Origin of the sequence: Bradyrhizobium agreste (assembly GCF_016031625.1) — a bacterium.
Taxonomy (GTDB): domain Bacteria; phylum Pseudomonadota; class Alphaproteobacteria; order Rhizobiales; family Xanthobacteraceae; genus Bradyrhizobium; species Bradyrhizobium agreste.
The window spans coordinates 1-56,125 of record NZ_JACCHP010000029.1 but is presented as its reverse complement, the minus strand read 5'-3'; the positions used below and the strand labels follow the sequence as shown (position 1 = coordinate 56,125).

At 65.2% G+C, this 56,125-nt stretch carries 51 protein-coding genes and 1 pseudogene (1 of these 52 cut by a window edge); 14 read left to right on the top strand and 38 right to left on the bottom strand.

Annotation, left to right across the window (positions count from 1 at the left end):
- Positions 1-292 carry the 5' end (the start) of a cytochrome P450 gene (locus HZZ13_RS32685; RefSeq protein WP_197963562.1) on the bottom strand. 875 nt of this gene lie to the left of the window's left edge, so the window shows 292 of its 1,167 coding nt (coding positions 1-292); the start codon lies at positions 290-292; the stop codon falls past the left edge of the window.
- A 327-nt stretch (positions 293-619) separates the two neighbouring features.
- On the opposite strand from HZZ13_RS32685, the gene HZZ13_RS32680 reads away from it, so the two are divergent.
- The 3 genes from HZZ13_RS32680 to HZZ13_RS32670 all read left to right on the top strand — a co-directional run bounded on the left by HZZ13_RS32680 (position 620) and on the right by HZZ13_RS32670 (position 3,524).
- Entirely contained in the window at positions 620-1,732 is a 1,113-nt protein-coding gene (locus tag HZZ13_RS32680) for a helix-turn-helix transcriptional regulator (RefSeq protein ID WP_197963561.1), read from the top strand.
- 290 nt (positions 1,733-2,022) lie between these two features.
- Positions 2,023-2,226: a hypothetical protein gene (locus tag HZZ13_RS32675; RefSeq protein WP_197963560.1), complete on the top strand. Its 204-nt coding sequence runs from the start codon at positions 2,023-2,025 to the stop codon at positions 2,224-2,226.
- Positions 2,227-2,567: 341 nt separating this feature from the next.
- Entirely contained in the window at positions 2,568-3,524 is a 957-nt protein-coding gene (locus HZZ13_RS32670) for a hypothetical protein (RefSeq protein WP_197963559.1), read from the top strand.
- Here the strand turns inward: HZZ13_RS32670 and HZZ13_RS32665 are convergent.
- Positions 3,521-4,336, bottom strand: coding sequence for a helix-turn-helix transcriptional regulator (locus tag HZZ13_RS32665; protein WP_197963558.1), 816 nt, complete (start codon positions 4,334-4,336; stop codon positions 3,521-3,523). The two genes, HZZ13_RS32670 and HZZ13_RS32665, sit on opposite strands and share 4 nt — an antisense overlap.
- 171 nt (positions 4,337-4,507) lie before the next feature.
- Here HZZ13_RS32665 and HZZ13_RS32660 point away from each other — a divergent pair, with 171 nt between their 5' ends.
- Both HZZ13_RS32660 and HZZ13_RS32655 read left to right on the top strand, forming a co-directional pair.
- Positions 4,508-5,782 (top strand): SDR family oxidoreductase, encoded by a 1,275-nt coding sequence (locus tag HZZ13_RS32660; protein ID WP_197963557.1) that lies wholly within the window; start codon positions 4,508-4,510, stop codon positions 5,780-5,782.
- The gene (locus HZZ13_RS32655; RefSeq protein ID WP_197963556.1) at positions 5,782-6,261 is read left to right on the top strand and encodes a DUF2269 family protein; all 480 of its coding nucleotides are present in this window, start codon (positions 5,782-5,784) and stop codon (positions 6,259-6,261) included. Before HZZ13_RS32660 ends, HZZ13_RS32655 begins: the two co-directional genes overlap by 1 nt.
- Positions 6,262-6,579: 318 nt before the next feature.
- On the opposite strand, the gene HZZ13_RS32650 is transcribed toward HZZ13_RS32655, so the two are convergent.
- Positions 6,580-7,281: an HAD family hydrolase gene (locus HZZ13_RS32650; RefSeq protein WP_197963555.1), complete on the bottom strand. Its 702-nt coding sequence runs from the start codon at positions 7,279-7,281 to the stop codon at positions 6,580-6,582.
- Between the two features lie 155 nt (positions 7,282-7,436).
- On the opposite strand from HZZ13_RS32650, the gene HZZ13_RS32645 reads away from it, so the two are divergent.
- The gene (locus HZZ13_RS32645; protein WP_197963554.1) at positions 7,437-7,889 is read left to right on the top strand and encodes a nuclear transport factor 2 family protein; all 453 of its coding nucleotides are present in this window, start codon (positions 7,437-7,439) and stop codon (positions 7,887-7,889) included.
- Positions 7,890-8,012: 123 nt separating this feature from the next.
- On the opposite strand, the gene HZZ13_RS32640 is transcribed toward HZZ13_RS32645, so the two are convergent.
- The 12 genes from HZZ13_RS32640 to HZZ13_RS32585 all read right to left on the bottom strand — a co-directional run bounded on the left by HZZ13_RS32640 (position 8,013) and on the right by HZZ13_RS32585 (position 23,908).
- Complete coding sequence (locus tag HZZ13_RS32640) at positions 8,013-8,204, bottom strand: hypothetical protein (RefSeq protein WP_197963553.1); 192 nt, start codon at positions 8,202-8,204, stop codon at positions 8,013-8,015.
- Positions 8,205-8,426: 222 nt separating this feature from the next.
- A complete protein-coding gene (locus HZZ13_RS32635; RefSeq protein ID WP_197963552.1) occupies positions 8,427-8,837 on the bottom strand; it encodes an acyl-CoA thioesterase in 411 nt (136 codons plus the stop codon).
- Between the two features lie 17 nt (positions 8,838-8,854).
- Positions 8,855-10,951, bottom strand: a complete 2,097-nt coding sequence (locus HZZ13_RS32630) for a 3-hydroxyacyl-CoA dehydrogenase NAD-binding domain-containing protein (protein WP_197963551.1) — start codon at positions 10,949-10,951, stop codon at positions 8,855-8,857.
- 2 nt (positions 10,952-10,953) lie between these two features.
- Positions 10,954-12,237: an acetyl-CoA C-acetyltransferase gene (locus HZZ13_RS32625; protein ID WP_197963550.1), complete on the bottom strand. Its 1,284-nt coding sequence runs from the start codon at positions 12,235-12,237 to the stop codon at positions 10,954-10,956.
- The gene (locus HZZ13_RS32620) at positions 12,237-14,504 is read right to left on the bottom strand and encodes an acyl-CoA dehydrogenase (RefSeq protein WP_197963549.1); all 2,268 of its coding nucleotides are present in this window, start codon (positions 14,502-14,504) and stop codon (positions 12,237-12,239) included. Before HZZ13_RS32620 ends, HZZ13_RS32625 begins: the two co-directional genes overlap by 1 nt.
- Positions 14,505-14,802: 298 nt before the next feature.
- Positions 14,803-15,426 (bottom strand): flavin reductase family protein, encoded by a 624-nt coding sequence (locus tag HZZ13_RS32615; protein WP_197963548.1) that lies wholly within the window; start codon positions 15,424-15,426, stop codon positions 14,803-14,805.
- Between the two features lie 133 nt (positions 15,427-15,559).
- Positions 15,560-16,159, bottom strand: a complete 600-nt coding sequence (locus HZZ13_RS32610; RefSeq protein WP_197963547.1) for a TetR/AcrR family transcriptional regulator — start codon at positions 16,157-16,159, stop codon at positions 15,560-15,562.
- A gap of 32 nt (positions 16,160-16,191) precedes the next feature.
- The gene (locus tag HZZ13_RS32605) at positions 16,192-19,329 is read right to left on the bottom strand and encodes an efflux RND transporter permease subunit (RefSeq protein WP_197963546.1); all 3,138 of its coding nucleotides are present in this window, start codon (positions 19,327-19,329) and stop codon (positions 16,192-16,194) included.
- Positions 19,330-19,589: 260 nt separating this feature from the next.
- On the bottom strand, positions 19,590-20,696 hold the full coding sequence (locus HZZ13_RS32600) for an efflux RND transporter periplasmic adaptor subunit (RefSeq protein WP_197963545.1): 1,107 nt from the start codon (positions 20,694-20,696) through the stop codon (positions 19,590-19,592).
- 225 nt (positions 20,697-20,921) lie between these two features.
- Positions 20,922-22,259: an MFS transporter gene (locus HZZ13_RS32595; protein ID WP_197963544.1), complete on the bottom strand. Its 1,338-nt coding sequence runs from the start codon at positions 22,257-22,259 to the stop codon at positions 20,922-20,924.
- 131 nt (positions 22,260-22,390) lie between these two features.
- Positions 22,391-23,551: a winged helix-turn-helix domain-containing protein gene (locus HZZ13_RS32590; protein ID WP_197963543.1), complete on the bottom strand. Its 1,161-nt coding sequence runs from the start codon at positions 23,549-23,551 to the stop codon at positions 22,391-22,393.
- 111 nt (positions 23,552-23,662) lie between these two features.
- The gene (locus HZZ13_RS32585; protein ID WP_197963542.1) at positions 23,663-23,908 is read right to left on the bottom strand and encodes a hypothetical protein; all 246 of its coding nucleotides are present in this window, start codon (positions 23,906-23,908) and stop codon (positions 23,663-23,665) included.
- Positions 23,909-24,299: 391 nt separating this feature from the next.
- On the opposite strand from HZZ13_RS32585, the gene HZZ13_RS32580 reads away from it, so the two are divergent.
- Positions 24,300-24,941, top strand: a complete 642-nt coding sequence (locus tag HZZ13_RS32580; RefSeq protein WP_197963541.1) for an OmpA family protein — start codon at positions 24,300-24,302, stop codon at positions 24,939-24,941.
- 54 nt (positions 24,942-24,995) lie between these two features.
- Here the strand turns inward: HZZ13_RS32580 and HZZ13_RS32575 are convergent, their stop codons facing one another.
- Positions 24,996-26,285, bottom strand: coding sequence for a phospholipid carrier-dependent glycosyltransferase (locus tag HZZ13_RS32575; RefSeq protein WP_246504654.1), 1,290 nt, complete (start codon positions 26,283-26,285; stop codon positions 24,996-24,998).
- A gap of 191 nt (positions 26,286-26,476) precedes the next feature.
- Between HZZ13_RS32575 and HZZ13_RS32570 the strand changes: the two genes are divergently transcribed.
- Together HZZ13_RS32570 and HZZ13_RS32565 are read left to right on the top strand one after the other, a co-directional pair.
- Positions 26,477-27,178 carry a FecR family protein gene (locus HZZ13_RS32570; protein ID WP_197963540.1) on the top strand — a complete coding sequence of 234 codons (702 nt, stop codon included), beginning with the start codon at positions 26,477-26,479 and terminating at the stop codon, positions 27,176-27,178.
- Between the two features lie 2 nt (positions 27,179-27,180).
- The gene (locus HZZ13_RS32565) at positions 27,181-28,356 is read left to right on the top strand and encodes a hypothetical protein (protein ID WP_197963539.1); all 1,176 of its coding nucleotides are present in this window, start codon (positions 27,181-27,183) and stop codon (positions 28,354-28,356) included.
- Between the two features lie 118 nt (positions 28,357-28,474).
- On the opposite strand, the gene HZZ13_RS32560 is transcribed toward HZZ13_RS32565, so the two are convergent.
- The 8 genes from HZZ13_RS32560 to ggt form a co-directional block, all read right to left on the bottom strand.
- Positions 28,475-28,963 carry a VOC family protein gene (locus HZZ13_RS32560; RefSeq protein WP_197963538.1) on the bottom strand — a complete coding sequence of 163 codons (489 nt, stop codon included), beginning with the start codon at positions 28,961-28,963 and terminating at the stop codon, positions 28,475-28,477.
- A gap of 51 nt (positions 28,964-29,014) precedes the next feature.
- Positions 29,015-29,443 (bottom strand): VOC family protein, encoded by a 429-nt coding sequence (locus tag HZZ13_RS32555; protein ID WP_197963537.1) that lies wholly within the window; start codon positions 29,441-29,443, stop codon positions 29,015-29,017.
- Between the two features lie 132 nt (positions 29,444-29,575).
- The gene (locus HZZ13_RS32550) at positions 29,576-30,094 is read right to left on the bottom strand and encodes a cupin domain-containing protein (RefSeq protein ID WP_197963536.1); all 519 of its coding nucleotides are present in this window, start codon (positions 30,092-30,094) and stop codon (positions 29,576-29,578) included.
- A gap of 144 nt (positions 30,095-30,238) precedes the next feature.
- Positions 30,239-30,703, bottom strand: coding sequence for an FKBP-type peptidyl-prolyl cis-trans isomerase (locus HZZ13_RS32545; protein ID WP_197963535.1), 465 nt, complete (start codon positions 30,701-30,703; stop codon positions 30,239-30,241).
- A 62-nt stretch (positions 30,704-30,765) separates the two neighbouring features.
- Positions 30,766-33,057, bottom strand: a complete 2,292-nt coding sequence (locus HZZ13_RS32540; RefSeq protein WP_197963534.1) for a xanthine dehydrogenase family protein molybdopterin-binding subunit — start codon at positions 33,055-33,057, stop codon at positions 30,766-30,768.
- Positions 33,058-33,059: 2 nt separating this feature from the next.
- On the bottom strand, positions 33,060-34,037 hold the full coding sequence (locus HZZ13_RS32535) for an FAD binding domain-containing protein (RefSeq protein WP_246504651.1): 978 nt from the start codon (positions 34,035-34,037) through the stop codon (positions 33,060-33,062).
- A 43-nt stretch (positions 34,038-34,080) separates the two neighbouring features.
- Entirely contained in the window at positions 34,081-34,695 is a 615-nt protein-coding gene (locus tag HZZ13_RS32530; protein WP_246504649.1) for a (2Fe-2S)-binding protein, read from the bottom strand.
- Positions 34,696-34,863: 168 nt separating this feature from the next.
- Positions 34,864-36,450: a gamma-glutamyltransferase gene (ggt, locus tag HZZ13_RS32525; RefSeq protein WP_197963532.1), complete on the bottom strand. Its 1,587-nt coding sequence runs from the start codon at positions 36,448-36,450 to the stop codon at positions 34,864-34,866.
- Between the two features lie 196 nt (positions 36,451-36,646).
- Here ggt and trhO point away from each other — a divergent pair, with 196 nt between their 5' ends.
- On the top strand, positions 36,647-37,405 hold the full coding sequence (gene trhO / locus HZZ13_RS32520) for an oxygen-dependent tRNA uridine(34) hydroxylase TrhO (RefSeq protein ID WP_197963531.1): 759 nt from the start codon (positions 36,647-36,649) through the stop codon (positions 37,403-37,405).
- A complete protein-coding gene (locus HZZ13_RS32515) occupies positions 37,395-37,613 on the top strand; it encodes a SlyX family protein (protein ID WP_036035310.1) in 219 nt (72 codons plus the stop codon). Before trhO ends, HZZ13_RS32515 begins: the two co-directional genes overlap by 11 nt.
- 6 nt (positions 37,614-37,619) lie before the next feature.
- On the opposite strand, the gene HZZ13_RS32510 is transcribed toward HZZ13_RS32515, so the two are convergent.
- Both HZZ13_RS32510 and HZZ13_RS32505 read right to left on the bottom strand, forming a co-directional pair.
- Positions 37,620-39,521, bottom strand: a complete 1,902-nt coding sequence (locus HZZ13_RS32510; protein WP_197963530.1) for a diguanylate cyclase — start codon at positions 39,519-39,521, stop codon at positions 37,620-37,622.
- Between the two features lie 175 nt (positions 39,522-39,696).
- The gene (locus HZZ13_RS32505) at positions 39,697-39,912 is read right to left on the bottom strand and encodes a hypothetical protein (RefSeq protein WP_197963529.1); all 216 of its coding nucleotides are present in this window, start codon (positions 39,910-39,912) and stop codon (positions 39,697-39,699) included.
- A 106-nt stretch (positions 39,913-40,018) separates the two neighbouring features.
- On the opposite strand from HZZ13_RS32505, the gene hemE reads away from it, so the two are divergent.
- Positions 40,019-41,053, top strand: a complete 1,035-nt coding sequence (hemE, locus tag HZZ13_RS32500; protein WP_197963528.1) for a uroporphyrinogen decarboxylase — start codon at positions 40,019-40,021, stop codon at positions 41,051-41,053.
- Positions 41,054-41,249: 196 nt separating this feature from the next.
- On the opposite strand, the gene HZZ13_RS32495 is transcribed toward hemE, so the two are convergent.
- From HZZ13_RS32495 to HZZ13_RS32460, 8 genes are all read right to left on the bottom strand, one after another.
- Positions 41,250-43,370 (bottom strand): xanthine dehydrogenase family protein molybdopterin-binding subunit, encoded by a 2,121-nt coding sequence (locus HZZ13_RS32495; protein ID WP_197963527.1) that lies wholly within the window; start codon positions 43,368-43,370, stop codon positions 41,250-41,252.
- Entirely contained in the window at positions 43,367-44,344 is a 978-nt protein-coding gene (locus HZZ13_RS32490; protein WP_197963526.1) for an FAD binding domain-containing protein, read from the bottom strand. The genes HZZ13_RS32495 and HZZ13_RS32490 overlap by 4 nt, the downstream gene beginning before the upstream one ends.
- Before the next feature lie 2 nt (positions 44,345-44,346).
- Positions 44,347-44,973, bottom strand: a complete 627-nt coding sequence (locus HZZ13_RS32485) for a (2Fe-2S)-binding protein (RefSeq protein ID WP_197963525.1) — start codon at positions 44,971-44,973, stop codon at positions 44,347-44,349.
- Between the two features lie 109 nt (positions 44,974-45,082).
- Complete coding sequence (locus HZZ13_RS32480; RefSeq protein ID WP_246504648.1) at positions 45,083-45,925, bottom strand: helix-turn-helix domain-containing protein; 843 nt, start codon at positions 45,923-45,925, stop codon at positions 45,083-45,085.
- A gap of 220 nt (positions 45,926-46,145) precedes the next feature.
- On the bottom strand, positions 46,146-46,310 hold the full coding sequence (locus tag HZZ13_RS32475) for a hypothetical protein (protein ID WP_197963523.1): 165 nt from the start codon (positions 46,308-46,310) through the stop codon (positions 46,146-46,148).
- Positions 46,311-46,376: 66 nt separating this feature from the next.
- Positions 46,377-47,357: a hydroxymethylbilane synthase gene (gene hemC, locus HZZ13_RS32470; protein WP_197963522.1), complete on the bottom strand. Its 981-nt coding sequence runs from the start codon at positions 47,355-47,357 to the stop codon at positions 46,377-46,379.
- A 23-nt stretch (positions 47,358-47,380) separates the two neighbouring features.
- Positions 47,381-49,006, bottom strand: coding sequence for a GMC family oxidoreductase (locus tag HZZ13_RS32465; RefSeq protein WP_197963521.1), 1,626 nt, complete (start codon positions 49,004-49,006; stop codon positions 47,381-47,383).
- 53 nt (positions 49,007-49,059) lie between these two features.
- On the bottom strand, positions 49,060-49,650 hold the full coding sequence (locus HZZ13_RS32460) for a TetR/AcrR family transcriptional regulator (protein ID WP_197963520.1): 591 nt from the start codon (positions 49,648-49,650) through the stop codon (positions 49,060-49,062).
- Positions 49,651-50,004: 354 nt separating this feature from the next.
- On the opposite strand from HZZ13_RS32460, the gene HZZ13_RS32455 reads away from it, so the two are divergent.
- The gene (locus tag HZZ13_RS32455) at positions 50,005-50,370 is read left to right on the top strand and encodes a nuclear transport factor 2 family protein (RefSeq protein ID WP_197963519.1); all 366 of its coding nucleotides are present in this window, start codon (positions 50,005-50,007) and stop codon (positions 50,368-50,370) included.
- Positions 50,371-50,759: 389 nt separating this feature from the next.
- Positions 50,760-52,721 (top strand): putative bifunctional diguanylate cyclase/phosphodiesterase, encoded by a 1,962-nt coding sequence (locus HZZ13_RS32450; RefSeq protein ID WP_197963518.1) that lies wholly within the window; start codon positions 50,760-50,762, stop codon positions 52,719-52,721.
- 128 nt (positions 52,722-52,849) lie between these two features.
- Here HZZ13_RS32450 and HZZ13_RS32445 read toward each other — a convergent pair whose 3' ends face one another.
- The 4 genes and pseudogenes from HZZ13_RS32445 to HZZ13_RS32430 all read right to left on the bottom strand — a co-directional run.
- Positions 52,850-53,830 carry a PDR/VanB family oxidoreductase gene (locus HZZ13_RS32445; RefSeq protein WP_197963517.1) on the bottom strand — a complete coding sequence of 327 codons (981 nt, stop codon included), beginning with the start codon at positions 53,828-53,830 and terminating at the stop codon, positions 52,850-52,852.
- 11 nt (positions 53,831-53,841) lie between these two features.
- Positions 53,842-54,594 carry a GntR family transcriptional regulator gene (locus HZZ13_RS32440; protein ID WP_197963516.1) on the bottom strand — a complete coding sequence of 251 codons (753 nt, stop codon included), beginning with the start codon at positions 54,592-54,594 and terminating at the stop codon, positions 53,842-53,844.
- Positions 54,595-54,597: 3 nt separating this feature from the next.
- Positions 54,598-55,647 (bottom strand): aromatic ring-hydroxylating dioxygenase subunit alpha, encoded by a 1,050-nt coding sequence (locus tag HZZ13_RS32435; protein ID WP_197963515.1) that lies wholly within the window; start codon positions 55,645-55,647, stop codon positions 54,598-54,600.
- A 192-nt stretch (positions 55,648-55,839) separates the two neighbouring features.
- Positions 55,840-56,125 (bottom strand): annotated as a pseudogene (locus tag HZZ13_RS32430) (IS4 family transposase); the annotation flags it as partial.

Below are 56,125 nucleotides of genomic sequence, written 5' to 3'. Positions count from 1 at the left end.
TCTTCGGCGAGATCGTCGGAAACATCGCGCGGCGCTCGACGAGATGCGCCTCGCCGTCCTTGCGCATCATGTTGTGGCCCATCAGCCGGTTCATCAGGCCGGCCGGCTGGTGCGAGGAGAACACGTCGATCTGCTTCTCGGAGATGGAGATGTCGTCGCGGCTCGTCAGCAGCGTCGAGCCGAGCTGCGGCACGAACGCGATCGGCGCCTCTTTCCGCATTTTGGCGAGCATCGGATAGGGATCGGCCCAGAAGGCGGCCGGGTCGATGTCGATGCGCGGCGCGGTGCTCAAGCTTCCCTCCCTTGTCGTCTCCTCGATGCCAAGGCTCTCGATGCAAAGGCTAACGCCTTCGCAAGCCGGCGTCTGTCCCCAACGATTGGGACGGGCGTTTCGGGGACGCCTTCAGGAGCACAGGCCGCCGGCACGATAAACCTGAGAACTTTCAGGTAGTTATAATGTGAGTGCGACGCCTGGCATGCGTTCACCCGATGAATTCGGGAAAAAGTTGCAATTGAGTTCCCCCGAAGGGCGTTGCTATCAATGGCGTGGACGAGAAGCACAGGGCTCGAGTGGGCGTGCATACCGTGCCTCTGCGAGCCGGATGGGCTACCGGGGACAATGACGGGCATCGATTTCGAGCAGATCGTGGACCGCATCCACGAGGCAGCGACGCTTCCAGAGCTCTGGCCGGATGTTCTGGAGCAAATCGCCCATGCCGCAGGCGCGCATGGCATGGTCATGATCACCACGGACTCCGATCAATGGTCCGGAGTCTGGAATGGTGTCGTGACGTCGCCCTCGATCCGCGAGGCCTTCTCGGCGTTCCTGAATAGCGACCTCTCCAGCCGGACGGAGACGACGCCGAGACTCCTGGCGCTTGATCATCCCGGCTTCGTCGGCGAGCAGGAGGTGTTTACGCCGGAGGAATGGGAGCGCGATCCATATCGGGTGGAATGGAACAAGAAGTGGGGCTTCGAGCACGCTTGCGCGACGGCGGTCCGCAGCCCGTCCGGTGAGATCATCGTCTTCCATATGGAAAGACTGGCCGGCCGCCCCGCATTTTCGCGGCAGGACCTCGATTTTCTCGACCGCTTTCGTCCCCATCTCGCGCGGGCGGCTCTGCTGTCGACGCGCTGGCGGCTCACCCGGATGCGGGCGGCAACCGAGGCGTTGTCCCTGGTCGGCTTGCCGGCGCTCGCGATCACGCGCTCGGGGCGTGTGCTGGCCGCGAACGCCTTGATCGAAGACATGACCGATGTTCTGCAATGGCTGCCGAAGGACCGGATCGCCATCAAGGACCGCGCGGCCGACACCCTGCTGCGCGCCGGCCTTGCTCAACTCGATGCTCCGGAAAAGGCCGTGTGCTCCTTTGCCGCGCGCCGCACCAGCGATCTCGATCGCGTGGTCCTTCATCTGGTTTCGATGCCGGGCGAAGCGCGCGATCTGTTCGACGGGGCAGTTGGCCTCCTCATCGCAACGCCAGTCACCGCCTCGCAGGCTCCGAGCCTCGCCCTCATTCGCGGCCTGTTCGATCTCACCCCCAGCGAGGCGCGCGTTGCGCGCGGAATCGCGCAAGGACAGACGATCGGCGACATCGCGGCGCATCACGGACTCAGTCGCGAAACGATCCGCACGCAGGTCAAGGCCGTCCTCGCCAAGACGGGAACGCGTAACCAGAAGAGCGCAGCTGCGCTCTTCGGCGCGATCCCCAAATTGCCGCTGAGAGACTGAGGCTGCCCCCCGGCAGGGCGGGATAATCGCGTTTGAATTTTGCAGAGGCCGTCATGCCCGGGCTTGTCCCGGGCATCCACGTCCTTTGTATTGGGTGGAAAGGCGTGGATGGCCGGGACGAGCCCGGCCATGACGCTGTGGAGACAGTTGGTGCCCATAGCCACATCTCAAATGCAACAACCCTGCCCCGGGCGGGCGAAAGCTCCGCTTCACCCAAATGGGTGAAGACACAGGCCGGCGCTCCGGGTTCAACTCGGCCCAAATTGGATGTCTGGCGAGAAGCGGCGGCGATGGCGGGACCGGAATTTCCGATTTTCGAGGTGACCCTGGCGCCGCGCAGGCGCAGGACGTGGAGCTGGAGCGTCTGCACCATCGAGGGCGCAGTGGTGATGCAGGGCCGGGAATCCAGCCGAGCGGCCGCAAAGTACCGGGCGGAACGAGCGTTGTTCATGCTGCTGCTCAACGCGCCCTACCGGTCGCGGCTTTCCGCATAGCAAGGCCGCTCATCCGAGCGCTGCAGGGGTGCCAGTGTGTGCGGCAACCGCGGGCATTCGCAGGGCGCCCCCCTCACTCGGCAGGGCAATCGCATATGGTGCGCACGGTGCGGCGGCATCGGCACTGGGCTCCCTCCCCCGCTTGCGGGGGAGGGTTGGGGAGAGGGTGTTTCCGCGTCGGGATTGTTGAGGATTGCAGAAGATTTCCCTGCGCGGCGAGAGCCCTCACCCGCCGCGCTCTGCGAGCGCGTCGGCCTCTCCCGCAAGCGGGAGAGGCGGAGCAAACCCGCGGATAGGCTCGCGATAGGTACCGCAGACTAAGCGTTCGCCAGCGAGCGACCATGCGTCAGCCAATGGTCGATCTGCCAAGTCTCGTAACCAAGCAATTCGCCGAAGCGCCGTTCGCGATCATAGGACCAAACTCCGGGTTCGTTCAGCAGCGCAAGCATGGCATCGATCCGCCACTCGTGACCGGGCAATGTGTAGAACAGCATCCGATATTCGAGTCGTGGCGACTCGGGACATGGCTCGATCAACTCGCGTTTTGTCAGGCGGCCTTCAGCGACATGCCGGTCGAACATGCGCCAATACCGAATACAGATATCTGGTTCACGGCCAACGAAATCCGCGAAATATGCGAGGGGCTTGGTACCCCGGAGCATCAGGCCGAGCTCTCTGTTGGTGTGAACCAAATAGGGCAGTTGACGACGCCATTCGGAATGCATGTCGAGCATATTGGCCGCGCAACGTTAATTTCCGCTAAGGGGGGTCCGCGCCCGAACGTTCCAGAGCGAAAAGCCGACCCCGGCTTCCGACCCAATCCAGACAATTGCAACGAATTCCATGGCGCTGCCACTGCCACCTCGTCATGGCGGCGCGCTTCATCGTGGCCAAGGCATCTCGCAAAGAAACGACTAACCACGTTGCGGCGACTGCATGCTAACGACCACGCCGCCTACAGCAGCCGCGCGATAGCGTATCTGCGCAAGGGCGACCTCCGTCGCGCCTTCGCGGACGTCGACCGGGGGCAGGCGGTATCCTGGCTAACTTCCGGAATGACCGTCGGAGCCGCCGGACCAACCGTCATTCTGGCTGGGTCCAAAGTTCGCATTGTTTCGATCCGGCGGGACCCTCATGCCCTGGAAAAAGGCATAGCCAATGAATCCCAGCAGGGCGATCAGACAGATAAGTGCGAGAAGCCAGTCTGGCATGTTCTCAACCTCGGATCGACCCTGCGCGCGGCAATCGCATCGGATGATAGGCCAAATGCTTCAACTAGAGATCCGACCAAATGCTAAAATTGGATGGACACAGAGATCGCGGACTTGGAGCCACCTAGTTCAGGCCGCGGACCGGCCAGCAGCCGCAGCACGATCGCAAATAACTCGCTCTGCGAGGAGATGCCGAGCCGCTCATAGGCGCGCTTGCGGTAGGTCAGGGTCGAATGCAGGCTGATGCCGAGCGCTTGCGAGATCGCCTCTGAGCTGAAGCCTGCGAGAATACGGCGGCAGACCTCCTGCTCGCGCGGGGTGAGCGTGGAAAGCGGCGCGCGCGTCGCGAACAGGGTCGCAAGATCGGGCGTCGGCTTCTCCTGGAAATGGCGCGCGACGCTGGCTGCGATCGCCGGCGCGATCGTCCCGAGCCGCTCGCGCTGCGCGGCGCTGAAGCGGCCCTGCGCGGCGATCCGATAGAAGTTGACGTAGAAGCAGATGTCACCGTTCCAGATCGCGGTCGCACATTTGTCGACGATGCCGGAATCCTGGAAGAAGATCTTGCGGTAGCGCGCGCCGTACATGCGCGGCGCGAAGTGAGGCAGCATGATCGGCGCGCCGCCCTCGCCTTCGAACAGCGCATCGCGGTTGGGATCGGTTTCGTGAAACTGGCCGGCATAGGCGGCGCCGAGATCGCCGCCGATCGGGATGTTGCCGGCATCGAGCAGACAGCTCGCCGCGCCGGCCCGGCTCAACGCGAACACCATGCAATGGCCGACATCGGCCTGCCGCCGCAACGTGTCGATGAGGACATCGGGAAAATCGGAGCGGCCGATCGCAAGCACCGCGGGCGTGACATCGCCGGCCGCAAAGCCTGAATCTGTCCCGTTGGGCCGCATCGCTCTCTCCCGGTCGCTTTCTTGTGGCTTTGTGCCGATTTGTAGCAGCAGCGCGGTCGGGTTCGCCAGGCCAATCGGTTCCGCCTGGAGGAACAAGCGCCGTGGCCCCGCTTTGTTCGTCCGATGAGATCAGCCGTTATCGGCATTCGGTAGCCGATCGAAGGAGCAGTCATGCGAATTCTCCTCGTTGGCGGTACAGGATTTCTCGGCTCGGCGATCCACGCCAGGCTGTCGGCCGAAGGCTACGAATGTCTATCGGTGTCGCGCCACCCGGCTGCAGATCGCGATCGGCGCCACATCAGCCTCGACGTCACCCGCACAACCGATCCCTCGCAATGGAAGGGCATCCTTGCGGGCGTCGATGCGGTGATCAACCTGGCCGGAGCGCTCCAGGGACGGGATCTGCACGGGGTTCATGTCGCCGGCAGCGCGGCACTCTACAGCGCCTGCGAAAGCGCAGGCGTCCGCCGCGTCGTCCTGTTCTCGGCGATCGGCAGCAATGTCGATGCCCCCAGCGATTTTTCTCGTACCAAGCGGGAGGGCGAAGCCGCCTTGATGGCGCGCGACCTCGATTGGGTCATCCTGCGACCCTCCGTCGTGATCGGCCGCGCCGCCTATGGCGGCAGCGCGCTGTTGCGAGGGCTGGCGGCGCTGCCGGTTCTGCCGGTCATGCCGGACACGGCCGCAATTCAACCGGTGCATCTCGACGAGGTCGTTGAGACCGTGCTGTTCTTCCTGCAGCCGGGCGCGCCTTCCCGCATCGCCATCGATCTGGCCGGCCCACGGCCAATCGCCTTCAGCGACGCGGTCGCGCTGTTTCGGGCCTGGCTGCGCTGGAGGCCGGCGTACCGCCTGCAGCTGCCATCCTGGGTGGCTTCGGTTGCTTACCGCGCGGGAGACGTTGCGCAGACGCTGGGATGGCGAACGCCCATCAACACGACGGCACAGGCGGAAATGCGCCGCGGTGCGACCGGCGATCCCGAGCCCTGGCGTCGGTTGACCGGCACTCCACCGCGCGATCTCGAAGCCGCGCTCGCGCGCGAGCCTGCCTCGGTGCAGGAGCGCTGGTTTGCACGGCTGTATGCGCTCAAGCCGCTGATCTTCGGCGTCTTCGGCCTGTTCTGGATCGCTACAGGCATCATCTCGCTGAGCGCGGGCTGGGACATCGGCATGTCGTTGCTGCTAGAAGGCGGGCTGCAGGGGAACGTCGCGGCGCTCACCGTCACCGCAGGCGCGCTCGCCGACATCGTCATCGGGCTTGCCATTCTCTGGCGGCCTCTAAGCCGTTACGGGCTCTGGGCAGCATTGATCATCTCGCTCACCTACGCCGTGATCGGCACGGCGCTGGTGCCGCGGCTATGGGCCGATCCGCTGGGACCGATGCTGAAGATCTGGCCGGTGATCATGCTCAACCTGGTCGCCATGGCGATCCGGGAGGATCGCTGATGCTCTATTTCCTCATGAAGATGGCGCACATCATCGGCGCTGCCGTGCTGCTCGGCACCGGGGCCGGCATCGCCTTCTTCATGCTGATGGCACATCTGCGCGGCGACCCGCGCGAGATCGCGGGCGTGGCGCGGACGGTGGTGCTGGCCGACTTCCTGTTCACGGCGAGTGCCGTGATCCTGCAGCCAATCACGGGCACGTGGCTCGCCTGGTCGAGCGGGTATTCCCTCGGCGACGGCTGGGTGGCGGCGTCGATTGCACTGTATCTCGTGATCGGCGCCTTCTGGCTGCCGGTGGTGTGGATGCAGATGCAGATGCGCGATCTCGCCGTCGCGGCGGTCGCGAGCAAGGGCGAGCTGCCCGCCCGGTATCACCATCTCTTCCGATGGTGGTTCGCCTTCGGCTTTCCGGCTTTCGCCGCCGTGCTGATCATCTTCTGGCTGATGATCGCCCGTCCGGCCATCCCATACTGGGATTAGATCGGCGCCTTCCAGCTTGATGGGCTGCTCATTGCGCCCGTTTCCAAACGGCCCGCGCCGGATTTCCGCAAGCTGAAAGTGCCGAGCCGGATGTTCTTCGCGCTGGCTTGCGGCAGCCAGGAAGGATTCCGGCGAGGGCGAGTGCGAATATTCGCAGCGGGGCTAGTCGCGCCCCAGGGCTATCGCATTCGAGAGCTTTTCTCTGCGGCCATCCTTCGAGACGCCCGCTTGAGGCGGGCTCCTCGGGATGAGGGCAGAATGCGCGGCAGTCGCTTCAACGGGCGTTGACGCCCATGAGCCTCATCATGGAGAGGCGCGTCAGCGCCGTCTCGAACACCACGCCATGGCACTTTCGAGACGCGCGAGCAGCGTCGGGTCGTCGAAGGCGCTCGCGGACGCGACCGCGCCTGCTCCAACCAGGTCAGCATGGCTGAGGCTGGTGCGGATGCCGATGGTCGGAATGCCGGCCGCCGTTGCGGACTGCACGCCGGTGCGGGAATCCTCGAATGCGATCGAGGTTTCCGGCCTCGCGCCGACGTAACGCAGCCCTTCCTGGTAGGGCAGCGGATGCGGCTTGCCGTGCGGCAGCTCGGCGCCAATCACGAGCGCCTTGAAACGATGCGTGATGCCGAGACCGGAGAGCAGCAGCTCGGCGTTGAGACGCGGCGCGTTGGTCACCGCGACCATGGGAATGCCGGCGTCATCGGCGCGGTCGAGCAGCGCCATCAAGCCCGGCAGCGGTGCGATCTGCCCGGCCACCAGGGTGCGGAAGACCTCTTCCTTCTCTTCGAGGATCAGGGCGCGCCGCTCCGGCATCTCATGGGCCAGGAAGCGCTCGCCGATGGCGACATTGGCGAAGCCCTGCAGCTCGCGGGAGAAACGTGCGTGATCGAAGACATGTCCGTGCGGACCGAGCACCTGGTTGAAAGCCTTCAAGTGCAACGGATCGGTGTCGGCGAGCGTGCCGTCAATGTCGAACAACAACGCCCGGCTCATTCCATCGTGTTTGGTCTCGATCATTTCCGTACTTTCCCAAATGCGCGACGCATCGATGCGGAAGGCGTATCAATACAGCCTCGATCGCGCAATGACGCATCCACATGATCCGCAGGTGACACTCGACAAACCCGCGTGTGACTGCAACACTGGTTGCAAGATCAAAAAAGGAGGAAACAATGACGATCAATCGACGCGATCTGTGTCTCTCGACTCTCGCCGTCTCCGCGCTTGCGTTCGCGAGACCAGCGCTCGCCGCTTCGGCAGACGAGGAAGCCGTGGCCAAGAGGGTCGAGGCCTTCCGCCTCGCCCAGATCGCGGCCGATCCCAAGGCGCTCGGCGCGCTGTGCGCGGAGGAGCTGAGCTACAGCCATTCCAGCGGCAAGGTCGAGGACAAGGCGACGTTCATCGCCAACGCAACCGACGGCAAGTCGAAGTTTCTGTCCATCGAGTACAAGGACCCCACCATCAAGGTCGTCGGCCCCACGGCGATCGTGCGTTTCCACTGGCTGGGCGAACAGGAGATGGCGGCCGATGGGAAGAAAGTATCGACCAACCTTCACATCCTGATGAACTGGCAGAAGCAAGGCGACGAGTGGAAGCTCTTGTCGCGGGCGGCGACGAAATTGTGATCATAGCCGTCATTCCGGGACGCGCCGAAAGGCGCGGGCCCGGAATCCATTGGTCGGCAATTTCTGCAGCAGGATAGATTCCGGGTTCGCGCTTTCGCGCGCCCCGGAATGACCAGCAGGCGCTTACGCCGCCTCCTTCACATCGCCGTTGAGCAGCCTGCGCGCGGCGCGCTCGGCTTCGCGGGCGTTGCGGAAGAGCTGGCCTTCGAGACGGTTGAAGCGGTGCGACGAGGCGAAGAAGCAGTAGCCTCCCTGGGAACGAACGACGATACCTGCGGTCTGCGAATCGACTTCGATGATGTAGCTGTCCGGCATGGTCCGTGGATTCCTCAGTGCGGGCAAACAACGGTGCTCCTGCCCAAAAGTTCCCAAGGGCATTTGGCCGTTTCCACCCCGAATCGACACGCAATTGAGTACGCCGGGACCTCATCCGTTTTATGACTGGTTCTTGGCGAAGCCGCGACGCGGTTGACTTGCTCGTGCCGCGTTTTGCGGCGCTGCAAAGCCTCGCAAGATAAGGCAGAGCGTCGCGCGCGATTACGTCGCGATCGGCGGATCCTCTCGCTGGATCGCCTGCGGACGGCCGTGGTCATCGATCGAGACGTAGGTGAAATGACCGTCGGTGACGAGGAACGGATGCAGCTCCTTGCGCCGCAATGCCCAGGCTTCGAGATGCACGGTCAGCGAGGTGCGCCCGACGCGCACGAGATTGGCATAGACCGAGACGAGATCGCCGACATAGACCGCTTTGCGAAAATTCATCGCCTCGATCGCGACCGTCACGGTGCGCGACCGCGCGACCTTCGAAGCGAACACTCCGCCGCCGACGTCCATCTGGCTCAACAACCAGCCGCCGAAGATGTCGCCGTTGGCATTGGTGTCGGCCGGCATCGCCAGCGTGCGGATGCAGAGATCGCCGCTCGGCGCGGTCGTGGCTTGCTCGTTCATGCCTCTCTCGAGATTGCTCACTTGAAATTGTCCCAGCCCGGATCCGGCGCGAAACGCGCGCCGAATCGTTCAGCCAGCGCGCGCAGGGTGGATACAATGTTTTCCACGCCGCGCGTTCGCGCATAATTCAGCGGACCACCGCGGAAGGGTGCATAACCGGTCCCGAAGATCATCGCGCCGTCGACGGCGTCGGCATCGTCGACGATGCCCTCGCGAAGGGCCGCGACGCAGACATTGGACATCGGCAGCACCAGGCGGTCGATCATCTGGTCGGTGACGCGCGGTCCGGTCTCCGGCAACGGCGTCTTCTCCGCCTTGCCGTCCTTCCAGGTATAAAAGCCCTTGCCGGTCTTGCGGCCGAGCTCGCCCTTGGCGACCTTGTCGCGTAGCCAGGCCGGCGTCGGCGGCAGGAGATCGCCGAACTTGGTGCGCAGCATGTCGCCGACATCGAGGCAGATGTCGAGCCCGACCTGATCGGCCAGCTCGATCGGACCCATCGGCATGCCGAACTGCTCAGCCGCTTCATCGATCAGGCGCTGGTCGATCTTCTCGTCCAGCATCACCATCGCTTCGAGCATGTAGGGCGTCAGCGCGCGGTTGACGAGGAAGCCAGGCGAGCTCTTCACAGGCAAAGGCAGGCGGTCGATCGCCCCGACGAAGGCGAGCGCCTGTTTGAGCACTTGTGCATCGTTGCCGTCGTGACTGACGACCTCGACCAGCTGCAGCCGCGACACCGGGTTGAAGAAATGCAGGCCGACCAGCCGCTCCGGCCGCGCCAGCGTGGTGCGCAGGTCCTGCAGCGGAATGCTGGACGTGTTGGTCGCAAGGATCGCGCCCGGTTTCATGCGCGGCTCGATGCCGGCATAGACCTTCTGTTTCAGCTCGAGCTTTTCCGGCACCGCCTCGATGATGAGATCGGCGTTGCGGACGCCCTCACCGTCCATATCGGGGATCAGGCGATCGAGCGCGTCGCGCACGTCGGTGGGCTTGCGGATGATCTTGCCGTAGAGGTCGGCCGCGCGCTTCACCGCGCCCGCGATCGGCTCGGGCTTCATGTCGGCGAGCGAGACGCGAAGGCCCTGCCCCGCACACCAGGCCGCGATGTCGCCGCCCATCGCGCCGGCGCCGATGACGTGGACATGCTTCACCGTACTGCCGGCGCCTGCCGCCTTCTTCATCTGCTCGCGCAGGAAGAAAACGCGGATCAGGTTCTGCGCGGTCGGCGTCACCATCAGCTTGGCGAACGAGGCCTGCTCGGCCTTCAGCATCGCGGACTTGCTGCCGCCATGCGCTTCCCAGAGATCGATCAGCGCATAGGGCGCTGGATAATGCTCGCGCGATGCAGCCTTCACGGCCTCCGAGCGCATGCGCTTGGCCAGCAGGCCGCGCACCGGTCCGAGATTGGCGGCGCGCGTGAGCAGACCGGGCTTGGCCCGCTTCATACGGCCGAACAGCGCATCCTTCACCGCGCCCTGGACATGCCGCTCCTGCGTCACTGTGTCGACGAGGCCGAGCGCCCTGGCGCGGCGCGCGTCGATGGTTCGGCCGGTCAGCATCAGCGCCATCGACTGGGTCGGATTGACCAGCGCGGTGAACCGCGCCGTGCCGCCGAGACCAGGATGCAGGCCGAGCATCACCTCCGGGAAACCGAAGCGCGCGCCCTCGATGGCGATGCGCGCCTGGCAGACCAGCGCCACCTCGAGCCCACCGCCAAGGCAGAAGCCGTGGATGACTGCGACGGTCGGCAGCCTTAGCGCTTCCAGATGATCGACCACCGCATGCGCGGCGCGGATGCGCGTCTCCACCATGCCGGGATCGCTGGCCCCGCGGAATTCGTTGACGTCGGCGCCGGCAATGAAGCCGGACGGCTTTGCCGAGCGGATGACGAGACCGGCGGGACGTTCGGTCTCGATTGCCGCGAGCACCGCGTCGAACTCCTCCATCACCTCGGAGGACAGCGTGTTGGCGCTGGCGCCAGCGCGATCAAACAGCAGCCAGGCGACGCCATCCGCATCGCGGGTGAGCTTGAAGTTCTTGTAGGGACCATCCGACGCGGGACGCGGCCCGAGCTCCAGCACGCGATCGGCGAGCACGGTCATGATCTTGGAATCCATGGTCACACCGCCTCGATCAGCATGGCGCCGCCGAGCCCGCCGCCGATGCATTCGGTGGCCACACCACGGCGCGTGCCGAGCCGCTTCATCGCATTGACGAGATGCAGCACGATGCGGTTGCCGGAGGTGCCGACGGGATGGCCGAGCGAAATCGCGCCGCCGTCGACGTTCAGCCTCTCGCGGTCGATCTCGCCGGCCGCGCCGTCCAGCCCAAGAATCTCGCGGCAGAACTTGTCGTCCTTCCAGGCGGCAAGACAGCCGAGCACTTGCGTTGCGAAGGCCTCGTTCAGCTCCCAGGTCTCGACGTCCTTGAGGGTGAGGTCATTGCGCTTCAGCAGCGGGGTCACGGACATCACCGGACCGAGCCCCATGATGCTGGGGTCGAGCGCGGCCCAATGGCTGTCGACGATGACGGCCCTCGGCGTCAGCTTGTGCTTTGCAACGGCGGCGTCGGAGGCGAGGATCACCCAGGAGGCGCCGTCGGTGATCTGCGAGGAATTGCCGGCGGTGACCTGGCCCCACGGGCGCTCGAACACCGGCCGGAGCTTGGCGAGCGTCTCGGCCGTGGAGTCCGGACGCACGCCGTCGTCATGGTCGAAGAACTTGCCGTCGCGGGAAAACGCAGTCTCGACCTCACCCTTCAGATAACCCGCGCTTTGCGCATGTGCGAGCCGGCGGTGGCTCTCGGCTGCGTAGGCATCCGACTGCGCGCGCGTGATGCCGAAGAGATGACCGACGACCTCCGCGGTCTGGCCCATGTTCAGCTCGGTGACGGGATCGGTCAGGCCGCGCTCGAGGCCGATGATCGGCTTGAGATCGCGCGGCCTCAGCTTGAACGCCGAGGCGAGCTTCGCGGCCACGCCTTTGGCGGTGGCAAGGCCGGCGAACCAGCGCACGCCGGAATTCGGCCAGACCAGCGGCGCGTGGCTGAGCGCCTCGGTGCCTCCAGCCAAAATCATGTCGGCATGGCCTTCGCGGATATAGCGGTAGGCGGTGTCGATCGATTGCATGCCCGAGCCGCAATTGATCTGCACGGTGAAGGCGACCATGTCCTCACCCATGCCGAGCCGGAGCGCGGCGACGCGGGCCGGATTCATCTCGTCCGCGATCACGTTGACGCAGCCGAGGATGACCTGGTCGAAGCTGTCGGGCGAGAACGGCTGGCGCGCCAAGAGCGGCCGGCCACATTGCACGGCGAGATCGACCGGTGTGAACGGCCCTGGCCCCGAACGCGCCTTCAGGAACGGCGTCCGGCTGCCGTCGACGATGAATACCGGTCGTGCCATCAGCTCGCCGCCCTCTGATCACCGAGTTCCTGGAAGAACTGATGCACATTGACGGTTTTCTTGTAAATCGGCGACAGCGCCTCCGGCGCAAAATCATCGACCTCGATCACTTTTGTGACGGCTTCATGAGCTGCAGCAAGCTGCTCGCCCTCAGCCTGGGTGATCACGCCCTTGCTGACGGCCTCCTTCCAGTCGCGGATATGCGCAGCACGCATGCGCCTGGCGATCGCATCCGTCGCCGCGACCAGCTTGAACGCGCGCTCCAGCCGGGCAAAGCCGCCGTCGTCATCGACATAAGCGAGATCCGGCGTGAGGCGCTCGCGTGCCGCCGACGGCTCCAGCACGATGGCTGCGCATTGGTGCACGACGCGGTCGGACGGGCCGAGCACGCGGGCGCCGAACGGCTGCACCACCAGCTTGAGGAAGCCGGCGACGAAGCGGTTCGGCAGATTGGCCAGGATTTCGGCAAGCCGGCTCTCGATGGTTCGGAAGCCCGCCGCCATGCACCATTCCAGCGCGGCAAAGTCCTCCTTCTGTCGCCCCTCGTCCTGCCAGCGCTTCAGCGCGGCCGAGAGCAGATAGAGCTCGGACAGGATGTCGCCGAAACGGGCCGACAGCATTTCCTTGCGCTTGAGCGCGCCGCCGAGCGTCAGCAGCGCCATGTCGGCGCAGAGCGCGAACGCCGCGGAGTAGCGCGAGAGCTGGCGATAGAACGGCGTGGCATCGCCCGCATCGGGCACCGGCGAGAAGGCGCCAAAGGTCCAGCTGCGACCGAAGGCGCGGAAGAGTGTCCGGAAGTGATGGCCGACATGCTTCCAGAACGCCTTGTCGAACGCGCTGAGGCCGCGGTCGCGATCGCTATCCGCGAGCGCATTCATCTCGTCGAGCAGGTAAGGATGGGCGCGGATCGCTCCTTGCCCGAACACGATGAGATTGCGGGTCAGGATATTGGCGCCTTCGACCGTGATGCCGACGGGCACGGCGCGGTGGAGATTGCCGAGATAGTTTTGCGGACCGTCGATCACGGCCTTGCCGCCATGGATGTCCATGGCGTCATCGATCGCAGTGCGCATCCGCTCGGTCGCGTGCAGCTTCATGATGCCGGAGATGACGGCGGGATGGATGCCGGCATTGAGCGCCGCGCAGGTGAGCCGGCGTGCGGCATCGAGCTGGTAGGCGGTCGCGACGATGCGGGCGAGCGGCTCCTCGACGCCTTCGAACTTGGCGATCGAGATGCCGAACTGCTCGCGGATGCGGGCATAGGCGCCGGTGGTGCGCGCGGCATAGGCGGCCCCGGCCGCCGACAGCGACGGCAGCGAGATGCCGCGCCCGGCGGCAAGCGCGGTCATCAGCATCTTCCAGCCCTGCCCGAGCCGCTCCTTGCCGCCGATGACGTAGTCGAGCGGGATGAAGACGTCGCGGCCCCAGTTCGGGCCGTTCTGAAACACCTGCATCGAGGGCAGATGACGCTGCCCGATCTCGACGCCGGGCAGGTTCGTCGGGATCAGCGCCACGGTGATGCCGAGCTCTTCCTGATCGCCCACCAGATGATCGGGATCATAGGCCTTGAAGGCAAGGCCGAGCAGCGTCGCGACCGGGCCGAGCGTGATGTAGCGCTTGTGCCAGTTGAGGCGGAGGCCGACGACCTCGCGCCCCTCAAATTCGCCTTTGCAGATGATGCCGCTGTCGACCATCGAGGCGGCATCCGAGCCGGCTTCCGGGCTGGTGAGGCCGAAGCAGGGAATTTCGCGACCGTCGGCGAGGCGCGGCAGCCAGCGCTGCTGCTGCTCCAAAGTGCCGAAGCGCATCAGGAGCTCGCCCGGGCCGAGCGAGTTCGGCACCATCACGGTGACCGCGGCCGCGATCGAACGGGTCGAGATCTTGCGCACCACTTCCGAATGCGCGTAGGGCGAAAAGCCGAGGCCACCGAACTCCTTCGGAATGATCATGCCGAAGAACTTTTCGCGCTTGACGAAGTGCCAGACGTCCGGCGGCAGGTCGCGCGTTTCCCAAAAGATCTTCCACTCGTCGAGCATGGCGCAGAGCTCGTCGACGGGGCCATTGAGGAAGGCCCGCTCCTCGTCGGTCAATTTGGCCGGCGCAATTTTCAGCAGTTTCGTCCAGTCGGGATCGCCGGTGAAGAGATCGGCATCCCACCAGACGTCGCCCGCCTCCAGCGCCTCACTCTCGGTGTCGGACATCGCCGGCAGCACGCCGCGTGCCCGGGAGAAGATCGGCTTGGTGATGGTGTCGCGGCGGAAGCTCATGGCGGACCTCATGCATCGGCGCGGTTATCGGGCATTTTAGCGGAAATCGGCTGGCGGAGGCGAACATCTCGCCTGCAACATTGACGCGGCCGGGCGGCCGCCCGAGCCATAACGGCGGGGGCGTGGGTGCAGTTCCGGGAGAGGATGGGGGCTGAATGTCTCTCGGCTGTCATTCCGGGGCGACGCGCAGCGTCGAGCCCGGAATCCATCATGCGGCAGTGTCGGTGGAGGAATGGATTCCGGGTTCGCGCCTGACGGCGCGCCCCGGAATGACGTGTGGAGAGAACGGCGGCCCGGCCTAATCCGGCCGGACCATCTCGAACATGTTTTCCGGCTTGATCTCGAAATAATCGCCGCGACGGCCGGCGCGGACGATGGGGCGGGCGGCGGCGGTCTGGTAGACGCCGTCCTTGATCAAGGCCTTGTCGATGTGGACGGCGACGACTTCGCCGAGCGTCAGCCAGGCGTCGGCCTCCTTGCCATCGGCGCCCTTGAGGCGGACGATATCGGACACCTTGCACTCGAAGGCGACCGGGCTCTCGGCCACCCGCGGCACGTTGACGAGCTTGCCGGGCACGGCAGTCAGGCCCGCGACCTCGAACTCGTCGACCTCGGGGGCGACATGCGCGGCGGTCGCGTTCATGCGCTTGGCGAGATCCATCGTCGTGAGATTCCAGACGAACTCGCCGGTCTGCTGCATGTTCTCGACCGTGTCCTTCCAATTGGTCGAGGAGAAGCCGATGATCGGCGGCACGTAGCAGAAGGCATTGAAGAAGCTGTAGGGCGCGAGGTTGACGTGTCCCCTGGCGTCGCGCGAGGAGATCCAGCCGATCGGCCGCGGCGCGATGATGGCGTTGAAGGGATCGTGCTTGAGGCCGTGGCCCTTGGAGGGCTCGTAGAAGTATAGCTCTTTGTCGGTCACGCGCTTGCTTCTCCGCTCTCCGTCATTCCGGGGCGCGCGCAGCGCGAACCCGGAATCTCGAGATTCCGGGTTCGGTCCTGCGGACCGCCCCGGAATGACGGCAAGGACGTTATAGGAGAAACTTCCCGCCCCGTCAGTGGCGCGGCGACAGACCCGCGATGACGAAATCGATCATCTGGTCGATGGTGGGGCCCGGCTTGGTGGCGCACTGGGCGATCATCTGGGGGTGGAAGAAGCGGATCATCGCGGAACATGAGCAGAGCGCAGCCAGCTGCAGGTCCGGCGCCTCGAACTCCCCGGAGGCGACGCCTTGCGCGATCATCTGGCCGATCATTCCGGCAATGCACTCCATATGGGCGACGCAGACGTCCCAGTCCTCCTCCATCGCGATCGCGACCATCTCATGCAGCTTGTTGTCGCCGACATAGCGCTCGGTGTTCATGCGGTTGATGGTGGTGAGCAGCTCGCGGAAGCGCTCCTTGACCGGACCGGGCTTTGCCACGATCCGCTGCGCCTCCAGCTCGACCTCGCCCATCAACGAGCGGGCCACCGCCTGATGGATCGCCTTCTTCGATTCGAAGAAGCGATACACGTTGGCGGGGCTCATCCTGAGCTCCTTGGCGATGTCGCCGACGGTCGTCTTCTGGTAGCCGATCTGGCGGAACAGCCGCTCGGCCACCTCGAGGATGCGATCCCGGGTGTCGACTTCGATATGTTCCGAAACAAGGGCCATCAGCAGGACTCGTTGGTCAGCAGTCTTCTCATCTATTCAGCCGCTTCGGCAAGCGGAATTGTGTGCGGGTCATCGCTCCCATGCTGCGGCGCGGCAGGCTGCTCGGGCGTTCCGGCCTCGTCCAGGCTCTTGCGGAACCAGAGGGCGTAGAGGCCCGGCAGGTACAGCAGCGTCAGGAAGGTCGCGACGAACAGGCCGCCCATGATGGTGATCGCCATCGGGCCCCAGAAGGCCGAGCGCGACAGCGGGATCATGGCAAGGATGGCGGCGAGCGCCGTCAGTACCACCGGCCGGGCGCGGCGGACGGTCGCCTCAACGATCGCCTCGCGCCGGGTCAGGCCGTGGGAAACGTCGGTCTCGATCTGGTCGACCAGGATGACCGTGTTGCGCATGATCATACCGGCGAGCGCGATCAGACCGAGCAGCGCGACGAAGCCGAACGGGGCATTGGCGACATTGAGGCCGAGCGAGGCACCGACGATGCCGAGCGGCGCGGTCAGGAACACCAGGATCAGGCGCGAGAAGCTCTGCAGCTGGATCATCAGCAGCGTCAGCATCACCATGACCATCACCGGGAAGAGGATAAAGATCGAGGCGTTACCCTTGGCGGACTCCTCGAACGCGCCGCCCGGCTCGATCCGGTAGGCCGGTTCAAGGTGATCCTTGATCGCCTTCAGCTTCGGCGTGATCTGGTTGGTCACGTCGGGTGCCTGCACGCCGTCGACGACGTCGGAGCGCACGGTGATCGCCATGTCGCGGTTGCGCCGCCACATGATCGGCTCCTCGTGCGCGTACTCGATTCTAGCGATCTGCTGCAGCGGCACGGCGACGCCATTGCGCGAGGTGATGGTGAGATCGCCGACGCCGCCGAGGTCGAGGCGCTCGGACGGGATCGCGCGGGCGACCACGCCGACCTTCTCGATGCCGTCGCGCACGGTGGTGACCTGCGAGCCCGAGATCAGCATCGCCAGCGCCTGGGAGACGTCCTGCGGGGTCAGGCCCATGGCGCGGGCGCGGTCCTGGTCGACGACGAGCTTGAGGTAGGGCGACTGCTCGTTCCAGTCGAGCTGGACGTCCTTGATGCTCTTGTTCTGCCGCATGACGTCGCGGACCTGGTAGGCGATCTCGCGCACCTTGTTGGCGTCCGGGCCAATCACGCGGAACTGGACCGGGAAGCCGACCGGAGGACCGAAGTTGAAGCGGTCGACGCGCACGCGTGCCTCGGTCAGGAAGCCCTCGGCAGCCGCGGTCTCGATCTTGGCCTTGATGCGCTCGCGCGCCTCGACGCCCTTGGCGACGATGACGATCTCGGCAAAGGCCTCGTTCGGAAGCTGCGGGTTGAGGCCGAGCCAGAAACGCGGCGAGCCCTGGCCGACATAGGCGGTATAGGTCTCGATGTCCTTGTCGTCCTTGAGCAGCGTCTCGGCCTTCTTCACCGCCTTCTCGGTGACGTTGAAGGCGGTGCCCTCAGGCAGGCGCAGCTGCAGGAACAGCTCGGGCCGCTCCGAGAGCGGGAAGAACTGCTGCTGGACATGGCCGAAGCCGACGATCGAAGCGACGAAGACGCCGACGGTCGCGGCCACCACGGTGATGCGGTGGTTGACGCACCATTGCACGACGGCACGCAAGCCGCGGTACATGCGGGTCTCGTAGACCGCATGCGGATCGTGGTTGTGGTGCGCCTTCATCTCGGGCAGCAGCTTGACGCCGATATAGGGCGTGAAGATCACCGCCACGAACCAGGAGGCGACCAGCGCGATCGCCACGATCCAGAAGATGCTGCCGGCATATTCGCCGACCGCTGAATTGGCAAAGCCGATGGGGAGGAAGCCAGCGGCCGTGACCAGCGTTCCCGTGAGCATCGGAAACGCAGTAGATTCCCAGGCAAAAGACGCCGCACGCATGCGGTCCCAGCCCTGCTCCATCTTCACCACCATCATCTCGACCGCGATGATGGCGTCGTCGACGAGCAGGCCGAGCGCGATGATCAGCGCGCCGAGCGTGATGCGGTGCAGGTCGAGCGACATCGTGTTCATGACGACGAAGACGATGCCGAGCACCAAGGGCACCGACAGCGCGACAACGATGCCGGTGCGCCAGCCGAGCGCGAGGAACGAGACGAACAGCACGATGACGAGCGCTTCCATGAAGGAGTGCACGAACTCGCCGACGGCGTGCTCGACCACCTTGGGCTGGTCGGCGATCAGCTTGACGTCGATGCCCTGCGGCACCGCCTTCATGAAGTCGGCCGTCGCCTTCTCGACCTGCTTGCCGAGCTCGAGGATGTTGGCGCCCTTGGCGGTGACGACGCCGATGCCGATGGCGGGCTTGCCTTCCTGGCGCACGACGAAACTCGGCGGATCGACGAAGCCGTGGGTGACCGTGGCGATGTCGCCGAGACGGAACACGCGGCCGTTGCTCTCGACCGGCGTCTCGGCGACGGCCTTGGCACCGTCGAGTGCACCGGTGACGCGCAGCGGCACGCGCTGCGAGGACGTCTCGACCGTGCCGGCCGGCGTCACGTTGTTCTGCTTGGCGAGCGAATCGAACAGGGCCTGCGGCGTGATGCCGAGCGTGGCGAGCTTGGCGTGGCTGAACTCGACGAAGATGCGCTCATCCTGGTTGCCGTAGACGTCGACCTTGGTGACGCCAGGCACCTTGAGCAGGCGCTGACGGAAGCCTTCGGAGACCTTCTTGAGCTGGGCATAGTCGGCCCCGTCACCCGTCATCATGTAGAGGATGGAATCGACGTCGGAGAACTCGTCGTTCACGACGGGCCCGAGGATACCGGACGGCAGCTGACCCTGCACGTCGACCAGCTTCTTGCGCAGCAGATAGAAGAGATAGGGCACGTCCTTCGGCGGCGTGTTGTCGCGGAAAGTGACCTGGAGCGCGGCGAAGCCGGGCTTGGAATAGGTCTGCACCTTCTCGAAATAGGGCAGCTCCTGGATCTTCTTCTCGATAGGGTCGGCAACCTGGGCCTGCATTTCCTGCGACGTCGCACCCGGCCACATCACGGAAACGTTCACCGTCTTGACCGTGAAGAACGGATCCTCGGCGCGGCCGAGCTTCGCATAGGAGAAGAAGCCGGCGGCGCCGAGCACGATCATCAGGAAGAGCACCAGCGTCGGATGGCTGACGGCCCAGGCCGAAAGGTTGAAGCGCTTCATCGCACTCTCCGAAAGACGATCCAGTTGCAAACAACGACAGCCGCTCTGTTCAAACATTCGTCGCGAGGCAGCGAAGCAATCCAGGGGGCTGGGCAGGTTCTGGATCGCTTCGCCGCTTCAGCCTTTGCTTAGGGACAAAGGCCGAAACTCACCTCACACGACGTAACTCGCTTCTTTCGTCATTCCGGGGCGCCCGCAGGGCGAACCCGGAATCTCGAGATTCCGGGTCTGGTCCTTCGGACCATCCCGGAATGACAAGACTAAAAACTCAGTGACGACACGATCCGCACCCGCTGGCTCGGATCGAGCTTCTGCACGCCGAGGGCGACGATCTTGGCACCCTCTTCGACGCCGCCGGTGATGACGACGTCGTTGCTCTCATAGGACTTCACCGTCACCGGCTTCAGTACGACGGAGCCGTTGTCGTCGACGACGTAGAAGGACGGCTTGCCGCCCTCGTTGAACAGCGCCGACAGCGGCAGCCGGGCGACGCGCTCGGTGGCGGCATCCGACAGCGTCAGCGTCGCGGTCATGCCGAGCGCGACCTTGTCGTCGGCCTCGGGCAGCGAGAATTTTGCCAGATAGGTGCGCGTGGCGGGATCGGCCGTCGGCGCGATCTCGCGCAGCTTGGCCGCATACTTCCTGTCCGGCTCGGACCAAAGAGTGACGCTGGCGACGCCCGACTTGGCGCGTCCAACCAGCGTCTCAGGGATCGCGACGACCGCTTCCTTCTCGGCAAAGCGGGCGACACGGATCGAAGCCTGGCCCGCGGCAACCACCTGGCCGGGTTCGATCAGCGTTGCGGTGACGACGCCGCGGGCGTCGGCAACGAGCGTCGCGTAGGAAAGGGAATTCTTGGTCAGCTCGACGGAGCGCTCGGCCCGGTTCAGGCGGGCGCGGGCTTCGTCGGCGGCAGCGCGGCTCGAGTCCATCTGGGCGTCGGTGGTCCAGCCCTTGGCCCTCAGATCCTTGGCGCGCTGCTCGGCGGCGGCGGCCTGGGCCAGCACGCCGGTTGCGGCGGTCTGTTCGGCAACGGCCTGCTCGGCCTGGAGCTTCAGGTCGACCTCGTCGAGGGTGGCGAGCGGCTGGCCGACCTCGACGGTCTGGCCGACTTCGACGAGGCGCTTGGCAACCTTGCCGGCGACGCGGAAGCCGAGATCGCTCTCGATCCTGGGACGGATGGTGCCGACGAAGCTGCGCTCCGGTGTCTCGGCATCATAATGCGCGGTCGCGACCAGAACCGGCCGCGGCGGCTCGGCTTTCTCGGCAACGGTATCATTGCACCCTGCCAGAGAAACGGCCATCAGGGCGAGCGAAGCTCCTGCCAAAAGCTTGGAATAGCTCGACAAAACTGACCGGACGAACATCGAAGGACACTCCTGCATCTCAGTTGCGAGGAATGTCGACTGTTCACTGATAAAAGTCAATAATCGTCAGTCATCAGGAATGCGTGATCGTTAAGGGGTAGTAAGGATTAGGAGGGGTGGCCAAGCGGTGTACTTGGAGGACAGCGAAAGTGCCCACCAAGCCGGTGCCTTGTAGGATGGAGGAAGGCGCACCCTGCGGGCCGTGCCCACCAGGTGGCCCTTGTTCTACCGCCCCCGCTCGGCGAATTCGTGCTTGCTGTCGTGGCCGCCGACGAACACCAGGATGCCCGCGATCAGCGGCAGGACCGCAAGGACGAGCAGACCAGTCGAGGTCTGCCCCGTCGCTTCCTTGACCCAGCCGATCAGATAGGGCCCGCCGAACCCGGCGAGATTGCCGATTGAGTTGATAAGCGCGATGGCGCCGGCGGCCGCCGTGCCGGAGAGCCAGGCGGTTGGCAGCGTCCAGAACACGCCGAAGCAGCAGAACACGCCGATCGCAGCCACCGTCAGCAGCACCATCGTCAGCGTGGGATCGGTGAGATAGGAGGAGACGCCAAGCGCGATCGCGGTGAGCAGCAGCGGCGCGCCGACATGCATGACTCGCTCGCGGCTCGCATCCGAATGCCGCGCCCACAGGATCATGGCGATGGTGCCGAAAAGATAGGGAACCGCGGTGACGAATCCGGTCTGGGCGTTGGTGAGGCCGAACGCCTTGACGATCTGCGGCAGCCAGAACTGCATGCCATAGAGCGCGCCGACGAAGCCGAAATAGATCAGGCTGAGCGCGATCACTTTCGGTGAAGACAGCGCCTCGCCGAGCGAGAAATGCTTCACTGCCTGCTTGGCCGCGATCTCCGAATCGAGCTTGGCTTTCAGCCAGGCCTTCTGCTCGGCCGAGAGCCAGTCCGCCTTCTCCGGCTTGTCGGTGAGATAGAACCAGGTGACGATGCCGAGCAGCACCGAGGGGATGCCCTCGATGATGAACAGCCACTGCCAGCCCTTCAGCCCCATCATGCCGTCGAGCCCGAGCAACAGGCCCGAGATCGGCGCGCCGATTACGGTCGAGACCGGAACCGCGATGGCGAAGGCGGCGAGAAAGCGGGCGCGATATTGGGCCGGATACCAATAGGTGAGATAGAGGATGATGCCGGGGAAGAAGCCGGCCTCGGCGACGCCGAGCAGGAAGCGCAGGACGTAGAAGCTGGTGACGCCACTGACCACCGCCATCAGCGCCGAGATGATGCCCCAGGTCACCATGATGCGGGCGATCCATCGGCTCGCGCCGAACTTCTCCAGCGCAAGATTGCTCGGCACCTCGAAGATGAAGTAGCCGATGAAGAAGATGCCCGCGCCCCAGGAGAAGATCAGCGGCGTGAACTTCAGGTCGGCATTCATCGTCAGCGCGGCGAAGCCGAGATTGACGCGGTCGAGATAGGAGAAAAAGTAGGCCAGCGCCAGGAACGGAATCAGGCGCCAGGAGATGGCGCGGATGGTCGAAGTTTCGATGTCGCTCTTGGCGCTTTTGGCACCGCCGACAGAACCGGCATAGGTGGTCTGGCTCATGGCTTCCCCCGGGTTGTTGCTTTTCTAGGGCTTGAAGTGCCGGTTTTGAGCATCGTGGGCAAGGAGTCAATGGAGCGAGCAATGCACGGAGCGCAGCCGGATCGACCCGTGGCGCCGATGCAGAAGGCCTCTCACTCCGCGAGCTGAAAACGCTCGAAGCGATCGAGCTCGTCCTCAATCTTGCGCTTGAGCTCCTTGCGGCCCGCCGTCTTCCTGCCCTGCCCGACCCAGGTCCATTTCTGCATCAACAGCTTCTTGTTCTGCCGGTCGGTCTTGAGATCGAGCGCGGCGACGATCTCGTCGCCGACCAGCACGGGCAGCGCGAAATAGCCGAGCTTGCGCTTGGCTTTCGGCACATAGGCTTCGAACAGGTGGTTGTAGCCGAAGATGAGATTGGTGCGCTTGCGCTGGATGATCAGGGGATCGAACGGCGAGAGGATGTGGACGAGATCGGGCGACACCTCGTGCGGTTCAAGCGCTGCGGGCGAGGCCCAGTGCTCCTGCTTGCCCGCGCCCTCGATCGCGACGGGCACGAGCTCGCCACGGCGGACGCGCGAGGCGATCAGGCGCGCGACCGGCTTCTTGCTGGGCGCATCGAGATGGCAGACCGAATCGAGGCTCACCACACCCTGCGAGCGCAACGCGCGGTCGAGCAGATAGGCCGTGATCTCGCTTGCCGACGCCGGCTTCGGCAGCCTGTCCCAGGCGAAATGACGCGTCGTCAGCTCGTAGGTCTTGAGCATGCCCTGGCGCTCGCTGATGGTGACGGCCCCGGTATAGAAGGCGAGCTGCAGCGCCCGCTTCGACGGCTTGCGGCTCTGCCACAGATGCTCCTTCTCGACGAGCACGTCGTCGTCGATGTCCCGGATCGTCAGCGGCCCGCCGCGCAGCAGCCGCATCACCTTGCGCGTGTCGGCCGGCTTCACCGAGGCGAACCATTTGTGCCCCTCGCGGCGGTGCTTGCGCATCGCCGGCAGGAAGAAGCGGAAGTCGTTCGCCGGCACGTAGGAGAGCGCGTGCGTCCAGTACTCGAACACGGTCTTGTCGATGGTCTGGGCATGGCGCAGATCGGCGCGCCGGTAGGACGGGATCCGGCTGAACAGGATGTGGTGATGGCAACGCTCGATGACGTTGATGGTGTCGATCTGCACATAGCCGAGATGGGCGACAGCGGCCGAGACGGCCTGTGCGCCTTCGCCGAACGGAGCGCGATCGGCCAGCCGCTGGGCATGCAGCCAGATCTGCCGGGCCTGTGTCGTGGTGAGCGGGAGCGGTTTGGGCGTGCGGGACATTGCGAGACGCAATGTAGCGGGATTCGCCGCGAGGCAAAAAGCAGGGACACGAAAAAGCCGCGCTGCCATCTGCTGCCAGCGCGGCCATGACGGGTGGGATCAGGCGGAAGCCTACTTCATCGCCATCGCCTTCTCGGCGCTCATATAGTGCTTGCACGCTCCACGCATGTTGCCCTTGCTCATCTCGGAATTGGCCGCGGCCATCGACTTCCTCGCCGCCATCTTGCCGGGCGTGTCTTCACCGCCCATGCCGGCAACGAGCTTTGCCATGTTTGCACTGGTGCACGCCATCTTGGCAGCGGACGCGGGGGACAGAGCAAGTGCGGCGAATGCCGTCGCAAGCAACAGGGTCTTCATCAAGGTCTCTCCTCGAATAGGAAGCCGGCCTGATGCCGGCCAACGCGACAGCCATTCTTCAGCCACAAGTTTGCAGGGAAAAGACAATTTCGTTGCTGCGCTGCAGTGGTACCCCCATTTCAGCGTGCGGCTTTTGGGCGCTCCCCGACGCTGCCGGTTGCAACCTCCGGTTAGCACATGGCCTTGCCACGTCCTTCCGCTTAGCAGCGATAGACACTCCGGTGAGGCGATCGACCAGCCAGATGTTCTCGTCGGTCGGCGCTTCGAGCCCGACATAGCGGGAGGTCGGCTCGCCGTTTCGAATGTGACCAAGATCACATCTGGCGCCGTTGAACCTGCCCTAGGCTCGCAGCATCAAATCGCCATCAGGCGTAACAGCGAGGATACCACGATGACCCATTTCAATAAGTCCTTTGGACTGACGGCGATCACCCTGACAGCCGTCCTGTCGATGACGGCGAGCCTTGCACTGGCCGGCGACAACAACATCTCCGCCGACCAGATCGTCGATGCGCTGAAGCCGAGGCCGGCGACCCGCGGCCTGTCGGTTGGCCCCCAGGCCGACACGACCGCGCAGGCCAAGGAAGCGACCTTCCTGAATACCGTGCGCAACCGCTCGACCCGCTCGCTCTCGACGGGCGAGCGCGAGCAGATCGCCGAGCTGGCTGCGACCAAGCCGAAGATCGACCTGGAGATCCAGTTCGACTACAACTCGGCCGACATCGCCAAGACGTCGGTGGCATCGGTGCAGGCGCTCGGCAAGGCGCTGTCCGATCCGGCGTTGAAGGGCTCGACCTTCGTGGTCGCCGGCCACACCGACGCGATCGGCGGCGAAGAGTACAATCAAGGGCTCTCCGAGCGGCGCGCCGACACCATCAAGAAGTACCTGGTGCAGAATTACGGCCTCAACGGCGCCGATCTGGTCACCGTCGGCTACGGCAAGACCAAGCTGAAGGACGCCGCCAACGGTGCCGCCCCGGTCAACCGCCGCGTCCAGGTCGTGAACATGGACACCAAGACCGCGGCGAAGTAATTCTCGGCTCCCGGGCAAAACACGCCGCCTGCCGCAGCCCGGCGGGCGGCGAAATCATATCCAGCTTTGGAACAGCATCAGCCGGTTGAAGCTCGCCATCGAGGTGCCGATGAAGGCTGCGGAAATCGGCAGCATCACCGCAAAGGCGGCCGCCGCGACACCGACATAGGCCCACAACAGCCAGCGCGGCAGCCCCTCGCGGCGCAGCACATAGACCAGTGCCAGCGACGCTGCGGTGGCGGCCGGCAGATAGTAGTAGATGAAGCCCAGGGTGCGCGGCAGCAACGCCCAGGCGAGCCAGGGACCGAAATAGAATGCCGCGATCAGGAATGCATCCCAGCGCCGCGCCACGATGAAATCGCGCAGCACGATGGCGAGTGCAGGCAGTGCCGGCCACAGCACGAGGGGATTGCCGAGGAAGACGATCGCCGCGATGTGGTCCTCCGTGGTCTTGTCGAACAGGAACCAGACCGGGCGCGCGAGCAGCGGCCAGGACGGCCATGCGCTCATATAGGTGTGGCCGGCGATGGCCGTCGTGGTGTTGTCGGCAAAGATCCGCCGCTGCGCCTCGATCAAGTCCGGCAGCGACAGGCCGTAGAGCGGCACGAAGGTGGCGAGATAAGCTATCGCCGGCAGGATGGCGAAGCAGAGCGCGACATGATGCAGCTTCAGGCCGGGCCAAAGCTCCGGCCGATACCAGTCGTCCGGCTTCGCATCGGCGAACAGCGTGTGCCACCCCTGCATCAGGCGGATCAGCGCAACGACGCCGATGCAGACGCCGAGCGGAAACAGGCCGCTCCATTTACACGCGGCCGCAAGGCCGAACAGGCTGCCCGCCACCGCGAACAGCGCTTGCGGCCGCTCGCGTCGAAACCCATGCATGAAAGCGGCGGTGGCAAGCAGGCCGAAGCCGAGCGCAAAGATATCCAGCATCGCGATGCGCGCCTGGACGTACAGCATCTGGTTGAAGGCTGCGATCAGCGCGGCGGCGATCGCCGGCGACTGCGCGGCAAACAGCGCGAGTCCGCACAGATAGATCGCGACGATCGCGATCGCGCCGAACAAGGTCGCGGGATAACGCCAGCCGAGCGCGTTGTCGCCGAACGTTGCGATCGATGCCGCGATCAGCTCCTTGGCCAGCGGCGGATGCATCGGATTGAGCATCGGCTGCGACATCGCGGGCGCCAGCATCTGGCGCGCCGCCGGCACGTAATGCACCTCGTCGAACACAAATTTTTCCGGCGTGGTGACGCCGATCAACAGCGCCAGATGCGCGATCAGGAAGATCGCGACAGCAATCACTGCGCTCCGCGTCACCTCCGGAACCGCGGGCAATTCGAGCATCTTTTGTGGGGCTGTCTTGCGTGGCAAATTGGCTTCACCGCGGGGAAAAATAAACTGCTTCCCGTCATTGAACGCATTCTGCCGCAACTGTCACTAAGCATGACGCACGTCCCGCGCCGCTTGTGATAATTCCGCCACATCACAAGCGCGCGCGATCCGGTACGATCAGGGACACATCGATCGGTTGCGAAATGAATTTGCGTTTTTGGCTTTTCTCCACATTGCTCACGGCCGCGATCTGCGCGACATCCGGCGCCGAAGCGCAGACCCGTGTCGGCCAGGCTGTCGTCATCCAGAACGAAGTGGTGCGCGTCGCCGCGACCACGACGCCGATCAATGTCGGCGACAGCATGCTGCGCGACGAGACCGTGCGGACCGGCGCCGACAGCGCGGCGCGTTTCGTGATGGCCGACAGCACCAATCTGTCGCTCGGGCCGAGCGCCACGCTGAAGCTCGACCGCACGGTCTTCAACGACGAGCACAGCTATCGTGACGTCGCGATCCGCATGACCACCGGCGCCTTCCGCTTCGTCACCGGACACTCCGACAAGGCCGCTTACAAGATCACGACGCCGCTCGCCACCATCGGCGTGCGCGGCACCACGCTCGACATTCTCTCGCAGCGCGGGCGCTCCGTCGTCGCGCTTCAGGACGGCGCGGCCAGCGTCTGCACGAGGAGCGGCCAGTGCGTGCAGCTCACCCAGCCCGGCGACACCGCCATCATCACCTCGACCGGCGGCAAGGTGAGCATCACCAAGACCAACACGCCGCCCTGGACCTTCGCCGCAAACTGCGCCGCGAGCGCCGGGTTGTGCGCGGTCAACCAGTACGCCGGCGCCTCGCCGACCATCACGCCTGCCGTCCAGGACGACGCCATGCTGTGCGGGCGCTGACGATGGCGAACTTCAACGTCCGGCTTTCCCTCACCGGCCTGCTGACCGTGGCCGCTGCGCTTGCGTTTGTCGCGCTCAATGGTCGTCAAGCGGCGGCCCAGGCGGCCTGCGAAATCGAATGCGGCGAGCCGACCCCCTACCCGACCTATTCGCCGTCGCCAACGCCGACCTATTCGCCGTCACCGACACCGACATATTCTCCGTCACCCACCCCGTCCCCTTCGCCGAGCCCCTATCCGTCGCCCTCGCCCAGCCCGTATCCGTCGCCGAGCCCGACACCGACCGGCGCGGATTCCAGCGGCAACTCGATCGGCGGTCTCGCAGGTCAGCGCTTCAACCAGATGATCACCAACCGGGTGCTCGGCACGGTGCTGCTCGGCGTGAACGAGCAAATCAATTGCAGCGACTGCATCAGCGCATTCGGCTCGGCCGGCTCGTTCTCGGCCGGCATCCATGGCCGCAAGGAGCTGACCAACAATCTGTCGCTGCTCGCCGGCATTGCCTACACGCATTACAACGAGGGCGGCTACAAGATCACGAGCGCACCGATCGGCGCTTTCGCGCTGCGCTACGACTTCATCGACTGGGGCTCGTCGCGCCCGTTCTTCGACGTCGGCGCGATCCTGACGCCGTGGGAGAAGGCGCGCTACACGCGCAGCTACGACACCAGCCTTGGCCCGGTGAGCGTGACGAGCTCGACCAACGCGTCCAACTACGCCGTTTACGGCCGCGCCGGCTGGATGAGCCGCCTCTCGCCGCGCGACGAGGTCGCGGCCTCGATCGAGGTCTGGCAGCTCTGGCAACGCGTCTCCGGCTATCGCGACAGCGCGGTGACGTTCAATCCGTTCGACGCCAGCATCGCTGCCGGCACCGATCGCACCAGTCTCGTCAAGATCGGCGGCCAGTGGACGCATCTGTTCGGCAGCAACATCGAGACCAACATCAATGGCGGCTGGGTGCAGTCCTTCGCCAGCTACAGCGGCATCGTCGCCACCGTGACCGGCCAGGGCACGGTGGTGCCGACCATGGGCAACCAGGGCTGGTTCGAATATGGCGGCCGGCTCGGCATCCGCGTGCAGAAGGGCTGGATCGTGGACCTCTTCGCCAACGGCACGCTCGGCCCGCAGCCGGTCGGCAACACCATCCATGGCGGCGTGGGGCTGCGGATCAATTATTAGCGCGAAAATTTCGTAGGGTGGGCAAAGCGAAGCGTGCCCACCACCTCTCTCAATTGCAGACAGATGGTGGGCACGGCGCAAGAGCGCCTTTGCCCACCCTACGGCACCTGTTCGGATCTCACGCCGCCGACTTGCCCTCGAACGCACGACGCAAGGCTTCAACGTCCAGCTTCACCATCTTCATCATCGCCTGCATTGCGCGCGCGGCGGCGGCCTTGTCCGGGCTCGACAGGAACTCGAACATCACCTTCGGCACGATTTGCCAGGCCACGCCCCAGCGATCCCTCAACCAGCCGCACCGCTCCTCGTGGCCGCCATTGGCGAGGAACGCCTTCCAGACGCTGTCGACCTCTGCCTGGTCGTCGCAATGGATCATCAGGGAGATCGCGTGGGTGTATTCCATCTTCATGCCGCCGTTGAGCGCGACCAGCGGCTGTCCGGCCACGGTGAACTCGACGACGAGCACGGAGCCTTCCTTACCGGACGGGCCGTCCGCAACGTTGCGCTGAACGTGCGTGATCGCTGAATTCGGGACCAGCGAGACGTAGAATTTTGCAGCGTCCTCGGCATCGCCGTCGAACCACATGCAGGGCACGAGCTTGGACATGGTGAATGATCCTCTTCAGGTCTACGTGGTTTCGGCTCAGGCGTTCGCCAATCAGACGCTCGCCAGGTCGGGCTGCAGAGGGGCGGCCGAAAGATCCATCCAGTTCACGCCCCACATGTGGCCATCCGGATCCTCGAAGCTGCGGCCGTACATGAAGCTGTATTCGTCCTTGGGGCCGGGATCGGCCACGCCGCCGGCCGCCTCGGCCTTGCCGACGATGTCGTCAACGTCGTCACGGCTGTCCGCGGACAGGCAGAGCAGCACCTGGTTCGAGGTCCTGGCATCCGCAATCGGCTTCGGCGTGAACTGGCGAAATTTGTCGTGCGTCGTGAGCATGACGTAGATGGCCTCGGAAAAGGCCATGCAGGACGCCGTGTCGTCGCAGAATTGCGGATTCTTGACCGCGCCGACGGCCTCGTAGAAGGCGGTCGCGCGCCTCAGGTCGGTCACCGGCAAGCTGACGAAGATCATCTTGGGCATCGGAAGCTCCTTGGCGGGTTCTGCCCAAGGACGGACGACCGAGCTGCCATCCGACACCGCTTCCGACAATTTTTTGGACCCCGATCCACGGGGGTCCGTCGCATCCCCCCCCCCCGCGCCTCCTGAAGAGCCTTACTTCTTCTCGTTGGGATCCCGGTGCACCGGGTCGATCCACAGCACGGTCTCGGGCTTCTCGACCGGTTCGATGTCGAGGTTGATCGCCACCGCCTCGCCGTCGCTGCGCACCAGCACGCATTCCAGCACCTCGTCCGGGCTGGCGTTGATCTCCTGGTGGGGCACGTAGGGCGGGACAAAAATGAAATCGCCAGGGCCGGCTTCCGCGGTGAATTGCAGCTTCTCGCCCCAGCGCATCCGCGCCTTGCCCTTCACGACATAGATGACGCTTTCGAGATGACCGTGGTGATGTGCGCCGGTCTTGGCATCGGGCTTGATGCTGACGGTGCCCGCCCACAATTTCTGCGCGCCGACGCGGGCAAAATTGATCGCGGCCGCGCGGTCCATGCCTACCGTCGACGGCACGTTGGTATCGAGCTGATTGCCGGGAATGACGCGCACGCCGTCATGTTTCCACCGATCATCATGGTCATGACCATGGTCGTGGTGGGAATGCGAATGGTCGTGGCCGGTCATGGGACTTGCTTTCTGTTGGTTCCGTGCGCGGCCGGCCGAGAGGCCGGTCGTTTTGTTTGTACCGTCATTCCGGGGCGCGAAGCGAACCCGGAATCTCGAGATTCCGGGTTCGATGCTCGCGCATCGCCCCGGAATGACCTTCGGTCACTTCACCGCGAGCAATTCCACGTCGAACATCAGCGTCGCGTTCGGCGGGATCACGCCGCCGGCGCCGCGGGCGCCGTAGCCGAGCTGCGGCGGGATGATCAGCGTACGCTTGCCGCCGACCTTCATCGAGGCAACGCCCTCGTCCCAGCCGGCGATGACGCGGCCCTTGCCGATCGGAAACTCGAACGGCTCCTTGCGGTCGACGGAGGAGTCGAATTTCTTGCCCTTCTGGCCGTTCTCATAGAGCCAGCCGGTATACTGCATCACGCAGATCTGACCAGGCTGCGGCGAGGCGCCGGTGCCGACGGTGGAATCGATGATCTGCAAGCCTGAAGCTGTCGTCATGGTCTTTCCTGCGGTCTGGGCCGAGGCCGTGGTGGAAACGAAATGCGACACGCCGGCGATCACGGTGATCGCGAGTGCCGACATTAGAGCGAGGAGCGCGCGCTGGAAACGCTGCATAAAGCACGTTCCGTTTGAGGCGGGAGGTGTCTAACCCAAGGCGGCCGCCGTTTCCACCCCCTTTAGAGCTCGATGTTTTCCAGCCGCACCGGCAGCTTGCGGATGCGCTGGCCGGTGGCGTGATGGATCGCATTGCAGATCGCCGCATTAGTGCCGACATTGGCAAGCTCGCCGAGGCCCTTTGCGCCGACCGGGTTGATGTGATCGTCCTGCTCGGACAGCATGATCACCTCGACGCCGGGCACATCGGCATTCACGGGCACGAGATAGTCGGCAAGATTGTCGTTGACGTAGCGCGCATTGCGCTCGTCGATCTCGGTGGCCTCGAGCAGCGCCGAGGACATGCCCCAGATCAGGCCACCCATGAGCTGGCTGCGCGCGGTGCGCGGATTCATGATCCTGCCTGCCGCGAACGCGCCGACCAGGCGGGGGCAGCGGATCTCGTGAGTGAAGCGATTGACGCGGATTTCGACGAACTCGGCGCCGAAGGCATAGGCGATCTGGTCCTTCATTTGATGGCCGCCGACCAGCCGGACCTGCCCATTGTGCATGGCGCGGAAGGAATCCAGCGGCGCGCCCTCCGGCTTCCACTCGCCATATTCTTCGACCACGCCGACGCCGAGCGCATCGAACGCCTTCTCGATGTCGAGCCGACGATCGCCCTTCGCCGCCTGGGTCGACGGTGCCGGGCTGATGCCGACGGTCTCCTTGGCCTTGTCGGCAAGGCTGTCGCTGGGCATGAGCGCCTTGAACAGGCGGTGTCGGATCTGATCGCACACCATCATCACGGCCGAGCAGGTGCTGGCGGTGGAATTGGAGCCGCCGGCAACCGGCGCGGGCGGCAGGTCGCTGTCGCCCATGAAGACTGCAACTTTCTCCAATGACACGCCGAGCCGCTCGGCCGCAGTCTGGGCTATGACGGTGTAGGCGCCGGTCCCGATCTCATGGCCGGCGATCTCGACCCGAGTTCGGCCGTCGCGCTGCAGGCGCACGCGCGCGGCCGACGGCGCCATCTGCGTCGGATAGCAAGTGGCGGCGCAGCCGTAGCCGATCAACCAGTCGCCGTCGGACATCGATTTCGGCTGTGGCGAGCGCTGCGACCAGCCAAACGCTTTGGCGGCTTCGTCGAAGCACGCCATGAGCGATCGCGACGTGTAGGGCTTGCCATCGATCGGATCCCTGGTGGCGTCGTTGATACGGCGAAGCTCGACCGGATCCATGTTCAGTTTCACCGCGAGCTCGTCCAGCGCGCTCTCCAGCGCGAACAGATACGGCACCTCGGGGGGCGAGCGCATGAAGCCGGGCGTGTTGCGATCGGCACGCACGATCGACACCAGGCTGTCGACGTTCGGACAGGCATAGAGCCGCGTCGTGGTCTTGGTGCCACCAACGCAATAGGCATCGGGGCGCGAGGAGACTTCGGCCCCCTCATGCCTCAAAGCGACCAGCTTGCCGTCCCGGCTCGCACCGAGCCTGATCTCATGCCGCGTCTCGGCGCGGTAGGTCGCGATGGTAAAGCCCTGGTCGCGGGTCGGGACCAGCTTGATCGGACGGTTCAGGCGTCTGGCAATGGCGGCGATGATGGCGGTGCGCGGCGTCATCGAGCCGCGCGAGCCGAATCCGCCGCCGACATAGGGATTGACCACGCGCACCTTGTCGGCGTCGATGCCGAGCTGCTCGGCCACGCCGTTCTTCAGGCCATAGACATACTGGCTGCCCTCGTAGATGACGAGATTGTCGCCCATCCAGGCGCAGCTGGTCGTGAACAGCTCCATCGGGTTGTGATGCTGCGTCGGCGTTTCATAAGAAACGCTCAGCTTGACCTCGGCCGCGTCGAACGCCTTGGCGAAATCACCGACCTTAGGGTCTTCCTTGAACTGCGAATTTTGTCCTTTCGCGGCGGCTGCCGTCGTCCCCGGCGAATCGAAGGTCGCGCTGGGCGCAGCGGCGGTATAGCTGACCTTGACGCGGTTGGCGGCTTCGCGCGCGGCCTCGTAACTCTCCGCCAACACCACGGCGATGATCTGACCATCATGGGTGATCTCGGCCGATTTCAGCGGCTGAATCGTGGTGCCGGCATAACCGCCATTGCTGAACAGTTTCGACTCCTTCAGCTTCGGGGCGTTCTCGTGCGTGACGATGTCGATCACGCCGCGGACGCGCTTGGCATCGTCGAGCTCGAAGCGGTCGATGCGGCCCTTGGCGATGGCGCTGGTGACCAGGAACGCGTGGGCCGGATTGTCCAGCGGCATGTCCGAGGCATAGGTCGCCTTCCCCGTGACCTTTGCCGCCGCATCATAGCGCGGCACGGGCTGCCCCATATTCGTCTTCGGCGCGGGAGCTGCAGCGGTCATGATCAGATCTCCATCGTTACGGCCTGCTGGAGCGCACGTGCCACGACGCGCTTGCCAAGCGCGATCTTGAAGCTGTTGTGCCGGCGGCCCTTGGCCTCCGCAAACGCTGCATCGGCAACACGTTGCGCAAGGCCGTCATCGAACTTCTGTCCCTTCAACAGCGCCTCGGCCTCACGCGCACGCCAGGGCACGGTGGCGACGCCGCCGAGCGCGACGCGGGCGTCCCTGATCGTGCCGTCCTGGACGTCGAGCGCGATCGCAGCCGACGACAGCGCGAATTCGTAGGATTGCCGGTCGCGGGCCTTCAGATACACCGACCGTGGCCAGCGGCCCTGTATAGAGAACGCCGAGATCAGCTCGCCGGGCTGAAGCACGGTCTCGATATCGGGCGTGCTGCCCGGCGCCTTGTGAAGCTGCGCGAACGGCATGCTGCGCGTACCGGCCTTGCCGGTGATCTCGACCATTGCATCGAGCGCGATCAGCGCCTGCGCGAAATCGCCGGGATAGGTCGCGATGCACTGATCGGAGGTCCCGAGCACCGCATGCATGCGGTTGACGCCATCCATTGCGGCACAGCCGGAGCCGGGATTGCGCTTGTTGCAGTTCTCATAGGAGACATCGCGGAAGTAGTTGCAGCGCGTCCGCTGCATCACGTTGCCGCCGAGCGTTGCCATGTTGCGCAGCTGGGCGCTTGCGGCGAGCTTCAGCGAATCCGCGATCACCGGATAGCTGCGCTGGATCTCGGCGTGCGCGGCGACGTCGGACATCTTTGCGAGCGCCCCGAGGCGCAAGCCATCGCCACCTGGCGCGATCGCCGACCAGGCGTGGGCCAGCGGACCGATATCGACGATTGCGGTGGGCCGCATCACGTCGAGCTTCATCAGATCGATCAGCGTGGTGCCGCCGGCAAGCGGCTGCGCGGCCGCCTTCGTCAGCGGCTCGTTGGCGGCCGCTGCGCCGCCGAGCGCCTGCACGGCCATACCTGGATCTGTTGCCCTTTGATACGAAAACGGTCGCATGCGCCTAGCCTTTCATGATCTCGGGCGCGGCCTGCTTCACGGCGGCGACGATGTTGGGATAGGCGGCGCAGCGGCAGATATTGCCGCTCATATATTCGCGGATGTCGGCCTCGCTGCCGGCATGACCCTCCTTCACGCACGCGATCGCCGACATGATCTGGCCGGGCGTGCAATAGCCGCACTGGAACGCATCGTTGTCGATGAAGGCCTGCTGCATCGGATGCAGGCGGTCGTCGGTGGCGAGGCCCTCGACCGTCGTGATCTCCTGCCCCTCGGCGGCGAGTGCCAGCGTCAGGCAAGACACCACGCGGCGATCGTCGATCAGCACCGTGCAGGCGCCGCACTGGCCGTGGTCGCAGCCCTTCTTGCTGCCGGTGAGCTTGAGATGTTCGCGCAAGGCATCGAGCACGGTGGTGCGCGCATCGATGCTCAGGCGCTTGTCCTTGCCGTTGACGCGCAGCGTGACCTCGACGGGAAGCGACGGATCCTGCGCCGCTGGCGCCCGCGCATCCTCCGACGCCGCGCGCGCCGTTATCGGGATCAGCGCGCTGCCAGCCGCGCCGGCCATGAAAGCGCGTCGGTCGAATCCGGATGATCTGGAACCTGGTTTGTCGGGCATGGCAGGACTCCGCCGCTGATCTGCAAAAGCAGCGCACGCCTGCACCGCTCATCGCCCCTTAACCTCGAGCGATGAGCGCAGTTCCGAATGAGAGAAGGGCGGCGCAGCAAATGCCGCGCCGCGCTTCGTCAACTTTTCCTGATCTCGCGCGGGGAACTGCGCGGGCGATCAATAACCCAGCGCGCAGCCGTCCTTGCGCGGATCGGAGCCGCCGGTGAGCGTGCCCTTGTCCCAATCGATCCAGATCGCCTGGGCGCCGCCGAGCGGGCCGACCACGCTGGTGGTCTTGTGACCGAGCTTCTTCAGGCCTTCGACGATTGCGGCCGGCACGCTGTCCTCGAGCTGATACTGGCCCTCGTAGTGCAGGCCGCGCGGCATGTCGATCGCCTCCTGCACGTCGCAGCCGTAGTCGAGGATGTTGGTCAGGAGATGAGTCTGGCCGGTCGGCTGGTACTGGCCGCCCATCACCGCGTACGACATCGTGGAACGGCCGCCCTTGGTGAGCAGGCCCGGCATGATCGTGTGCAGCGGACGCTTGCCGCCTTCGATGCAATTGGGATGGCCCGGCTGGATGCGGAAACCGCCGGCGCGATTCTGGAACAAGACACCGGTCTTGTTCGAGACGATCGCCGAGCCGAAGGAATGCGCAACCGAGTTGATGAACGAGCAGACGTTGCGGTCCTTGTCCACGACCGTGATGTAGATGGTCGAGGGATTCATCGGCGGCGCCACGTTCGGCAGGTCGAGCATGCCGTCCATGCGGATCTTCTTGATGTACTCGTCGGCAAAGCCCTTCTCGAGCATCTCGGCGACGTTGATCTTCATGTGCTCGGGCGAGGCGACATGCATCTCGCGGTTCATGTAGGCGATGCGTGCCGCTTCCGCTTCGAGATGGAAGCGCTCGATGCTGACGGGCGCGTACTTGGTCAGATCGAAGCGCGACAGGATGTTGAGCATCAAGAGCGCGGTGACGCCCGGGCCGTTCGGCGGGCACTGCCAGACGTCATAGCCCTTGTACATGGTGCCGATCGGCGTGGTCACTTCGGTCGTGTGTGCGGCGAAATCGTCGAGCGTGTGCAGGCCGCCAATGCCCCTGAGGGTCTCGACCATGTCCTCCGCGATCTCGCCCTTGTAGAAGGCGTCGCGGCCGTCCTTGGCGATCGCGCGCAGCGTCTTGCCGAGCTCGACCTGGCGAATGACGTCGCCGGCGACCGGCGGCTGGCCGCCCGGCAACAAATACCGCACAGTGTTGGTGCCAGCCTTCAGCTTCTCGAACTGGTTCTTCCAATCGAAGGCGATGCGGGGCGCGACGACATAGCCTTCCTCGGCCGCCTTGATCGCGGGCTGGAGCAGCCGGTCGAAGCCGAACTTGCCGTGATCGCGCAGCACGGTGGCGAAGGCATCGATCACGCCGGGAATCGAGACCGCGTGTGCCGAGGTGAGCGGCACCGAGTTGATCTTGCGTTCGAGATACCAGTCGGCATTCGCCGCCTTCGGCGCGCGGCCGGAGCCGTTATAGGCGACGATCTTGCCCTCGCCCCGCGGCTGGATCAGCGCAAAGCAATCGCCGCCGATGCCGGTCGATTGCGGCTCGATCACGCCAAGCAAGGCAGAGCCGGCAACGGCGGCGTCCACCGCGGTGCCGCCCTCGCGCAGCACCTCGATCGCGGCGAGCGAGGCCTGCGGATGCGAGGTCGCAACCATCGCGTTGGTGGCGTGGACCGTGGACCTGCCGGGGAAATGGAAGTTTCTCATCGAATGTCTTGCTCTCTTGGCCGTCGGCGCGATTGGCGCGCCCTCTCGAAAAACCGCGTCTACATGACACATTCCCGCCCCGCGGGGCAATGCTGGCATACCAGGAAAATGGCTGCCATCCGCTGGGCGTATGGACTTTTTACAGGCCTTTGCGATGCGGGTTTTCCGGGCGCGGGCCGCCTGCTAAACGAGCGCCATGAATACGGCTTACAAGGTCTGCGCCTTCTATCAATTCGTCGCCCTCCCCGATTACCGCGAGCTGCGCGAGCCGCTGCGCGCCTGCTGCGCCGGCCTTGGACTGAAGGGCAGCGTGTTGCTGGCGCAGGAAGGCATCAACGGTACGGTCGCCGGGGCACCGGAGGCGATCGACGCCTTCGCTCATGAGCTCGCACACGGCGACATGTTCGGGGGCAGGCTGAACAATCTCGAATTGAAATTCTCCACTGCGGAGGCGATGCCGTTCGGACGGCTGAAGGTGCGTCTGAAGAAGGAGATCGTCACGCTGGGCGATGCGGCCGCCGATCCGACGCGTAAGGTCGGCACCTATGTCGATGCGCGCGAATGGAACGCGCTGATCGCAGCACCCGACACGCTCGTGCTCGACACCCGCAACGCCTTCGAGGTCGCGATGGGGACGTTCGAGGGCGCGCTCGATCCCGGCATCAAGAGCTTCGGCCAGTTCAAGGACTTTGCCGCCGAGCGGCTTGATCCGGCACGGCACCGCAGGATCGCGATGTTCTGCACCGGCGGCATTCGCTGCGAGAAGGCGAGCGCGCATCTGCTCGCACGCGGCTTTGCCGAGGTCTATCACCTCAAGGGCGGCATCCTGAGATATCTGGAGGAGGTGCCGGAGGCGGAGAGCCGCTGGCGCGGCGAATGCTTCGTGTTCGACGAGCGCGTGGCGCTCGGCCACGGTTTGCGCGAGCGAAACAAGGACGTAACGCGTGACGAATGAGATCAAGACGCTGAGCGAGCGCATCGACACGCTGGAGACGCGCCTCGCCTATCAGGACGACACGATCGAGACGTTGAACCAGACCATCACCGCGCAGTGGAAGCAGATCGACAGGCTGACGCGGCAGATCACCGAGCTCAATGCTCGGCTGCAGGAGGCCGAGGCAAATGCGCCGGGGCCGGCCAACGAGCCTCCGCCGCATTATTGAGCGGTGTCATTGGCCGGATGCCTTGGGCAGCAGGTCCATGACCTCGCCCGACATCACCAGGCGATTGCGGCCTGCGGCCTTCGCGGCGTAGAGCGCCCGGTCGGAAGCTTCGACCAGCGCAGCGACCCCCGCTGTTCGTTCGAACACCGGCCGGCAGGCTGCGCCGCCAAGCGAGGCAGTGACGCATCCGGCCGCCGGGTTGCTGCCATGAGCGAGGCCGGCCTCGTGAATGGCGTTACGGATTCGTTCGCCGACCCGGGCGCAGCCGGCGGCGTCGATGTTCGGCAACAGCATGGCGAATTCCTCGCCGCCATAACGCGCCGCCAGATCGCCGGCGCGCTGCGCTTCGGCTGCGATGATCTTGGCGATCAGGCGCAGGCACGCATCGCCCGCGGGATGGCCGTATTCATCGTTATAAGCCTTGAAGTGGTCGACATCGATCATCAGCAAAGCAAGGCTGGAGCGGTCGCGATAGGCGCGTGCCCATTCCTCCTTCAGGCGCTCGTCGAAGTGACGGCGATTGGCAAGGCCGGTGAGGCTGTCCTCGATCGCCAGCGTTTCGAGTCTGGTTTCCAGCTTTTTGTGCTCGGTGATGTCGCGGGAGATCGCGACCACGCCGTCGACGCGGCCATCGTCCTTGCGCGTCACCCGCATGGTCGATTCGAGCCAGATCTCGCCGTTCTGCCGGTGCCGGTTGCGGTAGGTGAGACGCGCCTCCTCCGTCTCGCCGCGCTTCATGGCGTCGACGATCGCCTGGACCTCCGGCAGGTCCTCCGGATTGATACCCGCAAGGGCCGGCGAACCGATCAGCTGATTGGGGCGCCAGCCGACCACGCGGACCGACGAGGGCGAGACATAGCGCAGCCGCTCGTCGAGCCCGATACGGGTCACCATGTCGCTGGAGCCTTCGGCGAGCAGGCGGAAATGCGCCTCCGTCTCGGCCAGCGCGACGGCCATGCGCTGGCCGCGCTGCAACTGCCGCACCAGCACGCCGCCGATGAACGCGATCAGCATCACCAGCGCGAGCACGTAGAGCATGCGGGAGATTGCCGCCGCACGCCAGGGCGCGAGCAACTCGTCCTTGTCGACGGTGGCGAGCAGGAGGAGCGGGAAGCGGCTGCTGCGATTGAAGAAGCTGACGCGGTCGGCGCCGTCCAGCGGCGAGGTGAAATGATAGGCGCCGCTCGGCCGTTGCAGGCTTGGCTCGCGGAACAACGGCTTGTCGGCGACGCTGCGACCGACGAATGTCTCGTTGCTGGGATTGCGCGCGATGATCAGGCCGTCGGCGTGCAGCAGCGCCACGGCGCTGTTGCGGCCGATTTCGAACTGCTCGTAGAAGTGCGCAAGATATCGGGAGCTGATGGTCGCGAGCACCACGCCGCCGAAGCTGCCGTCCTGCTTGCTGAAGCGGCGTGACAGGGTCACGACCCATTCGCCGTCCAGCAGGCTCTTCACGGGACGGCCGACATGGGCCTCGCGCTTCGGCGAGAGCTGGTGATGTCGGAAGAAGGAATCGTCGCTGAAGGTTGTGCCGATCGTACCGGGTGAGGTCAGCCAATTGCCCTGATCGTCGATGATGGCGAGGCTGTGAATGCGCGCGATCGCCTTCTTGCGCGCGTCCAGCAAGGTGCGCAGCTTCGCGATCGTGACCGGTGCGGTGCCGTCCATCTCCAAGCGGCTGACGACGCCGACGACGCCGGAATCCAGGAGATCGAGGCTGTCTTCGGCATGCTGGGTCAGCGACCGGGCGACGTTCGCCATCTCCATCTCGGCGCCCTTGAGCACCGCATCGCGGGCCGTCCATTCACGCCAACCGCTGATGCCGAGAATGGTCGCGCAGGTCAGCGCGACGAAAGCCGCCGCGCGCAGTGGCAGGCGGCTCCATCCAGCTCGTTGGGTCGCGCTCATGCGGCAGGGTCCTCCGATCGCTCGGAAACTCTGCCGCTTCTGTTATTTAATTCTGAAATCGCTACCGGACGACGCGGCGGTTTCCGCCCTTTCCAGTAGTCTTACGGACGCCGCGATCGGCGCATCGCTAACAAGACATTAGCAGGCCTATCGGAATCCGGCGCGCCCGGCGCCGCTAGCTGAAGATGGCCTTAACCTTGGCCCAGAGCGAAGGATGCTCGGCGTCGGCATCCGCCTTCGATGGCGTCGGCTGCGCCGCACTCACGGGATCGGAAGCTGGGAACGTGTCCCTCAGCCCGTCGTCGAGCTTGGATTGCCGATCGGCAGCGAGCGCCTCGCGCAGATCTTCGGCGTGCTTGTCGTGCGGCGCGGGGTTGAATCTCTCAGCCATGATCTCCTCCATTGGCCGGTCAACGCGGCCCGATCTCCCAGGTTCCCCTGTTCCGCTGAGGGCCGCGGCGGTGTATCAGGAGGCACAACCCGCTTCAGGACCATTCGTGCCCCAGTCTTCGACGAAACCCTTCATCGACGTCCTCTCCGGCCAGCGACAGACCGTCCCGCCCATGTGGATGATGCGCCAGGCCGGCCGCTACCTGCCCGAATATCGCGAGGCGCGCGCCAAGGCGGGCGGCTTCCTCGATCTCTGCTTCAACCCGGAGCTTGCCGCCGAGGTGACGCTGCAGCCGATCCGAAGGTTCGGCTTCAATGCTGCGATCATCTTCTCGGACATCCTGGTGATCCCCTATGCGCTCGGACGCTCGGTCCGGTTCGAAGCCGGCGAAGGCCCGCGGCTCGAGCCGCTGGACGATCCGGCCAAGGTGGCGACGCTGGCGCCGCGCGCCGATTTCGGCAAGCTCGAGCCGGTGTTCGAGGCACTGAAGATCGTGCGCGGCGCGCTCGATCCCAAGGTCGCGCTGATCGGCTTCTGCGGCGCGCCCTGGACGGTGGCGACCTACATGGTCGCGGGCCACGGCACGCCGGACCAGGCGCCGGCCCGGATGATGGCCTACCGGCATCCCGAAGCTTTCTCAGAGATCATCGACGTGCTGGTCGACAACTCGGTTCAATATCTGCTGGCACAGCTCGCCGCCGGCGCCGACGCGCTGCAGATCTTCGACACCTGGGCCGGCGTGCTGCCGCCGACCGAGTTCGCGCGCTGGTCGGTCGAGCCGACGCGGCGCATCGTGGAGGGCGTAAGAGCCAAGGTGCCGGACGCGAAGATCATCGGCTTCCCACGCGGCGCCGGCGCGCTGCTGCCGGCCTATGTCGAGGCAACCGGCGTCGATGCGGTCAGCATCGACTGGACCGCGGAGCCGGCCTTCATCCGCGAGCGGGTGCAGAGCAGGGTCGCGGTGCAGGGCAATCTCGATCCGCTGGTGCTGATCACGGGCGGCGCCGCGCTCGACCGCGCCGTCGACAACGTGCTGGCGAATTTTGCTGCCGGGCGGCTGATCTTCAACCTCGGCCACGGCATCCAGCCGGAAACGCCGATCGCCCATGTCGAGCAGATGATCCGGCGCGTGCGCGGCTGATTTGTTTCGCCGCTTCGGGCACGGCAAAACAAGAATGCGAAAACAACCCCATGCACAGTAGCCAAGTCATTGAAAACCTTGGACTTGCATGATTCGCCTGTGCGCTTTGACTTGTCGGGCAAAACAGGCGCAGAATGGCATCATTGCAGATCGTGATTTCGGCGAGGCTTACCGCAGCCGGCTGCAGTCGATGAGGTCAGACGGACCTACGCGTCAGCACGTCTTCGATCCGGATCGGCAGGGTTCGGACGCGCTTGCCGGCCGCATGAAAGACAGCGTTGGCGATCGCGGGGGCGATACCCACCAGGGCGATTTCGCCGAGACCCTTGACCCCGAGTGCATTGACGTGGGGATCCGTCTCGGCGACGAAATGCGCCTCGAGCTGGGGAATGTCGAGATTGACGGGCATCAGGTAGTCGGCCATGTGAGCGTTGACCGGGCGGCCGTCGCGAGCATCGAGAACAGTGCGCTCCATCAGCGCCATGCCGATGCCGCCGACCATGCCGCCGGTGCATTGGCTGCTGGCAAGGCGCGGATTGACGACGCGGCCGATGCCGTAGGCGCCGACCGCGCGGCGCACGCGGATCGTGCCGACGTCGGGATCGATGGCGATCTCGACGAAAACTGCGCCGAAGGAGTGCATCGAGAACCTGGCGGCGGCTTCCGGATCCCGCTGAGACGACGCCGTGGCTTCAATGGGTCGATCCTTCCGCCCTTTTGCGGCCTCCTCTCGCACGGCGATGCAGGCGGCGCGGATCGCGGAGCCGACCGAGGCCATGGTCCATGAGCCGCCATGGGATGGTGCAGGCGGATAGTCCGAGCGACCCAGGCTGAAGCGCACCCGCTCGACAGAGAGCCCGAGAGTCTCGGCGGCAACTTGGGTCATCGACGTATAGGTGCCCGGGCCCATGTCGCTAGCCGCGATCTCGACCTCGGCCGTCCCGTCCGGCAGCAGCCGCGCTCGCGCGGTGGCCGGTGCATGAAAGGCGGGATAGCTTGCGGAAGCAACGCCCATCCCGATGAGTAGTCGGCCGTCGCGCATCGAGCGCGGTTCGGGCGTACGCCGCGACCAGCCGAAACGTTCGGCCCCGAGATCGTAGCATTTCATCAGCGATCGGCTGGAGAAGGGCTTGTTTTCTCCCTGGTCGGTCGCCGGCTCGTTGCGGCGCCGCAGATCGATCGGATCAAGGCGGAGCTTGTAGGCCAGCTCGTCCATGGCGCATTCGAGGGCGAACACACCGCTGGCCTCTCCGGGACCACGCATGTGGTTTGGCGTCCCCGTATCGAGCGGAACCAGGCGGTAGCGGGTACGCACGTTGGGACAGGAGTACAGGAAGGTCGTGACCGAGGTCAGGGCCTCCATGAACTCCTCATAACGGCTGGTCTCGCCCGTGCCTTCGTGAACCACGCTGGTGAGCTTGCCGTCCGCCGTGGCGCCGAGAGCGATCCTTTGCACTGTGCGCGGCCGATGCCCGGTCGTGAAGAACATCTGCTTGCGCGTCAGGACCAGCTTCACCGGGCGCCCCACGTGCCGGGCGGCCATGGCGGCGAGCGTCACGTGGGGCCAGGTCCTGAGCGAGGTGCCGAAGGCCCCGCCGATGAATGGGCAGATCACCGTGACGCTTTCCGGCGGCAGACCGAAGATCGCCGCGATCTCGGCCTGCTCGTTGACGACAACCTGACTCTTGCTCCAAAGCGTCAGACGGTCGCCGCTCCAGCTGGCAATCGTCGCATGCGGCTCCATCGGATTGTGGTTCTCGCGCGCGATGTCGTAGGTCTCGTCGACCTTCACCGGCGCTTCGGCGAGCGCGCGGTCGGCGTCGCCGCGCGCTTTGTCGGCCGGAAGCCGGGCGTCCGGCTGCCTCCCGGCCTCCGGCACGATGGCACGGGCTTCGGGACCGGCGCAATCGACGACCGGCCGCTCGGCATTGTAGGAGACGCGCAGCGCCGCGGCGGCGCGCTCCGCCTGCGCGATGGTCGTGGCCACGACGACCGCCACCGGCTGGCCGTGGAAGCGCACGCGTTCGTCCTGCAGCACGTGCAGCCGCTCGCCCGTCGCCGGATCGATGTAGCTTTTGTGCGGGCCGTACGCCAAGCGCGGCGCGTTGAGGTGCGAGAGAACGGCGAGAACGCCCGGCATTTTCTCGACCGCCGCGCTGTCTACGCCGGCCACGCGGCCGAGCCCCACGGTAGCGCTGACGATCACCGCATAGGCCTGGCCCGGCTGATTGAAATCGGCTGCATACCGCGCGGCGCCCGTGACCTTGGCGCGGCCATCCACGCGCGGCAGCGGCTGTCCGATGATGCCCGTCGTCATGCGATTTCTCCCGTCATTTCGAAGGCGCGAACGATCGTCGGCGGCAGGAGCTCGAGTTTGTAGTGATTGCCGGAGAGCGGACGGGCCCCCTCCACGGCCGATCGGGCTGCTGCCTGAAACACCCGCCGATCCGGCACCTTGCCGATCAGCGCCGCTTCCACGGCGCGCATGCGCCAGGGGCGGGTGCCGACCCCGCCAACCGCAAGCCGCGCGCCGCGGATCACGCCCTCCGCAACGTCGAGCGCCGCTGCCGCGGAAACCAGCGCGAATTCATATGACGCGCGATCGCGCACCTTGAGATAGCGCGCCCGGCGGCTATGCGGCCCCCAGGGGATCCGCACCTCCACGATGAGCTCGCCCGGCAGCAGGGTGTGTTCGAGATGGGGGGTATCGCCAGGCAACCGAAACAGCTCCTCGACCGGGAAAGTGCGCTCGCCCTTCGGACCCTTGACGCGCATCGTGGCGTCGAGCGCGACCAGGGCGACCGCGACGTCCGAGGGGTGCGTCGCCACGCAGTGATCGCTGGTGCCGAGAATCGCGTGGCCGGCATTGAGGCCGCCGAGGGCGGCGCAACCGGAGCGAGGGTTGCGCTTGTTGCAGGCTGCGTCGACCATCCGGAAATAGGGGCAGCGAACGCGCTGAAGCAGATTTCCGCCTATGGACGCCATGTTGCGCAGTTGCGGCGAGGCACCCTCGATCAAGCTCTCGGCGATCAGCGGCTGGAGGCGCTGGACATCGGGGTGGGCCGCCACGTCGGCCATCCGCGCCAGCGCGCCGATGACGAGGTCGGAGCGGTCGATGCGGATCTCGGACATCGGAAGCGCATTGATGTCGACGAGCTGCTGCGGCTGCTCCACCTCCTCGCGCATGAGATCGATCAACGTCGTGCCGCCGGCGATGAGGCGGCGGCCGGAGGATGCGGCGGCGATGGCGGCTTCGACGGAAGTCACCTTCTCGATGGTGAACGGGAACATGGTTAGACCCTCTTGGCAGCGTCGCTAACCGCGGCGACGATCCCCGGATAGGCCCCGCAGCGGCAGATATTGCCACTCATCCAGAACCGAATGTCGTCCGGCGAGCCCGCATGGCCTTCGGCGATGCAGCCGACGGCCGACATGATCTGGCCCGGGGTACAGAAGCCGCATTGCAATCCGTCGTGTTCGATAAATGCGCTCTGTAGCGGATGAAGCTCACCATTTTTCTCAAGGCCCTCGATCGTCTCGATTCGGGCCCCGTCATGCATGGCAGCGAGCGTCAGACACGACACGACCCGCCTGCCGTTGAGTAGGATGGTGCAAGCGCCGCAGGCGCCCTGGTTGCAGCCCTTCTTCGTGCCGGTGAGACCAAGATCTTCGCGTAGGACATCGAGCAGGGATTGCCGCGTATCCAAGTCAAGTTCGTGCCGCGTTCCGTTCACGGCGAGGCGAACCCGTACCATCGACGAGGCGGGCCCGCCTTCGGATACGGATTGCGAGGCAACTTGGGGCACCACCGCTATGGAAGCCGCTCCCCCGGCAGTCAGCAGGACCGAACGGCGCGATATACCTCCCCGCGTGCCTTCGCTCTCGGCAGCGGCAGCGATGAACGGCTCCTGGTTCGTCATGTGGTCGGAATCCCTCAATGATCCCGCCCAGTAGGCCACGATCCCGACGGACGCACCGTTCGGATCTTGCGGCGACTATCGCAGTCTTGCGATGAATTGGCGCCGGCGCCTAAAGTGCGCGGCGGAAGGCGGAGGGAGTCACTCCCACCTTTCTGCGGAACGTCGCGGCGAAAGCCGACGGCGTCTCGTACCCGACCGCGAGCGCGATTTCGGTGACGCTCAGTCTCGACTGGGCGAGAAGTTCGCGCGAGCGTTTCATCCTTTGCCCGGTCAACCATTCGTGCGGGGTCTGCCCCATCGATCGCCGAAACGCCGTACAGAAGTGAAAGCGGCTGAGGTCGACAAGGGCGGCCAGCTCGTCAAGCCCGACGTGGCGGTTGAGATTCTCGTCGATGAATGCGGTGACGCGCTTCACCTGCCAATCCGCGAGCCCACCCGTTCTTCCCCGAGCAGACAAAGCGCCAAAAGACGAATGCTCCTGGACCAGCCGCAGGCACAGAAGGTCGATCGCCCGCTCCACGAACAGGCGGGACGATGCGCTGTCCCGCCCCGCCTCATGGCTCAGGATCTCTAGCAATCCCGCCGCCGCGGGATCGGCGAAAGCCACGCGGGGCAGAAGTTCGACGCGCCTTCCGCCCGCGATCTCATCCGCGCACGCCTGGAGGCGTTCTTGCGTGAGGTACACGTGCGAAACCACGACGGGCCCTGCGATATTCCAGTGGCCATCAACGCCTTGCGGTATGAGAGTGAACGCTTTCGGGTTCGTCCTGGAGTCCAGGACCTTGTTCTCGATGCGCCAGGATATCCGATGCTGTCCTTCGTAGCAGCCGACCGCGATGTGTCCGGTCACCCCGCGCATGTAATCCTCTTTCAACCCCCCGTGCGCCCACTTCGGCGTCAGGCGCGCATCACCCTTCAGAACCTCGGACAGCAGGATCGGCGGCTCGTCCAAGATTCGCGCCATCTCGGCGGCCGCATCAGGGTCGCGGCCGTCGGGCGAATTGTGCGCAGGGTTACTTCGAGAACGAACGAGTGGCCGGTCCAAACTGTCGACCCCATGGCAGTAGAGGCATCGATGATTAAGCGAAAGCAGGTTCTATTATGCCGAAGACCCCTCGGCAGCGCCACGGCTGCCGCGCGCGACCCGAGGTCGCTGCCTTCGATTTGGGCAATCAGCATCCGATGGTGGTGTGCGCCGTCGCTTCCTTGGGCTTCTTGCCCTCGATCGGCATCAGCATCTCCTTCTGGCCGCTGGATGCCTTCCGCGGTTTCTTGGTGGGCTTGACCTCCTTCGCCAATGCGGCCTCGTGGCCGACGCTCCGCCGCAGCGCCTCCATGAGATCTTCGCTCGTCCGACGTCCTCGCGGAAGGCGGCCTCCCGGAGACGCATAAGCTCGGTCTAATTACCGCGGCCGGCTGCGCTCGATGATCTCCGCCGCACCCTTCGCCAGCAGGTCCAATCCCACCGCGCGGCCGAGCTCGCGCGGACGGTTGGCGGGCCCGGTATGCGAGGCCTCGATGATGGTGTTACCGGAGAGGTCGAGCACCGATGCGGTGAGCGACATCCGATCGCCTGCGATGGTCGAGAAGCCCGCCACCGGCGAATTGCAATGGCTGTTGAGCACCCACAGCACCTCGCGCTCGGCGTCGGCGGACGCGTGCGCAGAGGCGTCGTCGATCGACGACAGGATCTGTCGCGTCTGCCAGTCCTGCGCGGCGCATTCGACTGCGACGATGCCCTGCCCTGCCGCCGGCAGCATCTCCGCCGCGGTAAATTCGTAGGCGATGCGATGCGCAAGACCGACGCGGTTGAGACCCGAGCGCGCCATGATCAGCGCATCCGCGGGACCCACAGCGCCGCCGTCCGGCAGGCGCTGCTTCTCGCCATTGTCGAGTTTGCGCACGCGCGTGTCCGCGGCGCCACGGAAGTGGATCACCTCAACATCGGGGAACAGCCGCCGCGCATAGGCCGCGCGGCGGACCGCGTTGGTGCCGATCTTGAAACCCTTGCCGCGAGACTGCCGCAGCGCCTCCAGCGTCACACCCTCGCGCAGCACCAGCGCGTCGCTGGGCGGATCGCGCGACAGCGTGGCACCGATGACGAGACCGGGCGTGTCCTCGTTGCCGGGCATGTCCTTCAGCGAATGCATCGCCGCCTGGAGCTCACCCGACAGCACGGCGGCGCGGATTTGAGCCACGAAGGCACCGCCCTTGCCGCCATGCGGCAACAGCTTGCTGGTCTGGTCGAGATCGCCCGTGGTGTCGAACTTGACGATCTCGACGTCGAGACCGGGCACGGCGACGGTTAGGCGGCGCGCAATCTCTTCCGTCTGTGCCAGCGCCATGGCGCTCTTGCGTGTGCCGATCCGAAATCGAGTAGCCAAGTCGAACGTCCTTTCAGGGCGAATTATCGCGCATCCTCCAATATCATGTCGGAGGCCTTTTCGGCGATCATGATGATCGGCGCATTGGTGTTCCCCGACACCAGGTCGGGCATGATCGAGCCGTCGACGACGCGCAGGGCTTCGAGCCCCCTCACCTTCAGCCGCTGATCCACCACCGCGAGCGCGTCGTTGCCCATACGACAGGTCGAGGTCGGATGGTAGATGGTGCTGCCCCGCTCGCGGCAATAATCCAGGATCTCGGCATCCGTGGATACCTTCTCGCCGGGGTCGTACTCACTGACCACGAACGGCTTCAGCGCCGGCGCGTTCAATATCTTGCGCAGGATCTTGATGCCTTCGACGTTGGTGGTGCGGTCGGTCTCGGTGGACATGTAATTGATGCGGATCTCCGGCGGCACGGTCGGGTCTGCGCTCTTGATGCGCAGGGTGCCGCGGCTCTCGGGCCGGAGCTGGCACACCGAGGCGGTGAATCCCGAGAAGGCGTGCAGCTTCTCGCCCATCTTGTCGGTCGAGAACGGCAGGAAGTGCACCTGGATGTCGGGCGAGGCGAGGCGCGGACTGGTCTTGAAGAAGGCGCCCGCCGTGCCGGCTGCGATCGTCAGCCAGCCCTTCCGGAACAGCGCATAGCGTGCGCCGGCCATGGTGCGGCGAAGCGGATGATTGATGGTGTCGTTGAGCGTGATCTTCTGCGAGCAACGCATCACGATGCGGACCTGCATGTGATCCTGCAGATCGTGACCGACGCCCGGCGCGTCCAGCACCACATCGATGCCGTGCCGATGTAGGAGATCGCCGGGGCCGACGCCGGAGAGCTGGAGCAGCTGCGGCGAATTGTAGGCGCCGCTCGACAGCACGACCTCCTTGCGCGCGCGGGCGCGGCGCAAGGTGGCGCCTTGCCGGTATTCGACGCCGACCGCGCGGCGCCCTTCGAACAGGATGCGCTGAGCGTGGGCGGAGGTCTCGATCTTGAGGTTGCTGCGCGCCTTCGCGGGACCGAGATAGGCGACCGAAGTCGAGGCGCGGCGGCCGTTGCGCGTCGTGGTCTGGAACAGGCCGACGCCTTCCTGCGTCGCGCCGTTGAAGTCGGGATTGTAGGGCAGACCGGTCTCGACTGCGGCATCGATGAAGGCTTTCGACAACGGATCGGTCACGATCATGTTGGACACCGGCAGCGGCCCGCCCGTGCCGTGATAATGGTCGGCACCCCGAGACTGGTTCTCGGCCTTCTTGAAATAGGGCAGCACGTCGTCATAGCCCCAGCCGGTGTTGCCGAGCTGACGCCAGCGGTCGTAGTCCTCGTGCTGACCGCGGACATAGAGCAGGCCGTTGATCGAGCTCGATCCGCCCAGCGTTTTGCCGCGTGGCTGGAACACCTGGCGCCCCTTCAGCTCGGGCTCCGGCTCGGTCTGGTACATCCAGTTGACGCTCTTCTCCTTGAACAGCTTGCCGTAGCCGAGCGGGACATGGATCCAGATATTGGAATCCTTCGGGCCGGCCTCGAGCAGCAACACGCTGTACTTGCCGTTCGCAGTGAGCCTGTTGGCAAGCACGCAGCCGGCGGAGCCGGCGCCGACAATGATGTAGTCGAATTCGGGATCTGTGGGTCCAAGGGCGGAATTTGCGTTCATGCGCTACTGTTCTTCTTGTTAGAGCGGGCGTTTCCGGTTCGTCACTACCACAATCATGCGGGCAGACGCAGCGCTTCCACCAGCGACTTGAACGCGCGGGCATATTCCGCGCCGGCCTTGGCGATATCGGACCGGCCGGCGCAGGCAACCGCGGCTTCCGTGACCGCACCGAGCAGCAGCCGCGCCAGCGGCTCGACCGGCTGCCGGGCGATCAGGCCGGCCTCCATCGCGGCGGAGAGCGCGCGCGGCATCTTGCCGCCAAAGTGCTGCGCGTCGATCTCGCGCCAGCGCTCCCAGCCGAGCACCGCCGGGCCGTCACGCAGGATGATCTGGCCGGTCGGGCCTTTGGCGGTCGCTGCGAAGTAGTGCTGGGTGCCGGCGACCATGGCGGCGAGCACGTCCTTTTCGGCCCGTGCCGCGCGGTCGATCTCGGCAACGAGGTCGCGCGAGACCTGGTCGAACACGGCTGCGAACACCGCCTCCTTGGTCTTGAAGTGATGATAGACCGCGCCCTTGGCAACCGAAGCGCCTTCGGCAATGTCGTCCATGGTGGTCGCGGCAAAGCCGTGCGTCCCGAACAGGCGCCGCGCCGCCCTCAGGATCGCCTCCGATGTCGCCGCGCGCCGCTCCGCCTGCTTGGCCATGGGTCTCGTGCATCCCGTGGTTTCTAGAAGTCGCAGCCAGTTGGGCCGCGCCAGGACCGGTCTGTCCGTTCCCTCCCCCCTTGTGGGGGAGGGGCAGGGAGGGGGGTGCCACACGGGGATTCTATGGGTCGCACATCCGCTCCTAGTTCATCATCAACAGCCAGCACCGTTTGCTGGGCTACCCCCCTCCCCAGCCCTCCCCCACAAGGGGGGAGGGAACGCACCGTCGCCGGCGCGCGAGCCAAGTCCCATCGAAACAGGCTCTAATCGAATTCGCTTCGCGCGACCAGTTGACTTTTCGACTATCGGTCGGTAATTACCGACTATCAGTCGGTTTTAGCTTGTGAGGTCGCCATGCCGAGCCGTGAGATCGTCGAAGCCTTTGCCAAGCGCTTGGAGGACGGGGACTTCGTCGGCGCGATCGAGCAGTTCTGCGCACCTGATGCAGCGACGTATGAGAACAACGCCGCGCCGACGGTCGGGCGGGACAAGCTGGTCGCGAAGGAGCGCGGCGTGCTGGCCGCGAACAAGGAGGTCAAGGCCGTACGTATCGGTCCGAGCCTGATCGAAGGCGATCAAGTCGCGACGCGCTGGGTTTTCAGCTTCACCAATGCCGAAGGTGTCACGCGGACGCTGGACGAAATCGCGTGGCAAACCTGGCGCGGCGACGAGCTGATCGAGGAGCGGTTCTATTACGATCCGAAGCAGCTCGGGCGGTGACGACGTCTCACCAACAGAGGTGTCATCGCCCCGCTTGACCGGGCGATCCAGTATTCCAGAGAGAGTTCTGATCCCTCGATAGGCCGCGGCGTACTGGATGCCCCGGTCCCGTCTTCGCCAAGGCTACGCCGGGGCCACAAGGGTGCTCGGCCGCCGAAGCCTTAGCGAAGGCGGCAAGCCGGGGCATGACGGCGAACTAGTGGGGAGCGCCCGGCCCTCGTTACAACCGTAATCCCAAGCCCCGCATTTGTATCGATTTGTTATCGATACTCTCACGCAGAAATGGTTACGCCGCCCCCGCAGGCGGGATAATTCATAGTTCGTCAAAGGTTTGCAGCGAATTCTATGGATCGAGCCGAAATGAACGGCTCTCGCTGCCAGGCTCTGAAATGCGGACTCAAACGACCAACTATGTCGCACGGCTGTTCGCCGGCGATCTGTCGGCCTTTGGCGGTCCCGCAACCGACGAAGCCATGGCCGGGCATATCCGCGCCGAGCAGATGTCGCTGGTGCTCGGCTATTCGGTCGGCATCATGCTGGCCAACGCCTGCAACGCCATCGTGCTCGCGATCGCGCTGTGGCCGTCCCCGGACAGGATCCCTGCCCTGATCTGGGCGGCTTCCGTTGCCGGCGGCGCCATCGCATTCGGCCTGCAATCGCACGCGGCACGCCGCATCACCAAGCCGCAATTCGTCTCGCGCCGCGCGATGCACCGGCTGGTGCGCAACGCCTTCGTCCTCGGCTCGGCGTGGGGAATCGTTCCGGTCGCCTTCTTCGCCAATGCTGGGGCCGGCGGCCAGCTCATCATCACCTGCTTGTGCTCGGGCATGTTGGCCGGCGGCGCGCTCGCCTTTGCCACCATTCCGATCGCGGCGATCGCCTTCACGGCGCCGATCTTTCTCGGCATCGCCATCTGCCTCGGCCGGAACGGTGATCTCGCCTTTCTCCTCATCGCCTTTCTCGTCGTGGTCTACGGCAGCGTCCTCTTGCGCGGCGTGTTCGTCAATTCGTTCGCGTTCGCGCGGCGCGTCATCCGGCAGATCGAGGCCGAGCGCACGGTGCGGCTCGATCCCCTGACCCATCTGCCCAACCGTGTTGCCTTCAACGAAACGCTCGATGCCGCGCTCAAGCGGCTGGCGCTATCGGGCGAGGAATTCGCGGTGCTCCTGCTCGATCTCGACCGCTTCAAGGAGGTCAACGACCAGTTCGGCCATCCCGCTGGCGACGAATTCCTGGTTCAGGTCGCAAGCCGCCTGCAACGCTGCACGCGTGCCGCCGAGCACGTCGCGCGGATCGGCGGCGACGAGTTCGCACTGGTGATGGCTAATCTGACGCGGCCGGAAGATGCGCTCGAGATCGCCGAACGCTTCGTCGCGGCCTTCAGCGAACCGTTCCAGATCGAGGGCCGCCAGATCGTCGGCGCGACCAGCGTCGGCATCGTGCTGGCGTCGCGCGACGGCAACACGCCGCTCGACCTCATGAAGAATGCCGATGCCGCGCTCTACCGCGCCAAGAAGACGGGGCCGGGCACGGTCTGCTTCTTCGAGCAGGCCGACGACAGGTCGTCCCGCGAGCGCAAGGCGCTGCAGTCGGACCTCGCAAGCGCGATCGCGCGCAACGAGCTGTTCCTGGTGTTCCAGCCGTTCCTCGATCTCGGCACCAACCGGATCACCGGCTTCGAGGCGCTATTGCGCTGGCAGCATCCTTCGCGCGGGCTGGTGCCGCCGAGTGAATTCATACCAGTCGCCGAGGAGACCGGGCTGATCCACGAGATCGGCGAATGGGTCATCCGCCGCGCCTGCGCGACGCTGGCCGATTGGCCCGAAGACATCAGGGTTGCCGTGAATTTCTCGGCCGCGCAATTTCACAACACGGCCATCCTCCAGACCATCGTGCAGGCGCTCGCCGACGCCAGGATCGCCCCGCATCGGCTCGAGATCGAGATTACGGAATCGATGCTGCTGTCGAAGTACGGCTCGGCCGCGACGGTCCTGAACGCGCTGCTGGAGCTCGGCGTCACCGTGGCGCTGGACGATTTCGGCACCGGCTTCTCCTCGCTGACCTACCTGCGCAAGCTGCCGTTCACCCGCATCAAGATCGACCAGTCCTTCATCCGCGACATGCTGGTGCAGCCGGACTGCGCGGCGATCGTGAAGTCGGTGATTTCGCTCGCGCGCGATTTGCGCATCGGCGTGGTGGCGGAGGGCGTCGAGACCGCCGACCAGCTCGAATATCTCAGGCAGATCGCTTGCGACGAGGTGCAGGGTTATCTGATCAGCCGGCCGGTCGCCGCGGATGGGGTGCTGGCGCTGCTGGAGACGAAGACGTATCGGGCAACTTTTGCGGCGTAGGACTCTACGATCGATCCTTCGTAGCCCGGATGGAGCGCAGCGCAATCCGGGACAAGTGTGCGCCGGAGCAACACCGCCCCGGATTTCGCTGCGCTCCGTCCGGGCTACAATCATTCAGGATGTAGCCGTCAGACCCCATCCGCGCGCAGCAGCGTGTCGACCGTGATGGTGCCCCGCGCGCGGGAGACGCAGGCGCAGATCTTCTGGTTGGCTTGCTTCTGGTGGTCGCTGAAGAAGACGTCGCGATGGTCGATCTCGCCATCGACGTCGACCACGTCGATGGCGCAGAGGCCGCATTCGCCGCGCTTGCAATCGGATATCACCTCAAAGCCGCTGGCATTGAGCACGTCGAGCATCGAGCGCTCGCGCGGGATTTCGAGCTCGACAGCGGAGTCCTTCAGGCGCACCCTGAACGTCTCGGTCGGCAGCGTGCCGCTGGAGCCGAAGGTCTCGTAGCGGAGATCGGGGAGAGGATGGCCGGCGCCGATCCAGGCATGTCGCGCGACATCCAGCATCCGCATCGGGCCGCAGAACAGGGCCAGCGTGCCCCGCGGCAATGAGGCGAACAGCGCGTCGAGATCGAGCCGACTGCCTTCCTCGCTGACATGCAGGACGAGACGATCGCCAAGCATTGCGGCGAGATCGCCGAGATAGGCGGCCTCGCTGCGCGAACGCACGGCATAATGCAGGGTCACGTCCGCTCCGCGCCGCGCCAGCGCCTGCGCGGCGCCGAGGATCGGGGTGATGCCGATGCCGCCGGCAATCAGGCAATAATTGTCGCGGGTCCAATCGACCGCGAGCAGCGAAGCGGGCCGGGTGATGTCGAGCCGCGCGCCCGGTTGCAAGGACCACATGTAGCGCGAGCCGCCGCGGGAATCATCAGTGCGGCGCACCGCGATTCTGAAGCCCTGCGGGGAGGCCTCACCGACCAGCGAATAGGACCGCGTCTCCGGCAGGCCGTCGATGGTGACGCTGACATTGATGTGGCTGCCGACCGGATAGGCCGTAGCCTCGAACTGATCCGGCTTGATCAGGAATTCGCGGACGCTCGGGGTGAGATCGCGGGTCGCGACGAGCGTTGCGGGGGTCCAGGTCTCGATGAAGCGCATGGTGACTGCCCTCAATCGGTTGCGGTCTTGATCAGCGCGAGCGCCGGCAAGAGGTCGAGATGGGTGCGGTTGCGCAGCGCGAGCCGCAGGTTTCGCACCGCGAGCCGGGCATGCTCACGCATGACGGCCTCGGCGCGCGCGCCTTCGCGGTTCTCGATGGCGTCGATCACGACGCGGTGGTGCTCCTGGGCGATGATCAGGATCTGCTGCGCCTCCGGCAGTGCCGATTGCGCCATCACGAAGCCGCTCGGCGATGCAAACGGCAGCGCCGAGGCGCGGTCGATCTGACGGATCAAGGGCGGGCTGCGCGACAATTCGGTGAGCAGCGCATGAAAGCGCGCATTCAGAGTAACATAGGACGAGAATGCATCGACCGAGATCGGCACCTGCCCCAGCAGCTCGTCGATCGCAGCAAGGCACTCCTTCAGCGGCTCGAGCTCGCGCGCGGAGACGCCGCGCTCGGCGGCAAAGCGCGCCGCCAGGCCTTCCAGCGTGCCGCGCAGCTCGATGGAATCGGAGATGTCGCGCTCGGAAAACGCCTTCACCATGAAGCCGCCGGAGGGGATCGCCTCGAGCAGGCCCTCCTCCTCCAGCCGCACCAGCGCCATCCGCACCGGCGTGCGCGAGGCGCCTGTGGTCTCCACCGCCTGAAGCTCGGAGATGCGCTCGCCTGGCCGCAAGGCGCCCGACAGGATCTGGTCGCGCAGCGCGAGTTGCGCCTTTACCGTCTGCGAGATGGAGCGGTCGACCTCACGCTCGGCCATGTTCTACTCCGCGGCCTGAAGGTGTTTTGGGGCGTTTTCCTTCGCCACCATCCGGTCGATCAGCTTGCGCGACCACATCGCGCCGGCGTCGATGTTGAGGTTATAGAAGATGCGGTCGGGGTTTTCGTCCATCGCACGCTGCTGCGCTTCGAGGATCAGCTCGTCTTCGCGGAAGATGCCGGAGACGCCCTCGCGGATCTCGGTCGTGAGGCGCTGCTCGCCCAGGCGATAATTGCGGACGAAGGACCAGAAATAATGACAGGTCTTCTCGGTCTCCGGCGTGATGGTGTTGAGCACGAAGCCGTTGACGCCTTGCGAGCGGTCGCCTTCCGGCGCACCGGTCCCCGCCGGCGCAACGCCGACGTCGATCGCGATGGTGCACGGCGCCTCGAAGCGGATGATCTGCCAGCGGTCGACGCGGCCGGGCTTGCCGAGCTGCTTGGCCCAGAACGGCGGCGGCTCGATGTTGCGCATCCAGCGCGTCACCGTCACCGTCTTCTCGCCGTGGGTGACGTCGAACGGCGCTTCCGCGACGGCGTCATTGCCGATGGACGAGCCGTGCACGAAGGTCTCGTGGGTGAGGTCCATGAGATTGTCGAGCACGAGGCGGTAGTCGCAATTGACGTGGATGGTCTTGCCGTCGCCGGCCCAGGCCGGGTCGTGATTCCAGTGCATGTCGGGGACGAGCGCAGGATCGGCGAGCGCGGGATCGCCCATCCAGAGCCAGACGTAGCGGTGACGCTCGACCACGGGATAGGCGCGCACGCAGGCCGAGGGATTGATGGTCTCCTGCGAGGGCATGAAGGTGCAGCGCCCCTGCGCGTTGAACTTGAGACCGTGATAGCCGCAGACGACGGTGTCGCCTTCGAGCCGGCCCTTGGACAGCGGCACCAGGCGATGCCAGCAAGCATCCTCCAGCGCGGCCACCGAGCCGTCGGCCTTGCGGTACATCACGACATGCTTGCCGCAGATCGTCCGCGGCAACAGCGCCGCCTTGACGTCGGCGTCCCACGCCGCGGCGTACCAGGCGTTCATGGGGAAGGGTTTTGTCATTGTCTCACTCCCACGGGCTTATGAATACGTTATGTATACAATAGCGACCTGCGGGAATGGTTCAAGCGGATTTTCTGATTACTATATTACCTATAACGCGTTATCTGTATACATAATTTCGTATCGATTTGCCGCGGCTGCATAGTTGGGGAGTGCGCCGCGCTGTTACCCTCCCCTGGAGGGCTACCGGATTCACAGATCACCTCCGGGGATCATTAGCTTTGCACCGCGCTTCATGGCCTGGAACTCGAGCCAGCCCTCGAGCATGACGATCGGGCCTGGCTTGCCGTAATAGCCGGTCCATCCGCCGAGGCGCGCGCAGACCCAAGCTGCGCGCGCCAGTGATCCCTTCGGATGGGGATTTTTCTGTCGCTCCGTCTTGCCTTCAAGTTGAGCGCAACAGGCTTCCAGCAGGGGAACGTCCTCGGGCTCGAATGCATCGCTCAGGGGCCGCAGAGGCCCTGGGCCGCCGTCACGC

Excerpts from the sequence above, each read along its gene's own strand:
- HZZ13_RS32680 (WP_197963561.1), top strand. The coding sequence starts at position 620 with ATGACGGGCATCGATTTCGAGCAGATCGTGGACCGCATCCACGAGGCA.
- HZZ13_RS32675 (WP_197963560.1), top strand. The coding sequence starts at position 2,023 with ATGGCGGGACCGGAATTTCCGATTTTCGAGGTGACCCTGGCGCCGCGC.
- HZZ13_RS32670 (WP_197963559.1), top strand. The coding sequence starts at position 2,568 with ATGCGTCAGCCAATGGTCGATCTGCCAAGTCTCGTAACCAAGCAATTC.
- HZZ13_RS32665 (WP_197963558.1), bottom strand. The coding sequence starts at position 4,336 with ATGCGGCCCAACGGGACAGATTCAGGCTTTGCGGCCGGCGATGTCACG.
- HZZ13_RS32660 (WP_197963557.1), top strand. The coding sequence starts at position 4,508 with ATGCGAATTCTCCTCGTTGGCGGTACAGGATTTCTCGGCTCGGCGATC.
- HZZ13_RS32655 (WP_197963556.1), top strand. The coding sequence starts at position 5,782 with ATGCTCTATTTCCTCATGAAGATGGCGCACATCATCGGCGCTGCCGTG.
- HZZ13_RS32650 (WP_197963555.1), bottom strand. The coding sequence starts at position 7,281 with ATGATCGAGACCAAACACGATGGAATGAGCCGGGCGTTGTTGTTCGAC.
- HZZ13_RS32645 (WP_197963554.1), top strand. The coding sequence starts at position 7,437 with ATGACGATCAATCGACGCGATCTGTGTCTCTCGACTCTCGCCGTCTCC.
- HZZ13_RS32640 (WP_197963553.1), bottom strand. The coding sequence starts at position 8,204 with ATGCCGGACAGCTACATCATCGAAGTCGATTCGCAGACCGCAGGTATC.
- HZZ13_RS32635 (WP_197963552.1), bottom strand. The coding sequence starts at position 8,837 with ATGAACGAGCAAGCCACGACCGCGCCGAGCGGCGATCTCTGCATCCGC.
- HZZ13_RS32630 (WP_197963551.1), bottom strand. The coding sequence starts at position 10,951 with ATGGATTCCAAGATCATGACCGTGCTCGCCGATCGCGTGCTGGAGCTC.
- HZZ13_RS32625 (WP_197963550.1), bottom strand. The coding sequence starts at position 12,237 with ATGGCACGACCGGTATTCATCGTCGACGGCAGCCGGACGCCGTTCCTG.
- HZZ13_RS32620 (WP_197963549.1), bottom strand. The coding sequence starts at position 14,504 with ATGAGCTTCCGCCGCGACACCATCACCAAGCCGATCTTCTCCCGGGCA.
- HZZ13_RS32610 (WP_197963547.1), bottom strand. The coding sequence starts at position 16,159 with ATGGCCCTTGTTTCGGAACATATCGAAGTCGACACCCGGGATCGCATC.
- HZZ13_RS32605 (WP_197963546.1), bottom strand. The coding sequence starts at position 19,329 with ATGAAGCGCTTCAACCTTTCGGCCTGGGCCGTCAGCCATCCGACGCTG.
- HZZ13_RS32600 (WP_197963545.1), bottom strand. The coding sequence starts at position 20,696 with ATGTTCGTCCGGTCAGTTTTGTCGAGCTATTCCAAGCTTTTGGCAGGA.
- HZZ13_RS32595 (WP_197963544.1), bottom strand. The coding sequence starts at position 22,259 with ATGAGCCAGACCACCTATGCCGGTTCTGTCGGCGGTGCCAAAAGCGCC.
- HZZ13_RS32590 (WP_197963543.1), bottom strand. The coding sequence starts at position 23,551 with ATGTCCCGCACGCCCAAACCGCTCCCGCTCACCACGACACAGGCCCGG.
- HZZ13_RS32585 (WP_197963542.1), bottom strand. The coding sequence starts at position 23,908 with ATGAAGACCCTGTTGCTTGCGACGGCATTCGCCGCACTTGCTCTGTCC.
- HZZ13_RS32580 (WP_197963541.1), top strand. The coding sequence starts at position 24,300 with ATGACCCATTTCAATAAGTCCTTTGGACTGACGGCGATCACCCTGACA.
- HZZ13_RS32575 (WP_246504654.1), bottom strand. The coding sequence starts at position 26,285 with ATGCTCGAATTGCCCGCGGTTCCGGAGGTGACGCGGAGCGCAGTGATT.
- HZZ13_RS32570 (WP_197963540.1), top strand. The coding sequence starts at position 26,477 with ATGAATTTGCGTTTTTGGCTTTTCTCCACATTGCTCACGGCCGCGATC.
- HZZ13_RS32565 (WP_197963539.1), top strand. The coding sequence starts at position 27,181 with ATGGCGAACTTCAACGTCCGGCTTTCCCTCACCGGCCTGCTGACCGTG.
- HZZ13_RS32560 (WP_197963538.1), bottom strand. The coding sequence starts at position 28,963 with ATGTCCAAGCTCGTGCCCTGCATGTGGTTCGACGGCGATGCCGAGGAC.
- HZZ13_RS32555 (WP_197963537.1), bottom strand. The coding sequence starts at position 29,443 with ATGCCCAAGATGATCTTCGTCAGCTTGCCGGTGACCGACCTGAGGCGC.
- HZZ13_RS32550 (WP_197963536.1), bottom strand. The coding sequence starts at position 30,094 with ATGACCGGCCACGACCATTCGCATTCCCACCACGACCATGGTCATGAC.
- HZZ13_RS32545 (WP_197963535.1), bottom strand. The coding sequence starts at position 30,703 with ATGCAGCGTTTCCAGCGCGCGCTCCTCGCTCTAATGTCGGCACTCGCG.
- HZZ13_RS32540 (WP_197963534.1), bottom strand. The coding sequence starts at position 33,057 with ATGACCGCTGCAGCTCCCGCGCCGAAGACGAATATGGGGCAGCCCGTG.
- HZZ13_RS32535 (WP_246504651.1), bottom strand. The coding sequence starts at position 34,037 with ATGGCCGTGCAGGCGCTCGGCGGCGCAGCGGCCGCCAACGAGCCGCTG.
- HZZ13_RS32530 (WP_246504649.1), bottom strand. The coding sequence starts at position 34,695 with ATGCCCGACAAACCAGGTTCCAGATCATCCGGATTCGACCGACGCGCT.
- ggt (WP_197963532.1), bottom strand. The coding sequence starts at position 36,450 with ATGAGAAACTTCCATTTCCCCGGCAGGTCCACGGTCCACGCCACCAAC.
- trhO (WP_197963531.1), top strand. The coding sequence starts at position 36,647 with ATGAATACGGCTTACAAGGTCTGCGCCTTCTATCAATTCGTCGCCCTC.
- HZZ13_RS32510 (WP_197963530.1), bottom strand. The coding sequence starts at position 39,521 with ATGAGCGCGACCCAACGAGCTGGATGGAGCCGCCTGCCACTGCGCGCG.
- HZZ13_RS32505 (WP_197963529.1), bottom strand. The coding sequence starts at position 39,912 with ATGGCTGAGAGATTCAACCCCGCGCCGCACGACAAGCACGCCGAAGAT.
- HZZ13_RS32495 (WP_197963527.1), bottom strand. The coding sequence starts at position 43,370 with ATGACGACGGGCATCATCGGACAGCCGCTGCCGCGCGTGGATGGCCGC.
- HZZ13_RS32490 (WP_197963526.1), bottom strand. The coding sequence starts at position 44,344 with ATGTTCCCGTTCACCATCGAGAAGGTGACTTCCGTCGAAGCCGCCATC.
- HZZ13_RS32485 (WP_197963525.1), bottom strand. The coding sequence starts at position 44,973 with ATGACGAACCAGGAGCCGTTCATCGCTGCCGCTGCCGAGAGCGAAGGC.
- HZZ13_RS32475 (WP_197963523.1), bottom strand. The coding sequence starts at position 46,310 with ATGGAGGCGCTGCGGCGGAGCGTCGGCCACGAGGCCGCATTGGCGAAG.
- HZZ13_RS32465 (WP_197963521.1), bottom strand. The coding sequence starts at position 49,006 with ATGAACGCAAATTCCGCCCTTGGACCCACAGATCCCGAATTCGACTAC.
- HZZ13_RS32460 (WP_197963520.1), bottom strand. The coding sequence starts at position 49,650 with ATGGCCAAGCAGGCGGAGCGGCGCGCGGCGACATCGGAGGCGATCCTG.
- HZZ13_RS32455 (WP_197963519.1), top strand. The coding sequence starts at position 50,005 with ATGCCGAGCCGTGAGATCGTCGAAGCCTTTGCCAAGCGCTTGGAGGAC.
- HZZ13_RS32450 (WP_197963518.1), top strand. The coding sequence starts at position 50,760 with ATGCGGACTCAAACGACCAACTATGTCGCACGGCTGTTCGCCGGCGAT.
- HZZ13_RS32445 (WP_197963517.1), bottom strand. The coding sequence starts at position 53,830 with ATGCGCTTCATCGAGACCTGGACCCCCGCAACGCTCGTCGCGACCCGC.
- HZZ13_RS32440 (WP_197963516.1), bottom strand. The coding sequence starts at position 54,594 with ATGGCCGAGCGTGAGGTCGACCGCTCCATCTCGCAGACGGTAAAGGCG.
- HZZ13_RS32435 (WP_197963515.1), bottom strand. The coding sequence starts at position 55,647 with ATGACAAAACCCTTCCCCATGAACGCCTGGTACGCCGCGGCGTGGGAC.